The following is a 57,671-nucleotide window of genomic DNA, read 5'->3' on the forward strand; positions in this document are numbered from 1 at the left end:
ACCCGTTGTGCATTATGATTTAAAAAGAAAAAAGTTGTTCAATTTGACTGATAGTCAGTAAATTGTTTTTACCACAAAACATTTACGATGAACAACTTAAATGCAAATTACGAAAGAATATTGGAAGTACTAAGAAAAATATCGGAAGAACAACTGCTTCCTTACCAAAGGCGAAGCCCTCGGATGAGTGATTTGGAAGTAGTTGGCTTATGTTTAACCGCTGAATATATGGCAATTGACAGCGAAAACCATCTTTTCCGGATGCTCCCCAACCATCTTACCAGTAAGATTGAACGCAGCGTGTACAACCGTCGCCGTAGACGTTTAATGCCCTATTTGGATAAGATACGGGGATCATTGGCCAAGCATTTCAATGAGTTTGAAGATTACTTTGTAGTGGACAGTATGCCTTTGGAAGTATGCAAGCTTTCCCGCTCCTCCCGCAGCAAGGTATGCAGGGAAGAGGATTATGCTTTCCCCGACAAAGGGTACTGCGCCTCTCAAAACCTTTATTTTTATGGGTATAAGTTACATGCGGTGTGCTCTATAGGTGGGGTCTTTCAAAGTTTTGACCTGAGCCCGGCCTCTGTACATGATATTAATTACCTCGATGATATCAAGATGCAGTTGTCTGATTGTGTCCTGCTCGGGGACAAGGGGTATCTTTCGGCAGAAGTCCAGTTGAACCTCTTTGAGAACCACCAAATTGAATTGAGTACCCCGATGCGCAAGAACCAAGGTGATTACAGAGAGCAGCCCTTTGTATTTAAAAAATCCAGAAAACGCATAGAAACTTTATTTTCACAGCTATGTGACCAGTTTATGATCCGCAGGAACTATGCTAAATCCTTCGAAGGGCTCAAAACAAGGGTGTTGTCAAAAATAACGGCACTTACTGTGATTCAGTACATCAATAAATTCATTTTCAACAGAAATATCAATAATATTAAGATCAGCATTGTTTAAAATGCACAACGGGTATAAAGATTATATTTCTTTATATTTTACCCTACCATAAATTCCAGACATCAAAAAGAGTAAATATATAATATGATCAAGGACACTTCTGCGTTTTATAGAATAAGACACTTTTCAAGATCCCCTAAAAACCCGCTCTGTAAAATTGGCAATCTTATAGCTTAAAGCCCATAATATCAATAAAGCATCTGATAAAGGATTCCCGGAGGCGTACCAGTTCTTCATACGGTTTACTCAGGTAATAGTTGCCATAAGACCATTTACAACACATCATTTCAGAGCATGCTCAGACAGCGGATTTATATATTCCATACCGGTCTACAAATGACTTGCGGTATACGAAGTTAAAAACAATACACCTCTACCCCAGTAACTCCCTAAACTTCCTGCTTCATGCTTCATACTTCGTGCTCCATGCCCCAATCCCTTTGACGCCGGAAGGGGTCCGGTTAGCAGCTAAAGGGAATGGGTTAGCCGCTAACCGGGTTGCTTTAGCGGCTAACCCAACCCGGTTCGGTGTAAACACAATCCCTTAAATGGCACTATCCCGGCTTGTTCGGAAACAAAAATCTACACGGTTTCTAAATCCGGAAACGTTTCCGGATTACCCTGGCAAGGACAATAAAAGCCACTGCCGCTACGGCGGCCAACCTTTTCGGCTTGCCCCCTAAAGCCCGAACCAGGGTGATAGCTAAACCGGCTCACAGCATGAATAGCTTTAGTGGCGCGTTCATGATTACTCCTTTACCGTGGCACGCATCGATACACGGAGCCCAAACGAATGCCAGCAGGAGACCAGACAATCATTATTGAGCTTGCTTTTATAGCCTTCCTTGATCTAAATCCTGACCATAAGGTAACATATAAAAGTCTAGTCATATGATAATATCGAACACATTTTTGCATTTCATCGATAAAACAAAGCGCTTTATCGATTTATTCAAATGAGACAACTTTCAAAATCCCGAAAAACCAAACTTATCGGATATTTGACCTGTGATTCTTTGACACTGTCAGGATGATCAATAAAGCAGAGAACATACTTTATACTATATAAAGTTTCAGATTAGTTAGTTGTTTTAAGATTCATGGTTGGTTTAGATTTTTACTGTTGTTTATTTTTGGGGTAGTTTAACATGTAAATGTTAATTTTAATAAGCACAGTAATCCCAAGAAGCTGTCTGTAAAAAGGCAGCTTCTTTTTTTCCTATAGCACCCCATTTTCTATAGCTTTCCACACTTTACTTTTTCTTCTCCCGGGGATATCCTATATTCGTATGTAGAAAAAACATATCTATGCACAACACCAAAGAACTTTTTAACAACCCGTACGGCTTTACCCCTTTCGGTAAAATACAACCCGGGGACTACCTGTCTCTTATAGAAAATGAAATTGAAAACGCCAAGAGGGAAATCGACGAAATAACTTCAAATCCCGAAACTCCTGATTTTCAAAACACCATAGAGGCCATGGAATATTCCGGGGAATTTCTGGACAGGATTACCAGTATGTTCTTTAACCTTAACAGCGCCGAGACCAACGATGAAATCCAGAAGCTGGCACAAAAAGTTTCTCCCCTGCTGGCCGAATTCGGAAATGACATACGGCTCAACCAGGATCTTTTCAAACGTATCGAAGCGGTTTATCTCCGGAGAGAAAACCTGGAATTGGACACAGAACAACAGACATTGCTGGAAAAACGATATAAGAGTTTTGCCCGGAATGGTGCAGGGCTTTCCGAAGACAAAAAAAAACAACTGCGGGAAATTGATAAGGAACTCTCTTCGCTCAGCCTGAAGTTCGGAGAAAATGTCCTTGCGGAAACCAATAAGTTCGAACTCCATTTAACCGATGAAAAGGATATTTCCGGACTTCCCGAAGGAGCCGTGGAAGCTGCCAGGAATCTCGCGGAAAGCAAGGATAAAGAAGGATGGGTATTTAACCTGAACTATCCTAGTTTTATTCCGTTCATGACATATGCGGACAATCGTGAACTCCGCAAAAAAATGCTGCTCGCTTCCGGAAGTAAAGGATTTCACGGCAACGAACTGGACAACCGGGAAATCATCCTCAAAATCGCACGTCTCCGGTGCGAACGTGCCAAGCTGCTCGGGTATAAAACACACGCCCATTATGTCCTGGAAGAACGTATGGCCGAAACCCCGGAAAAGGTTAATGATTTCCTTAATGAGCTTCTGGAAAAGGCAAAACCCGCAGCGCAAAAAGAGTTCGTACAATTACAGGAATTCGCCCGCGAACAGGACGGTATTGATCAATTGCAAAAATGGGACGGCGCCTATTATACGGAAAAGCTTAAACAAAAATTGTTCGATCTCGATGACGAAAAGCTCAAGCCGTATTTTAAGCTGGAAAATGTAATCCAAGGTGTATTTACCGTAGCCAATAAACTATATGACCTCAACTTCGAAGAAGTCCATGACGTAGACAAATATCATGAAGATGTCAAGACCTACAGGGTAACGGATAACGATGGCAAATTTATTTCTCTTTTTTATGCGGACTTTTTCCCAAGGCCGGGAAAACGGAACGGTGCATGGATGACTTCGTATAAATCACAATGTATTAAAAACGGGATCAACGATCGTCCGCATATATCTATTGTATGCAACTTCACCAAACCTACAAAAACAAAACCCTCATTACTTACTTTTAACGAGGTCACTACGCTATTCCATGAGTTCGGACACGCCCTTCACGGTATGCTGGCCAATACCACATACCCCTCCCTGAGCGGCACCAGTGTATATTGGGATTTTGTGGAACTCCCCAGCCAGGTTCTGGAAAACTGGTGTTACGAACAGGAAGCTTTACAACTCTTTGCCAGGCACTACGAAACAGGGGAAGATCTTCCTATGGAATACATAAAAAAAATTAAAGAGTCTTCAAGTTTTATGGAAGGAGTGCAAACTCTCAGACAACTCAGCTTCGGACTTCTGGATATGAGTTGGCATGGTATTGACCCTACCTCCGTAGCCGATGTAAAAATGCATGAAGCCAAAGCTTTTGCCGCTACCAATCTTTATCCGGAAACTCCCGAAACCTGTATGAGTACTGCATTTTCTCATATCTTCCAGGGAGGATATTCCTCAGGGTATTACAGCTATAAATGGGCAGAGGTACTGGATGCGGATGCCTTTGAATTATTTAAGGAAAAAGGAATTTTCAATAAGGAAGTGGCTACCAGGTTCAAAAACAACGTACTTTCTAAAGGCGGAACAGAAAACCCGATGACCCTTTACAAACGTTTTCGCGGACAGGAACCGAAACCGGATGCCCTGCTCCGTAGGGCTGGTTTGTTGGAAAAAGTTTCCTGAACCGGTTCTCTTACAAGACAAAAAGTGTGGTGTTTATATTTCTTTGACACCACACTTTTTTATTTTTTCTTAGCCTTTTCCAGGGCCAGGTAACCGCCTTTCAGATTATACACCTCTTTAAATCCCAGTGAATCCAACGTCTTTGAAGCTTTAGCGCTTCGTTTACCCATTTTGCAATACAAATAAACCGGCGTTGTCTTATCGATCCCTTTCCACTGTCCTATAAAATCGGGGGCGGAATAGTCCAGGTTTAATGCTCCCTGTATATGTCCTTCCCCATACTCTTCCGGAGTGCGCACATCCACCAGGAACTTCCCGGCTAATTCCTTTTCATCCATTTTTGTGATATCCACATCCTTGACCTGCCCCCGGACAAACATCCCCGTAAGACAACAAAAAATTACCAGCAAATACTTCATGACATACAAAATTTAATTCGATATAAAATTAATGAATTTATTGAACTCGTTTAAACTTTTTTGATTGAAGCGAAAAATAGCAATTTTTGTTCTACAGGCAGGCTTTTTTGAGCAACATAGCAGCGCTACGCTGCGAGAAAAAGACAATCTGTGGGGCAAAAAGGGCTTTTTGCAGCCAATTAAGGCAAGTTTAAATGAGTTCATTTATAACTCTTTCAGAAATACCAATAACAGCACCCACAAAACCGGTATGCCCTCTATCCAGAAACTACAATAATATTTATTTTGTTTGATTCTCGAATTAATCAGGGCTATAGTTACCAGTATTGCTATTACCAGCAAAGCCAATCCGTCCGGCCACAACTTGTTTTGTTTAAGCATCTCCAGCACCAGGACCAGAAGCAATAAAACTATGCCAAGTAATTTTGCACTACGAACACCTATTTTTTGCGGTATGGTTCCCAATGAAAGATCATCCACAGCCATATCCCGGATTTCAAAAGGGATGGTTAGCACCACAACAAACAGAAAGCGTTGCAGCCACTCCAGACCTACATCCCTCACCAATCCGTTTTCGGTGGTTAGTATGTTGTAATTGTTTACCACAGGAAGTAGAACCGTTACCCCGCTCCACACCAGGGCTACAATAAAGATCTTTATCCCCGGTAAATTTCGGATATTGCGAAAGGACGCATAAAGAGGCACCGCGTAAAAAAAGGAAAGTACCACAAGGGCCCCGAGAACCAGGAGAGCATAGGGACTAAGACGAAACAAATAATATCCGCACAAAGCAAAACAGATAAAACTGAAATATTGTATACTTTTTACATATCTGGTTTTTACGATATAAAACCGCCTGGCCTCGCTACCATACTTAATAAAGTTATATCCGACTATAGTCCCGTAAAAAACCACGTAACAAACATTTTTATCATACGGGATCCCGAAATTCAGCAAGGTAATAATCGTCATCGAATAAGCCGCCAGGGCAACATGTATACTTGCCTCGATATAGAAGTTAAATACCTTTGTTAAAATGCTCATCGGACAAAAATAAAGAATAGACTTTATTTCCTTACAAACCATTAAAAATATTCCCGATTCTGCCGTTAAAAACTTTGTGTACAAGAACATGTAAAAGGTTATTTTTAATAAATATAATATGTATTTTTGCGCCGCAAACACGACTAATTTACACATACACTTAATTTTAGAGAATGAGAACAGATTCTTTTGCAGTACGCCACATTGGCCCGCGAGAGGGCGACCTTAATAAAATGTTGAGTGTCATAGGAGTGGAAAGCCTGGATCAACTGATCTGCGAAACCATTCCGGATGACATACGATTAAAAGAAAACCTGGACCTTCCCAGGGCTCTGAGTGAGAACGAGTTTCTTTATCACATCCAGAAACTGGCCGCCAGGAACAAAATGTTCAAATCATACATCGGGTTGGGGTATCACGAAACCTTCACCCCTTCCGTAATAAAAAGAAACGTGCTGGAGAGCCCGGGCTGGTATACGGCTTACACCCCTTATCAGGCAGAAATCGCACAGGGAAGACTGGAGGCATTGCTCAATTTCCAGACCATGATCTGCGACCTTACGGGCATGCCGCTTGCCAATGCTTCCCTTCTCGATGAAGGCACCGCTGCAGCCGAAGCAATGGCCATGCTTTTTGAACTGCGTTCCAGGGATCAGAAAAAAAACGACATCGTTAAATTTTTTATATCCGGGGAGATATTACCACAAACCCTATCTATCCTAAAAACCAGGGCTGTCCCTCTGGGAGTAGAACTGGTAATAGGAGATCATACGACTTTTGATTTCACTTCGGATTTCTTCGGGGCTATCCTTCAGTATCCCGGTAAATACGGACAGATTTACGATTACAGAGACTTTGTTAGCAAGGCCAAAGAAAATGACATTAAAGTAGCCGTAGCCGCCGATATCCTGAGCCTGGTTATGCTTACCCCTCCCGGTGAGTTCGGAGCAGACGTGGTAGTAGGAACCACACAGCGTTTCGGGATACCGATGGGATACGGAGGACCTCACGCAGCTTACTTCGCTACAAAAGAAGAATACAAAAGAAATATTCCCGGAAGGATTATAGGAGTTACCAAAGACGCAAATGGCAACCGTGCACTCCGGATGGCGTTACAAACCCGTGAACAGCATATAAAACGGGACAGAGCCACTTCTAACATCTGTACCGCACAGGTACTCCTCGCCGTCATGGCCGGGATGTATGCCGTTTATCACGGACCGGAAGGCCTGAAATACATAGGAAGTAAAGTACACCGTTCTGCCGTTTCGCTTTCCGGCATTTTGGAGCAACTCGGTTATGAACAAACCAATTCTTCATACTTTGACACCCTGATATTTAAGACGAATGCCGCCAGGATACGTGAAGTAGCAGAGCGCCATGAGATCAACTTCCTGTACATCGACGACAATACTGTTTCAGTGGCTATAAATGAAGCTACATCTACAGACGACCTCAACGATATCATTGCTGTTTTCGCAGAAGCCGCGGAAAAAGAAACCGTTACTCTCGATTCTCTTAAAGAAACAACCGCAATCCCGGCAGCACTGCAAAGAACATCCGTTTTCCTCGAAAACGAAGTATTCAATGCCTATCATTCCGAAACCGCTTTAATGCGATACCTGCGGAAACTGGAGCGAAAAGACCTTTCTCTTAACCACTCCATGATCTCTCTCGGTTCCTGCACCATGAAACTGAACGCAGCTTCCGAGATGCTACCCGTAAGCATGGCACAGTGGGCAAACATTCACCCCTTTGTTCCTGTTGAACAGGTAGAAGGTTACCAGGAAGTACTTCGCGAACTCGAACAACAGCTCAATGTCATTACCGGGTTTGCCGGAACATCCCTGCAACCGAATTCAGGAGCTCAGGGAGAATTCGCCGGGCTGATGGTTATCCGGGCCTATCACAAAGCCAATGAAGAGGCAAACAGGAATATCTGCCTTATCCCTGCCTCTGCCCACGGTACCAATCCCGCTTCGGCAGTAATGGCCGGAATGAAAGTAGTGGTGACCAAAACCGACGAAAAAGGTAATATCGATGTGGATGACCTGCGTGAAAAAGCAGAGAAACACAAAGACAACCTGGCTGCCCTTATGGTAACCTATCCTTCCACACACGGGGTATTCGAATCTTCCATAAAAGAGATTACCAGGATCATACACGACAACGGCGGACAGGTATACATGGACGGTGCCAATATGAATGCCCAGGTAGGCCTTACCAATCCGGCTACCATCGGGGCAGACGTATGCCACCTTAACTTGCATAAGACCTTTGCCATTCCACACGGCGGCGGCGGCCCCGGGGTAGGCCCCATATGTGTCGCGGAGCACCTTGTGAAATTCCTGCCATCCAACCCCGTAATAAAAACAGGAGGTGACCATGCCATAACCGCAATTTCGGCGGCTCCCTGGGGAAGTGCTCTCGTATGCCTCATCTCTTACGGCTACATCAAAATGCTTGGAGTTAACGGCCTGATGAATGCAACTAAATATGCTATCCTCAACGCGAACTATATCAAGAACCGGTTTAGCGGACACTTTGATGTGCTCTATACCGGGGAAAAAGGCAGGGCGGCACATGAGATGATTGTGGATTGCAGGCCTTTTAAGAAAAACGGAATTGAAGTCACCGATATAGCTAAACGCTTGATGGATTACGGTTTCCACTCGCCTACCGTGTCATTTCCGGTAGCAGGCACACTAATGATCGAACCTACGGAAAGTGAGAATCTGGAAGAACTCGACCGCTTTTGTGACGCCATGATCTCCATACGGTCTGAAATAGATAAAGCTACGGCAGAGGATGCAAACAACGTACTGAAAAATGCCCCTCATACCCTGGAAATGCTCACAGCAGAAGAATGGCACCTGCCATACACCAGGAAGGAAGCCGCTTACCCGCTGGATTACATCCCGGAAAACAAATTCTGGCCTTCAGTAAGGAGAGTAGATGATGCCTATGGCGATCGTAATCTGATGTGTACTTGTGCTCCGATAGAAGAATATGCGGAAGCGGAATAAAATTGGCAAAATTTACAATTTCACAAGGCTTTCCGGGAAATTTCCCGGAAAGCCTTTTTTAATATTTATTTTCGTTTGACAGTTTTATCTGAATTATAAAGGCTATTGGACATCGTATTTTTTGTTATGCATGCATAACAAAAATAAAAAGCAATTCCATACCTTTAGAAAAAATTATTCGTACAATGAATATCAAAATCACCGGTACGGGATGCTATATTCCTTCCGAAGTAGAGCTGAATTCGGGTTTTTACGAACATGAATTCTTGGATGCCAATGGTGTCAGGCTTGATCCTCCAAACCAGGTTATTATAGACAAGTTCAAAGCTATAACCGGTATTACGGAAAGACGTTATGCCAAAGAACATCTCAATACATCTGATCTCGCTTTTTTTGCAGCAGAGAAAGCCATCGAGGATTCAGGTATAGACGCCGAAACTTTAGACTACATCATTGTTGCTCATAATTTCGGTGATGTAAAGCACGGTTCCATACAGGGCGACACGGTCCCCTGCCTGGCCTCCAGGGTAAAACACTCGCTTCAGATCAAAAACCCGAAATGCGTTGCCTACGACCTTCTTTTCGGCTGTCCCGGTTGGGTAGAAGGACTCATACAGGCCCAGGCCTTTATCAAAGCCGGTATGGCAAAAAAATGCCTGGTTATCGGGGCAGAAACCTTGTCCAGAGTTATCGATAAACACGACAGGGATTCCATGATATTCTCCGATGGTGCCGGGGCTACAATAGTTGAAACTTCAGAAAAAGACGAAGGTATCCTTGCCTGGGAATCTGCCAGCTACACCCACGATGAAGCCTATTACATCTATTACGGCAGCTCCTTTAACAAAACTCTCTGCCCGAACACGCGCTATATAAAAATGTGCGGAAGAAAGATATACGAATTCGCCTGTATTCATGTTCCCCAGGCCATGAAAGACTGCCTGGACAAAAGTGGAGTATCCATAGATGACGTTAAGAAAATATTTATCCATCAGGCAAATGAAAAAATGGACGAAGCCATTATAAAGCGCTTCTTCCGTCTCTACCAAAAAGATGTTCCGGAAGACATCATGCCCATGAATATACAAAAAATGGGGAACAGCTCCGTAGCCACCATTCCTACCTTGCTGGATATGGTAAAAAAGGGAGAAATCGAACGTCAGTCCATACATAAGGGAGATGTTGTTATATTTGCAAGTGTCGGCGCCGGTATGAATATCAATGCCGTCGTCTATAAATGCTAAATATGTACGAAAACAACTTTCCAAAAAAAAGGTACAGGATAACATTAGATTTTCTCAGGGAATACATTCCCTCCAATGCCCGGATACTGGACCTCGGCACTCCCAACCCCTTTTCCGAGGTGATGGAAAAGGAAGGCTACCGGGTAACCAATACCAAAGGGGAAGACCTGGATACGGACGTACGCAGCGTCACCGAAAACGGATATGATGTAGTAACCGCTTTCGAGATTTTCGAACACCTTGTAGCCCCCTACAACGTGGTGAAAGCAATAGAAGCAGATAAGCTTGTGGCTTCTATTCCACTCCGGTTGTGGTTTGCTTCCGCCTATCGAAACAAAACCGATATGTGGGACAGGCACTACCACGAATTTGAAGACTGGCAGTTCGACTGGCTCCTGGAAAAAGCCGGATGGGAAATAAAAGCCCGGAAAAAATGGACCAACCCGGTAAAAAAAATAGGCATTCGTCCTTTATTACGATATTTCACTCCAAGGTATTATATGGTTTATGCAGAGCGGAAGAAATAATCAAACTCCGTCGGGGTTCGGTACCTCTGTATTTAAATAGCTTAATTCCTTTTGCAATTAACCGGATTTGTTTGATTTCTCAATCAATAAGCCCGGGTAAGTGGGAATTCCAGTCTCCCACTTTAAACCTATCCAGTATTCTATTGTTTTTATCTATAACATAACACATCCGGGAACAGTACATAAAACGGTATTTCGTATACATACCCTTATTAAACTTCTCCTCCATATCTATTTGAATTCCCTCTTTCCCTGATTTAATGCCGGAATCCAGGCGAAGAACATGTATCCGGTCTCCGTAGGCTTTTTTAATTTCATAATACGCTTGGGTAGAAAGTGTATCTCCCCCACAGCCACAAGAGTTCGCGATCACGGTAATCTTATCGTGCAAATCCGAACTACGGATAGTATCTTTTGTCACGGATATACCCGTAAATTCCGGCGCTATCATTCCCACCTGTATTCCAATTTCATCTTCAAAATTCCTTTCTTTAATCAGCGTTATATAGTCTCCGTTGTTGGTAATACTGTCAAATTTGTAATAAGTCCCACCCAGGTTCAAAAATTCACCTTTTTTCAATATATCCCATTGAAATAACGTATCCTTCTCTGTTTGGTTCTGAGCCAGGACTGCAATTTCCGACGTAAAGCCCCGGTATACAAAATCAATCGTTGAATTTTTATCGGTCGCCACAACTACATATTTTTTTTCATCCACCATGAATTTTCCTTCTAAATGCTCCCCTTTCCCAAATAACAGCATGCCGTTCATTCCTCCTATTCGTACCCAGGCGGAATCTCTGACTACCTCTATACCGTTGGATATCCGAAAATTGAACTTAACCAGATCATCATCAGAATGCCAATCCATATCCCGATAGATACGAATGGAATCATCCCTTAAATCCCGATTATTATTTTCGTCTATTATAAATATTTTTTCTTCTCCGCGCATACCGCTTATTATATCCGTATAATAGGGTTCCTCTGCACTCAAATCTGCTTTTATCTGAACGCGCTTTACATCGGATATGTCTGTTGGAAAAATCACATCATAAGGAAACTTTTCAAGGGACGTCTTAAAATCCAGTGCCCCTGCCATAGATGGCAATACCCCATTTCCTTTTTTCTTTTCTGTCCGGATTACCAGGGTATCACTGCCAGACTTGAATTGATTTATTTTGTTCACCTCTTGTTTACAGCTTTGAAAAAAGAGAAAAAGCAGTACTAAACCGGGAAAATATTTCATCACTTACTCATTATAATTATACAATCAGTCCTGAACGGATAACAGACATAATTACAATCTATCGGTCTCCGTAACATAATTCCGGCATCAACCGGAATCTTTATTTTGAAAAGATACTAAAAATCCTTTTCTTTCTGAATCTCTTTTATCTCCGTCGGAATGTTGGTACATAACAGCTTTTTTCATAAATCCACATCAAGAGATCACCACCATTCCTTACTTTTGTATCTTGTCGCTTCACAACCGAAGTCACATAGTATCCAATGAACTACTATATCATCATACCCGCCCGTAACGAAGCTTCTTTTATTCAACAGGCTCTGGAATCTGTGGAAAAGCAAACGCTTTTACCCAGCAAACTCGTTGTCGTCAACGATAATTCCTCAGACAATACTCCTGTTATCGTTTCCGAATTTACCGCGAAGCATTCCTGGGCGAAAATGGTAACCAATGAAGATGCATTGTTAGAGCATCTCCCGGGAGGTAAGGTAATACGTGCTTTCTATAAAGGTCTGGAAACCCTGGACAACAATTATGACTTTATCGTAAAAATGGATGCTGATGTTGTACTCCCTCCGGATTATTTTGCCACTATTGCCGGTGCATTCCGGGAAGATAATTCCGTAGGTATCGCCGGCGGTTTGGTTTACATCCGGCAGGACAACACCTGGATTTACGAAGCTATTGCCGACAAAAATCACGTTCGCGGCCCGGTAAAGGCCTATTCCAAAATATGTTTCGAAAAAATCGGCGGATTAAAACCTGCTATCGGATGGGATACGGTCGATACCCTTCTTGCGAGGTATCACGGTTTTAAAGTACGAACTGTCGAAAACCTGGAAATAAAACACCTTCGCCCTACCGGCGGTTCTTATACAAAAAAAGCCAGGCTACTGCAGGGGCAAGCCATGTATACCATGCGTTATGGTGTTCTCATCACTTTTATAGCATCGGCCAAGACTGCCTGGAAACAAAAAAAATGGAAAGTTTTGAAATATAACATTGAAGGATATTTCGCTGCCAGGAAACAAGCTATCCCCTTCCTGGTTACGGAAGAAGAAGGAAGGTTTATCCGCAATTACCGATGGCAGGGCATTCGAAAGAAATTGAGGATTTGACAGGCCGGCCAATTATTTGACAATGGTTCCGGATCTCATTTCTCCTTCCAAAAAAATAGCCGTCTTATGTCCAACATATTAGTACATGACAAAATTCAATTCCGCAGGATTTTCCTCTCCCGAAAGCTTTCGGGATTTGACCCCAAAGGGAGATCCCGATACATATCGGGACGAGGAAAATCGGATTCCCTTTTGGGGCAGGGTAAATCTGATTTTGTCGTGTACTAAAATCCAACATCTAAGATCTCCATCTCTACAACGGCACATGCACTACCTTCTTTGTCTCAAAAAAGGCTTCATCAAAATAATCGGAAAGCAGGTATTCGGTTGCTTTGGGAAATGGCCTTAATTCTTCGTTGAGATCCCCGCCTTTTAGGTACAGAATACCGTTTTTAAGATCGTGCCGGTGTTCCCTGCTGGTTTTATTGTTAACCCATTTTACAAAATCAGGCATATTGGTTACGGCACGGCTTACCACAAAATCAAACTGCCCTTTTACTTTTTCCACCCGGGTATGTTCGGCCTTTACATTCTTTAGTCCGAGGGCTTCCGCAACGGCCTGTACCACTTTTATTTTTTTGCCGATGGCATCCACCATATAAAACTCCGTATCCGGGAAGAGTATGGCTAGCGGTATGCCGGGAAAACCTCCTCCCGTACCCACGTCCAGTACCCTGCTCCCGGGATTAAAAGATTGTACCCGGGCTATCCCCAGGGAATGCAGTACGTGCCGGATATACAGTTCCCCGATATCTTTCCTGGAGATCACATTTATTCTGGCATTCCATTCGGTATACAACGATTCCAGTTGTTCAAAACGGGATGCCTGTTCTTCCGGGAGCCCGGGAAAATATTTCAGAATTACTTCGAAGGACATGGATTGTATTTTGGGCAAAAATAAGCAAAACTAAAATTTGTAGCCTCCTTATACACATCATCTGTGACGAATTGGTTATTTTTGAAGATTCGTAAAGGGTTGTTTTTAACCGGGGTTAATACTCAGAATAACTTTTTTAAGATAAGAATCCCTTAAAAATATTGTAAGATAATAACACCTGGTAAAACAGAAACGACTGGTATCACTTAAAGGAAGTTCCATAGAACACTATTTAGAACATATTATTTTAATGGAAAACGAGACACTAAGATTTTCAAGGAAGGACACACAAAATTTTTTCAGGACACTGAATAAAAGGGTCAATGCTTATTTTAAGGAAAACAACATAAAGAGAACGGGAAACTGGAAACTTTACCTGAAGACCATTATTATGTTTTCCATTTTTCTCACTCCCTATTTCATCATCCTTACCCTCGACATCAACCAATGGTTGCAATTATTACTGACCGTGGTCATAGGCATTGGAATGGCAGGAGTAGGAATGAACGTAATGCACGATGGCAATCACGGTTCCTATTCGTCCAAACCCTGGATAAACAACCTTATGGGGGCCAGTATCTATATCCTGGCAGGCAATGTGTATAACTGGAGGGTACAGCATAATGTGCTACACCATACCTATACAAACATTCACGGACATGACGAGGACCTGGATGCCGGCAGGATCATCCGGTTTTCCGAACATGCCAAATGGCGCAGGTTTCACAAGTTCCAGCATTATTATTCCATATTCCTGTACGGATTGCTCACCATAAACTGGGCCATAACAACCGATATACGGCAAATGCGACGGTATTTAAAGCGGAAACTATCCTATGGCAAGCTCCAAAGCCCGGTAAAACAGTGGAGTGTACTTATTATCAGTAAACTCATTTACATTTCTTTGTGGATAGTACTCCCTATGCTGGTGCTGGACATTGCCTGGTGGAAGATCCTCATCGGGTTCTTTATGATGCACTATACTGCCGGACTTATTTTGAGCATTGTATTTCAACTGGCCCATATTGTCGAAGATACCCAAACCCTGATGCCGGACGAAACAGGCACCATGAAAAATACCTGGGCCATTCACCAGCTGTTTACCACTGCCAATTTCTCTACCAGGAACAGGGTTGTAAACTGGTTTACCGGGGGGCTCAATCACCAGGTTGAACATCATATTTTTCCCAGTATCAGCCATATACATTACACAAATATTGCTAAAATTGTTAAACAGACCGCCAACGAATTTAATTTGCCTTATTATGAGTACGAATCTACCAGAAAAGCTATAATTTCGCACTTTAAACACCTGAAAGCATTGGGTAAAAAACCCGTGTATATTTACAATTAAGAACTTATACGACAGATGGAACAACAACTCATGGAACAAAAGCTATCTGAAAGAATCCTGAACATGTCTACTTCCGCCACACTGGCCATGGCAGCTAAAGCCAGGGAACTCAGAGCAGAAGGAAAGGATATCATCGGACTGAGCCTGGGAGAACCCGACTTCAACACTCCCGATTTTATAAAAGAAGCCGCAATACAGGCCATTAACGACAACTATAACAGTTATTCGCCCGTAGACGGTTATGCCGATCTGAAGGATGCGATCATCACTAAATTCAAACGCGATAACAACCTTACCTACAAACCCGATCAAATAGTGGTTTCTACAGGGGCAAAACAATCGCTGGCCAACATAGCACTGGTAATGATCAATCCCGGTGATGAAGTGATACTTCCCGCCCCTTACTGGGTGAGTTATTCCGATATCGTAAAGATCGCAGAAGGTGTTCCGGTTGAAGTTCCCACTTCCATAGAGAACGACTTTAAAATGACCCCGGAGCAACTGGAAGCAGCCATTACACCGAAAACCAAAATGTTGTGGTACAGTTCTCCCTGTAACCCGAGTGGTTCTGTCTACAGCAAAGAAGAATTAGAAGCCCTGGCCGAAGTCTTGAGAAGACATCCGCAGATATATGTAGTATCTGACGAGATATACGAACACATCAATTTTACCGGCGGTCATGTGAGCATCGGAACTATAGACGGTATGTACGACAGAACGGTTACCGTAAACGGCGTATCCAAAGCCTTCGCCATGACCGGATGGCGTATCGGGTATATCGGTGCACCTTCATGGGTTGCCCGTGCGTGCAACAAAATGCAGGGACAAATAACCAGTGGTGCCAACTGTATAGCCCAGAGGGCCACCATTACCGCCCTGGAAGCACCGGTAAGCAAGATACAGTACATGATCGATGAATTTCACAAAAGACGGGACCTGGTACTGCAACTTCTCAGCGAGATCGACGGATTCCAGGTTAATGTACCCGAAGGAGCTTTCTATGTTTTCCCTAATATATCCGCTTTCTTCGGAAAAACTTTAAAAGGGAAGATGATAGAAAACGCTTCCGACTTCTCCCTTTACCTGCTGGAAGAAGCTAATGTAGCCACCGTAACAGGAGAAGCTTTCGGAAACCCGAACTGCATCCGTATATCTTACGCGGCTTCCGAAGAGGAACTCAGAGAAGCACTAAAGCGAATAAAAGAGGCCCTGGCATAACTTCCGGGACCTGACATTTTTATAGAAAAAGAAAAAGCCACGAATTTAACGACTGATCCGTGGCTTTTTCATTTCCCGCCTGCAACCCGATATGATATTCCGCCCCCCACTTCCAACTTCGTACTTCGTACTTCTAACTTTGTATCGTATCTTTGTCAAAAATTTTTTTGATGTCAGAAAATGTTACTCCCTACAAAGATTCCAAGCTGGGAAAAAAGGAACAGGTTACTCAAATGTTCGACACTATTTCGGGGAAATACGACGGACTGAACAGGGTTATTTCTTTCGGTATTGATATAAAATGGCGAAAAAAGGTGGTACAGATCGTTAAAGATATCCAACCGGAAACCGTTCTGGATATAGCCACGGGAACGGGGGACCTGGCCATTAACCTGGCGCAGACAGGAGCCAAAAAGATCGTGGGTCTTGATATATCTTCGGGCATGCTGGAAGTAGGGAAAAGAAAAATTGCGGAAAAAAAACTGGACGATACCATTGAGATGGTTCTTGGTGACAGCGAAAACCTTCCGTTTGAAGACAATTCTTTTGACGCTGTAACCGTAGCATTCGGCGTAAGGAATTTTGAAACCCTGCAAAAAGGCCTTGCCGAAATTTTAAGGGTTCTGAGGCCTGGTGGTTGTTTCGTGATATTAGAGACCTCCGTCCCCACCAGAACACCTTATAAACAGGGCTATAATCTATACACCAGACACATTCTGCCTCTTATCGGAAAAGTCTTTTCCAAAGACCGTTCCGCTTACGCTTACCTGTCCGAATCCGCCTCTGTTTTTCCTCATGGAGAAAAACTGAACAATATTTTGGCAAAAATCGGGTTTATAAAAGTAAAACACCATCCCCAGACTCTTGGGGTAGCTACCATATATGTAGCATCTAAATAAAAAGTCATGTTATACCATAACAATCCGGAAACTTTAACCGTATGAACAAGACTCTACTTTGTGCCCTGGCGCTGACCCTGTGCAGCTATAGCGCCTTTTCCCAGTTGAATGAAAACCCGATAATAAACCTGGAGAATTTTGACAAACAACCACTCCATTGGGGGTATTTCCTGGGAGTCAACCAATACGATTTTAAATTTGATTACAACGAATACGACTCCCAGCAGGATCTCAGGGACGTACAGGTAAACAAAACCATAGGTTTCAATGTGGGGCTCATAGGAGACCTTCGCATAAACGATTATATGAACCTTCGCCTGGAACCCGGGCTGTACTACACCCAGAGAGACCTCTATTTTCCTGGTTTTTATAATGATGATGGTACTTTTAGCGAACCGGATGGCCTTCGGGAAGTAAAATCGACCTATATACATGTTCCTTTACTCCTGAAAGTGGGCACCAAACGTATGGGGAACATCAAGCCCTATATAGTTGGTGGGTTTTCCTCTTCCATGAACCTGGGGAGTAATGAAAGCAGCAGGGAAGATAACCGGGAGGGCAAATTCCGGATGAAAAAACAGGCGTATTACTACGAAGTGGGATTCGGTATTGATTTTTACCTGTATTACTTTAAATTTTCCCCGTCTATTCGCGGTGTATTTGCCCTTAGTGACGAGTTGAAACCTGACGACAATCCGGCAAGTCCCTGGACCGGAAATATCAGTAATATGTACAGCCGGGCCATATTTATCAATCTTACTTTTGAGTAAAGCCGAACTCTTTATAAATATCCCAAAACCTGCCATTGTGCTTTAACAGGCATATGTTCCCGGCAGTAAAAGAAGCTTCAAATTTCCGTGACTCGTATTCGGGCCAGACCTGCTGGTATAAATCTTCATCAAGGTCACGTGTAACAATGGTCATATGCGGATGGAATTTATGTGACATTTCCTTCTCCGAAAATTTCAATCTGTCCGACAACACGTTACGCAAGCTTTCGTAAAGTCTCCTAATCGGTTTGTGATTTTTGACCTTCACAAAAATAACTCTTGGCGGAAAACTGTCAAATCCGGATAGGCCCACCGGGAAAGATAATTGTCCCGTAGCGAACTCTTCCAAAACACCTGACATGGCCGATTCTTCGGCCGGGTCTCTCCGAAATGGCATTTGCAGGGTAATATGCGCCGGGGATTTCAATGCGTGCCTCACCCCAAACCTGTTCTTCAATTCTTCTTTCAACGCCCTGACACGCTCGCGGACATCCGGCGGAGGAACCATAGCGATGAAATACAGTTTCTGATCCATAGAATAAAAATACATATTTATTAGCATCCTATTATTTCCTACTCCCTTAGGGTAGATGAAAAGTTAATGAGTTTTGGAGTTGGGAGTTCGGAGTTGAAACTCTATTACTTTGGATGGATTAGAAATCCATAGTTTTTTTCGATTTCTGATTACTTCGTTAAGTTTTCCCTCTGCCCCCCTCAAGGGGAAAGTTACTCTTCTTCTATTTAAAAAACGTCACAGCTCCCCTCTTGAGAGGGGTTGGGGGGGTATAGAGGGGCCGGGGAGGTGTTCCTTCAGGACAATTCAATCCCTTATCTGCCCAAAACAAATTTTGTCATATATTCTAAATCGGGGAATACACTAATAATTTTGGAGAACTCCTCAACTCAGAACTCCAAAACTAAAAAACCGGAAACAAACCGTGTGAATTTTAAAATGCGTTTGCCCCGCATACTTCCTCTGTTATGTTCCCATATTCCAAAAACCGCTATATTTACAAAGTGAACTGGGAACAAGCACTGAAAGATTACGGTCATTACCTGCGTATAGAAAGGGGGCTGTCAGCCAACTCCCTGGAAAACTATTCGCTTGATGTAAAGAAGCTTATTCTCTTCCTGGACACACATAATATAAAACAATCTCCCATTACCATTACGGCAGAAATCGTTCAGCAATTCGTCTACGAAATAGCCATGGAAGTTAACGCACGGTCCCAGGCAAGGATACTTTCCGGATTGCGCGGCTTTTTCAATTACCTCATCTTCGAAGATTACCGTAAGGACAACCCGATGGAACTCATAGAATCGCCAAAGATAGGCCGGAAATTGCCGGACACCCTTTCACAGGAAGATATAGACAACCTCATCGGTTTCATTGACCTCAGTACCCCGGAAGGAGAACGTAACCGGGTTATGCTGGAGACCTTGTACAGCTGTGGTCTCCGGGTATCGGAACTCACGGCATTAAAAATATCGGACCTGTTCTTTGACGAAGGTTTTATAAAAGTCACCGGTAAAGGGGATAAGCAGCGCTTTGTACCTATAGCACCGGTAACACAAAAACTCATCAACATGTACAGGAATGAAATAAGAGTGCATATTAAAGCCCAAAAGGGGCATGAGGATACGTTATTTCTGAACCGAAGAGGAAAACAGCTTACCCGCGCCATGATATTCACCATTATCAAACGCCTGGCGGAAAAATCCGGGTTGAAAAAAAATATCAGTCCCCATACCTTCCGGCATTCCTTTGCCACTCATTTACTGCAAAACGGGGCCGATCTCCGGGCCATTCAGCAAATGCTGGGGCACGAAAGTATTACCACTACCGAAGTTTATATGCATGTAGACAGGTCTCAACTGGCAGAAGTAGTTCATAAATACCACCCAAGAAACCTGGAAAAAGAATAGCGCGGAGATAGTTATCACTTAATCGCCGCTTCCCTTCCCTTCTTTTTATAAGGTCGGATAATAAGTCTTGCTTCCCGGTCAAAACGGATATAGTTATATAACCAATTGACAAATACGACCATTTTATTTTTAAAGCCTATCAGGGCAAAGAGGTGCACAAATATCCATACAAACCAGGCAAAAACCCCTTGAAATTTCCATCGTGGAAGATCTACAACCGCCTTATTCCTTCCTACGGTGGCCATAGAACCTTTATCGAAATAGCGAAAAGGCTTCATAGGCTTACCCTGTATGTATTTAACCAGGTTATTCCCCAGCAATTTTCCCTGTTGTATCGCCGGCTGGGCCATCATGGGGTGTCCCTCCGGATATTTCTCGGTAGGCATATAGGCCACATCTCCTATAGCAAAAACATTTTCATATTCCTGCACCTGGCTGAATTCGTTCACTTTAATACGATTTCCCCTGGCAATCAATTCTTTCCCATCCACACCTTTCAGTGTTGCGCCCTCCACTCCTGCAGTCCATATGAGAGTTTCCGTTTCAAAAGACAGCCCGGTATTGGTGGCTACCTTATAGCCGTCATAGTCCGTGACAAAGGCGCTTTTCCAGATATTGACCCCGAGTTTTTCCAGAAATTCTTCGGCTTTTTTAGAAGCTTTCGGGCTCATGGCATCCAATACCCTGTCTGTTCCCTGGATAACGTTTATCTGCATCTGTCGTATATCCAGGTCAGGGTAATCTTTAGGCAAGATTCCCTTCTTGATCTCGGCCAGGGCACCGGCAAGTTCCACCCCGGTAGGCCCGGCCCCCACTATTACAAAATTCATAAGGGCATTTCGCTTGTCCAGGTCATTGGTAAGCAACGCCTGTTCAAAATTTTCGAGAATAAGGCTACGAAGGTTCAATGACTGCGGGATGGTCTTCATGGCCATTCCGTTTTCCTTTATATTGTTATTCCCGAAATAATTGGTCCTGGAACCCGTAGCTATAACCAGGTAATCATAAGTTATAAATCCTATATCCGTATGTATGGTTTTCTTCTCCGGTTCTATACGCTCCACATGGGCCAGTCTGAAATAAGAATTCGGATAGTTTTTCAGCACTTTCCGAATGGGATAGGCAATGGAATCGGGTTCCAGGCCTCCGGTGGTTACCTGGTATAATAATGGCTGAAATGTGTGATAATTGTGTTTATCCAGCATGACCACCTGGACGTCCTGTTTCCCTAAGCGCTTTGCCAATTCAAGGCCGGCAAAACCTCCGCCTATGATTACGATCCTGGGAGAACTGGTCTTTGGAATATTCATTATAAAGAATTGAGATTTATAATACAAAGGTAAGTCTTATCTGCCTCTTTATTATTGAACAGATTCAATTTATTCCCTCAAAAAAATTACAAAATCAACATATTTTAAAAAATGCGTTACACTTCCTTATGCCATCCTGCTTTTTATATTAAATTTATATCAAAAAAATTCACTATGAAAAGACCAAACATTACACTATTAACATTTTTATTAATTAGTTCACTATGTTACTCTCAAAAAAACACGGATAAATTACTTTCCCAGTTAGACAAAAAGAGTACATTTTATGGCGATATTGCCCAATCTATCTGGGAGTATGCCGAAATGGGATATCAGGAGGAAAAAAGTTCGGCACTACTACAAAAAACCTTAAAGGACGAGGGTTTTTCCGTAAAAACAGGTATAGCGGGAATACCTACCGCATTTATTGCCGAATATAACAATGGCGGACCGGTGATCGGTATCCTCGGGGAATATGACGCTTTACCCGGGCTATCGCAGGAAGCGGTTCCCGAAAAAAAATCCCGGGACGAAAAAGCGGGACACGCCTGCGGGCACCACCTTTTCGGCACGGCTTCAACTGCAGCGGCCATAGCCGTTAAAAACTGGTTGGAAGACAATAAGGTTAAAGGGACCATCCGTTTTTATGGTTGTCCCGCAGAGGAAGGAGGGTCCGGTAAAGTTTATATGGTCAGGGAAGGAGCATTTGACGATGTAGACGCCGTTATCCACTGGCATCCTTCCTCTGTAAATGCCGCCAATGCAGGCGCTGCACTGGCCAATAAATCAGCTAAATTCCGTTTTCACGGTATTTCCGCCCATGCTGCTGCCGCTCCCGAAAAAGGAAGGTCCGCCCTCGATGCGGTAGAGGCCATGAACTATATGGTAAACATGATGCGGGAACACGTACCTTCGGATGCCAGGATACATTATGTCATTACCAGTGGAGGAAAAGCCCCCAACGTGGTCCCGGATTTTGCCGAGGTTTATTATTATGCCAGGCATGCCACAAGAGATGTTGTTGTAGATATCTTTGACCGTATGGTAAAAGCTGCCGAAGGTGCCGCCCTAGGCACAGGCACCACGATGGAATATGAAATGATAGGTGGCACGCACGAGCTCCTGCCTAACCTTACCCTGCAAAAAATAATGTACGATAACCTGGTATCCGTTGGAGGTTTTGATTATACGGAAGAAGAAAAAGCCTTTGCGGAAAAAATAGGCAAAACCCTGGGCTTGGAAAAAGTGAATTATGACGCAGCCAAAAATGTAATGCCATACCAGGAAACAGGGACTCCCGGGGGCTCTACGGATGTAGGCGATGTTAGCTTTACCGTCCCTACCGTAGGTATGGGATCTGCAACCTGGGTGCCCGGAACACCCGCTCATAGCTGGCAGGCTGTTGCCGCCGGAGGGACGAGTATTGGTAAAAAGGGAATGATGATAGCGGCAAAGTCCATGACCCTTACCGCTATAGACCTGTTTTCCACCCCGGGGACACTCGAAAAGGCCAAAGAAGAATTCCTGGAAAATAGAGGTGCCGACTTTAAATATATTCCTATGCTGGGACAGCGGGAACCGGCGCTGGATTACAGAAAATAAAGGCCCACACTATCTGTTATAAATCCCGGCTCCCGGAAACATGTTATTACAGCGTTTGTCCGGTATCCGGGATTCATATTATTCCCCATATTTTTGTAACAATCTTTAGAGATGTACTACTAATCATAAAATAACTTTAATTAGTGGACAAAGAACTGGAACATAGTTTCGTTACTGAGCTGGAAAGGAACCAAAATATTGTACACAAGGTGTGTAGGTTATATACCTCAACTCCGGATGAACACAACGATTTGTTCCAGGAAATAACAATACAACTCTGGAAGGCCTATCCCAAATTCAGAGGAGAAGCTAAATTCAGTACCTGGATGTACCGGGTTGCCCTGAACACTGCCATTACACTGTATCGCAAATCAAAAAAAAACCTGCCTACACAAAGTTATGAGAACATCCTCATTAACCTTAAGGCAAGCGAATACAATGATGAAGAGGAAGTACAACTAAAATTAATGTATGATGCCATAAAACAACTGAGTGACGTGGAAAAAGCCTTGATCTTTCTGTACCTGGAAGACAAGAACTACAAGGAAATATCCGACACCCTCGGTATTACAGAAGTAAATGCCAGGGTAAAAATGAACCGGATAAAGTCGAAGTTACGAACTATTTTGAACCCGTAGAGTTATGGATGAGTTAGAGCTGTTAAAAAAGGACTGGAAGAAAAAAGAGGCCTCGTTTCCGAAGTTGTCTTATGAAGACATTTATAAAATGATCTGGAAAAAATCCTCTTCGAATGTTAAATGGATATTCATTATAAGTATGATAGAACTTTCGCTCGGACTGGTATTCCTGTTTTACACACCTTCTTATATGGAGGAGATGAATTATCTTTTTATAGATGTCTTGTTGTATATCACTTACCCGGTTATCTTTTTCTTTGTTTACCGGTTTTATATGAATTACAAAAAAATATCCGCTACTTCTTCTGTAAAAGGGCTTATGGATTCTATTCTGAAAGCGAGAAAAACGGTAAAACATTACATTATTTTCAACCTTGCCGTCATTTCTGTAAGTTCAATAAGTACTTCCATCCTGGCTTATGTCAAAGGACATGGGGGATGGGACGTTTACAAGCAGAATTCCCAACTTAGCGACCACCTTATCCTCATCTTCTTTGTTGTACTTGTCACTGCGCTTATCATAGGCATATGTCTTGGTATTTACCTGCTTCTTTACGGCTTTTTACTTAGACGTCTCAACAGGAATTACAAGGAACTAAAGCAACTGGAGGTTTAGTTGGTGATCGGAGTTATTGGGTTACCAGGTTTAAGGCCTATGACCCCAACCCAATAACCCAATAATTTATGAACTTAATAACCCTTATTATACTCCTTTTGCAGGGCAGGACGGCCTTTTTCCATCCATTCCGGTGCTTTTTCACCTTTCAGGTAATGATCGAAAAACTGCATCATCCGTATGGAAAGGTCTTTCCGGTTACCCCAGCTACTTCCTTTGAGGTTATGGGGTTCTCCGTTGTAGGTCAACATCCATACGGGTTTATCCAGCCTCCGCAAAGCCACAAAAAACTCTATTCCCTGGTACCACGGCACAGCGCCGTCATCATCGTTATGCATCATTAGCAACGGCGTATTTACTTTATTGGCATAAAACAGGGGAGAATTTTCCAGATACAGATCCAGTTTATCCCAAAGTTTTCCGCCTATGCGACTTTGTGTATGTTCGTACTGGAACATCCTGCTCATACCCGTCTGCCAGCGAATTCCGCCATAGGCGCTGGTCATATTACTTACGGGGGCTCCTGCCATGGCTGCGGCAAACATATTGGTCCTGGTGATCAGGTAAGCGGTCTGGTAACCTCCCCAACTCTGTCCTTGCAGGGCAATGTTAGAAGCGTCTACATAAGGATGATCCGCAATAAGTTTTTCCACACCGCTTACAATACAATCATAAGCGCTCTGCCCGGGATATCCTTCTTTATACACGATGTCCGGCACAAACACCAGGTAGTCATTACTGGTGTAAAAAGTCTTATTTATCGTGGACCTGCTGGGGGACGGGATATAATGCCTGTGATATGTATCCGAATTCAGTTCGTAATAATATACCACCACGGGATACTTTTTGCCGGGTTCCATATCTTCCGGCTTGTACAGTAAGCCTTGCAAAGGCACGTCATCATAGTTTTTCCATTCTACCAGTGAAACACTTCCCCACTTAAATTCTTTTTGCTGCGGATTGGCTTCGGTAAGTTTTTTCGGAGTATCTAGCGCTGTTGTAGTTATCCATACATCGGGATAATCCGTAAAACTTTCCCTGGTAAAAAATACTTTGTCCTCGTCTTTGGCTTTTCGGGGAGTTCCAAACCTGTAATCTCCTTCCAAAACCTTTTGAGGAATTTTTTCCCGGTTTATATCCGCAAAGGCATACCCGGCTTTTTTCGTAACTTCTTCAAAAGAGGACAGCCATACCTGCCTTCCGGTATCTATAAATTTTTCTTCCGGATCTAATTGCAGATACCTGTATACTGTTTTGTTCTCCCTCCCATTTTCAGTAACTCTTACGGGCCTGGCCTTTCCTGTCGGGTCCAGTTTCCAGATATCGTAGCGGTCGTATATGAAAACCGCTTTATCGCCTTTGGACCAACCGGCTACACCATATGGGCGAGGCTCACTCGGAGTGTCGTGTCTTTCATCGTAAAAAGGGACATCAATACCTTTGGTAAGCGCTACCTCGACATTGTTCTCCAGGTTTACGGAATAATAAATACTGTCTTTTCGGTTGTAATACACCGCGTATTTCTGGGAAGGACCAATCCACATGCGGCCCTGCTCTTTCACCAGAAGCTTCTTTGCTCCTGTTTGCAAATCCACTGCATAAAAGTCCCTGACCCACAACCCTGTCCAGGAGGAAGCTCTCTGATAGGCATCCCCGTCTTCGGCCAGTACATATTTTCCGTCACCATGGTCCAATACTGTGACATCGGCCAGCGTACTATCAGATAATTGTATTGCATCTCCGGAATCAAAATCATATACTGCGAGGTAATTCTTCTTTTTGTCTTTAGCCAGGTTCGCTTTTTGTTGCGGTTGCAGTCGTTTATCCGTCCACGACCAGATATCCACGGAAGACCGTTCGTTATTAAGCAGGGTGTCTTTCAGGTGCTCGTCTTCCCGAAAAGCAGTCCCGAAAAACATTCTTTTACCGTTTTCCGAGAAAAATATATTTCCGTTCTGTGAAGGAACCCAGTTGTCCGGGATATTGCGGATATTTTTGATTTCGATCCCGGAAATCTTTTTCTTATTTCCCGTGTAAAGTCCGTATATTTTTATCTTGGTGGTATCCGGTGAATAGAGGAATCCCAGTTTTTCTCCCGCAGGTCCCAGGGTGATTTTCTCTACCGAACCTTCATCGTGAAACAGGGTATCGGCATTTTGAGTATCCGCATCAAAATACACTACTGCTACCCTGGTAACCGTGCTGTCTTTCTGTTCAGTTCCCACCAATAATTTATTTGCCTTACGGGCCCAGGTAAAAGATTTGGCACTCCGAAATGCGATACTGTCTTTTTTCAGCGGATTCCGAACAACCACCAGCGTATCTTTTTCTTTCTTTTTGGAAGCCGTAGCCGTATCATTTTCCTTTTGGATTCCGGATGTCACTACAGTTTTATATGCCAGCCAATCCCCTCCTTCCACCGGGATGCTAAAATTCTTTACATCCGGGTATTTTTGTATTTCCCCGGTTTTGAGAATATAAACTCCGAGGGAATCTACCGGAAGTTTATCCTTTTTCCATTTCGCGGTTTCCGCTTTTCTACGGAGTGCCATAGGAGGTTTTATGTGGAAAGTCACAAAAGAACTGTTGCCGCTGATACGGGCATCTGCCCCCCTGGCAATAGTATCGGACACACCGGTACCGGTATGGGTAATAACAAGGGCGCCGTCTCCGTTACCTGCATTGTATTCGTATACGAGATAATTTCCGTTATTGGACAATTGTCGTTTTTCAATAGACCTCCAACTGTCGAAATCGTCTGTAGTAAGAGATTTTTTCTGTGCAAAAAGCATTCCTACCGATAAAAACAGAAATGCGGACACACGTAGTTTTTGCTTCATGTTAGTGTTAATTTTACGGAATCGAGTTAGTTAGCCGGATTTACGGCCATAATATTTCCCTATCTTTTTTCTGTTTTTCCGTCCGTATACTATCCCTAATCTCCTTCTTTATAACTCCACCTACGTTTTTCATTCAGGGTTTCTTCCATTTCCAATGCTTCTTCCGGGATTACTTTAAGGAAGGACGGATGCTGTTCGATGGCATATTCCAGTTGCTCCACAATTTGCTCCACACTATCATTTTCGTAATCTATCTGCAGTGGTTCTTTGATAACCATCGACTGTAATATTCCTTTCTTCTTCACCCATATTCCCTTTTTGTCGAAAGATCTTCGGAAACCGTCTATAACTACCGGGATCACCATGGGTTTGTATTGCTTAATAATATGTGCTGTTCCCTTTCGTATGGGTTTCCAGGGTTTTGTAGTTCCCTGGGGGAAGGTGATCACCCAGCCGTCTTCCAGGGCTTTCCCTATGTTCTCCGTATCCTGCAGATTTACACCCCGCTGTATTTCCTTTCCTTTTTCCCGCCATGTACGTTCTACGGTAATGGCCCCCGCATAGGCCATTATCCTCGTAAAAAGCCCGGCACGCATGGTTTCCTTTGCAGCTATATAATAGATATTGAGTTTGGGATTCCAGATATACCCTACGTTCTTTATGGAATCCACCCTGTGAGTAAGACTTGCGTTAAACACGTGGAACATAGCCACTACATCGGCAAAATAAGTCTGGTGATTGGCCACGAACAACACACCGGCATCCGGCAGTTCCTTGATGATCTCCGAACCTTCGATCTGAAGTTCATTGAATCCGCGGTACCTGCGGTGAGTAAGCACCCCGAATACCCTGATCAACCATTTTTTCAGGAACAGAATATGTCCGAAAGGATTTTTTTTGAATAATCCCATGTACTGGTCATTAAATTTTAAAGGTTACGACAACAGCCGGCCTTACAAAAATATACATTTATATTATTATCTTTTCCTATAGACAGTAGCTGTGTTCAAACAAGTGCCATCCCCAACAGGTCTTTTACTTCACTCAGCATGGCTGCGGTAGCGCCCCAAACCGTGTATCCGCTAAAATTAAAATACGGTACATCCGCATTAGTGGCATAAGAAGTAACAATGGTTTTCCGGGCTACGAGATTGTCATCGAGTATATATTCCAGCGGCACTTCTATAAGTTCTTCCACTTCCTCTTCCTGGGGCAGAAATGACGGGGTTTCTTCCGATACGCCCAGAAAAGGGTGCACCAGAAAATTACTCGGGGGCACATATAGTGTTGTCAGCGCCCGGACAATCTTTATATTTTCCGGGGAAACCCCCACCTCCTCCTGCGTTTCCCTGAGGGCTGTTATCCGGATATCAGTATCTTCCTCCTCCATCTTCCCCCCGGGAAAACCAACCTGGTTGGAGTGTATTCCCTCATATTTCTTACGAAGGAGCAGTACTATATTGGTTTTGTACCTGTTATCAGGATAGAATAAGGCCATAACGCCGGCTTTCCTGGGATTTTTCAGGGAAAGGTCCACTTCGCGTAATTCTTTTGCCGGAATGGAAGCCATTTTATACTGGGATTCCTGTCCCGGTAAGGGTAGATTTTTTATTTTTGGGACTAACTCTAAAAATTCATCAAAATTCATGTTACGTAATACTCTGAGTCTTTTTACAATAATACTACTTATATTTTTAACCGGGTGCCAAGAAAAAGCTAAAAAATCCGAGGGGAAAGATCGCCAGGCTACGGAGCAAAACGAGGCGGACACTACGACGGACAAAAAAGCCGAAACGGACACGATCTCCAAAAAAGACAGTATTCCCAAAAATGTAAAGACGGAAGACACTATTGTATTGAATGACGATAACGCTATCCCCTTCTTTTTCGAATACAATAAAAAGCACAAAGAAAACAAGGTAAAAATATCTACGAAATACGGCGATATTATCATAGAACTGTTCCGGGAAACTCCCTATCACCGTTCCAATTTTATCTACCTGACCAAAAAGGGATATTTTGATGGCACTTACTTTCACCGGGTAGTAAAAAATTTCATCATTCAGGGTGGAAATTCCGACAGCCGCATGACTTCCAGCAAGCGTACGGACATAGGAAGGTACCTGCTCCCTCCGGATACGAGAAAAGGTTTTAAACACCACCGTGGTATAGTATCCATGCCCAGCAGCGATGAGGTGGACAATCCGCACAAACTGGCATCACCCTTCGAGTTTTTTATTGTGGTACAAAGCCCCGGAGCGTATCACCTGGATGGAAATTACACTGCCTTCGGTCGTGTTACCCAGGGCATGGATGTAGTGGACAAGATCTGTGACCTGCCCACAGACGACCGCGAATGGCCTTATGAAAGTGTAAGAATGAAAGTGGAGATTATAGAATAAAAGAGAAAAACCTCCGGACTTGCAGCCCGGAGGTTTAGAAAGGCAATGAAATTGCCATGGTTATTAGGTTACTGAGTTATTTAGTCAACACGCAATAACTTAATAACCATAGGATAACACAAAAATTTCATAGAAACTGTCTAAGTCATTACCCTGTAAAGTACACCATGATTGCTGTAATAATTACTACGATAAGCACAGAAGCAACTACATCTACCCAACTGTAGCTGTTTTTTACTTCCGCTTTCTGCTCTGCTGTCAATGTACCCAGGGCGAGTCCTTCCACCTGTTCGGCAGAGGGTTTTGCAGAAGATAAGCTTACCCCCACGAGGATACAAATAGAGATAACAAAGATAACGATGGCGAAATGCGAGAACGGTATGGCTATAATGTCGCCCAATACACCGGAGAATTCGTGTCCGGGGTTAAAGGTTACTACGGTGTCCAGGATTAACCTGAAAAGCCCGATCCCGAACCCGATGTACAGGGTTGCCATGGCTCCTTTGGCATTGATCCTTTTAGAAAGGATCCCGAGAAGGAATACCGCGGTAATCGGTGGTGCTATATAAGACTGGACGGATTGCAGGTAGTCATATAGTGTTCCCGGGGCATTTTTCATAACGGGTATCCATGCGAATCCGAGGATAACGATAAAACCTGTTGCTATTTTCCCTATGCGGAGCAACTTGGTCTCACTCTCATTCGGTTTTAATTTTTTGTAAATGTCTATGGTAAACAACGTAGAGCAGGAATTGAATACCGACGCCAGGGAACTCATAAGAGCCGCCAGTAATCCGGCAGCGACAAGCCCCCGTATTCCCGCCGGGAGCAGGGTTTTTACCATTGTAGGTAATACTTCATTGGCATTGTCGTACTGCAATACTCCCTGTTTGCTGAGTGCAAAAGCCACCATCCCGGGAACCAGGAAAAGAAAAACGGGAAGAATTTTCAAAAAACCGCCCCATATGGCACCTCTTCTGCCCTCTTTGACATTTTTTGCGGTCAGCACCCGCTGCACTATATACTGGTCCGTACACCAGTACCATATCCCTACGATGGCACCTCCGAATACCATTCCCGTCCACGGATACCGGGGGTCATCGGCGGGACGCCACATATTAAAGTGTTCACTCCCCACGATCTCCTTAAGTCCGGACCATCCTCCGATAGCTTCGTGATTAAGCCCTATAAAGGTTACGGCCAGCGCCCCGCCAATAAGGACAAAGGTCTGAAGGGTCTCCGTATACACCACGGCACTCATACCACCTACTACGGTATACACCCCGGTAATGACAAGGGTGAGTATTGCCCCGGTCCAGAAATCTATTCCCAGTAAAGACTGGAAAACAATTCCCCCCGCGTAGATAGATACGGAAACTTTGGTCAGTATATATCCTACCAGGGAGAGAATGGATAAAAACCACCTGGCTTTGGGGCTGTACCTCCTTTCCAGGAATTCGGGCATGGTAAATACCCCGCTCCTGGCGTAGAAGGGCAAAAACACCCAGCCGAGAAGTAGCACGATCCAGGCGTGTAATTCGTAATGTGCCAGGGGCATACCGCTGTCAGCACCTGCCCCGGCAAGCCCTACCAGGTGCTCTGAACCTATATTGGATGCAAAAATAGATGCCCCCACGACGAACCATCCTACGTTCCGGCCGGCGAGAAAGTAATCTTTTGTGTCTTTTTGTTTTTTGCTCATCACCCAGGCAGCTATACCCAGGAGAAGTACAAAGTATATTCCTATGACAATCCAGTCCAGTTGTTCCATAATTCCGGTTTTTGGTTAGCTGTTCCGGAACGGGAGCAATCTGTTTGTTCCCGTTCCGGATATACAGACTTAAATATATTGATTGATCAGATTCTCAAAGAACTCTTGTTTTCCGCTTTGTTGTTTGATGTCCTGGTGTTCCTCGGCATACCGGTATAATTCTTCGAGAGAAGTCATCCCGTCGGCAAAAACCTTACCGTCACCCGAGTCAAAAGAACTGTAACGTTCTTTGCGCAATGCCAGGTATTCCGAATCCTCCAGAATCCTCTGTGCAGCAACCAGGGCACGTGCAAAAGCATCCATCCCTCCAATATGCGCATAGAAAATATCTTCGAGATCGGTAGAGTTCCTCCTGGTCTTGGCATCGAAATTAACACCTCCGCCCTGGAAGCCTCCGGACTGTAAGATAACGAGCATGGCCTGGGTGAGCTCAAATACATCCACCGGGAACTGATCGGTATCCCAACCATTCTGGTAATCTCCGCGGTTGGCATCAATACTCCCCAGGAGGTTATTGTCTGCCGCCACCTGTAATTCGTGCTCAAAAGTATGTTGTGCCAGGGTGGCATGGTTTATCTCCAGGTTCAGTTTAAAATCGTCCAGGAGGTCGTATTTGGTAAGAAAACCGAGTACGGTAGCGGCGTCAAAATCGTACTGGTGCTTAGTCGGCTCCATAGGCTTGGGTTCGATGAAGAACTTACCTTTAAACCCTTGTTTACGGGCGTAATCTCTCGCCATATGCAGAAAAGTGGCAAAGTGCTCCTGTTCCCTTTTCATTTCGGTATTTAAAAGCGACATATAACCTTCTCTACCTCCCCAGAACACATAATTCTCACCTCCGAGTTTAATGGTAATATCCAACGCATTCTTCACCTGGGCCCCGGCCTGTGCCAGGACATTGAAATCCGGGTTGGTGATCGCCCCGTTCATATATTTCGGGTGACTGAAACAGTTTGCAGTACCCCATAGCAGTTTTACCCCGGATGCTTTCTGCTTTTCCAGGGCATAGTCGGATATAAACTGTAATCTCTTTTCCGATTCCGCCAGGCTGTCCCCTTCTGCGATCAGGTCAAAATCATGAAAGCAATAGTAAGGAACACCCAGTTTGGTAATAAACTCAAAAGCGGCATCCATTTTGTCTTTAGCCTGTTGCTTCGCGTCTGCCGCCTCCAGCCAGGGAAAATTTTTGGTTGCCATTCCGAAAGGATCTCCCCCGGTTCCGGTAAAGGTATGCCAGTAAGCCACGGCAAATCGGAAATGTTCTTTCATGGTCTTGCCTCCCACGACCTGATTTTCATCATAGTATTTGAATGCCAACGGATTGCGGGAAGAAGCTCCTTCAAACTTTATTTTCCCTACTCCTTTAAAATACTCTTTCTCTCCTAATGTTATCATTTTTTTCTTGCATTAATTATGTTATACTTCGGTGTCAGGTGTTAGCTGTTTTGTTTTGGTCTGTCTGTAACTCCAGGGCTATTGCTGCGCTTTGGACAAGGCTTCTTTCCACGATTCATAAGCCTCCCGGTACGTCTCTTTATCTTTAAGAGGAGTGTAGGTTGCTACGTATTCATCACCGGAGAAAGCATCTCCGAAAGTATTAAAGTCGCCATAGCTATACCCCGCCGCGCGCGCGGCACCTACGGCCCCTGTGGTATCCACGATACGGATCTCTCTGTCTACCAAGGTAGCTATGGTACGTGAAAACAGTTCGGACCGGAACAGGTTGTCCCCTCCGGCTTTAATAGCAGTCAGTTCTACGCCGTCATTCTCCAGTACGCCTATGCCATAGACAAAAGAAAAAGCAATCCCTTCCAGGGCTGCGCGATACAGGTGTTGCTGTCCGTGAATATTAAAGTTCAGGTTGTGTATTCCTGCTCCTATGTTGGCGTTGTTCAGCATACGTTCCGATCCGTTCCCGAAAGGCAATATCCGGAGTCCGGCAGCCCCGACCGGAACGGTCGCCGCCATTTGATTCATTTCGTTATAGGTAAGTGTTCCGGCGGACACCTGGTCTTTCATCCAGCGATATAATATGCCTGCCCCGTTAATGTTCAGTAATTTACCGATACGGGGAAGCTCCGGTTTATGATTGACGTGTACAAAGTTATTGATGCGGGTCCCTTCGGTGGTACGGGTTACATCGCTTACGGCATACACTACTCCGGATGTCCCACCGGTAGCCGCTATTTCCCCGGGATTGAAAACATTAAGGGATAGTGCGTTATTCGGCTGGTCTCCTGCACGATACAGCAAAGGAACCCCTGCTTTCAGTCCCAGTTCGCGCGAGGCTTCTTCGGTAAGCTTTCCCTGTCCGGAAAAAGTTGGCACCACTTCAGGCAACAGGGAAGCGTCTATACCCGCCTCTTCGAGCAGCCACAGGGCAGGTTTGTTATCTTTAAAATCCCAGGTGATCCCCTCGGAAAGTCCGGAAGGCGTTGTAGTACATTCCCCTGTAAGTTTCAGGGCAATATAATCTCCCGGAAGCAGGAATTTGTATATTTTTTCATATATCTCCGGTTCGTTATCCATTACCCATTTCAGTTTGGAAAGGGTAAAATTACCGGGAGAATTAAGCAACCTGTCCAGGCATTTCTCTTCACCGGCCTTTCCAAAAAGCCGGTTCCCGGTATCTACCGCCCGGCTATCGCACCAGATTATAGAATCGCGAAGGACTTTTAATTCCTTATCTACAATGACCAGCCCATGCATCTGGTAGGAAACCCCTATTCCGGCAATCTTTAACGGGTCAGCTTTCGTTTGCTTCATCAGTTTTGCGGTGGCTTTACACAAATTATCCCACCACATTTCCGGGTCTTGTTCTCCCCAACCCGGTTCCAGAGAGGTTATGGGCATTTCGTTATCCGGCTGTTGTGTCACTCCAACTACCCTGCCACTACCGGCCTCGACAAGAGAAGCCTTTATCGAAGAGCTCCCCACATCATATCCTATCCAATACATACTTTAAGATTGGTTTACTGTATTATTATCCTGCCAAATCCCTAAAAAAGATCTTATAGTAAATATAACTATAAGATATGGTAAAAATAACCATAACTTTTAATCTGACAAATTTTTTACTACAAAATCGTTTTGCAATCGATTGTGGATCAAATATACATTTTTCCGTTAAAAAAATTAAATATATCTCAATCCGAAAAGAAAGGCAATCATATTTCCATAGCCGGTCTACTTGTTTATTGTCCGATCCGAAATCATTTTCGCTTTAGGCGGTTTTTATATATCATTGGGTGTAATTCCGTATATTTGATGGCTTTAAGCACTTTTCCTTCCAGGTGATCTTATCCGGAAAACAGGTAAAGCCGGTAATCGGAAACCGGTTGATCTCACTAAACAATAAACATGAAAGCGAAAAAGGAAATCACCATTTACGATATAGCGAAAAAACTCAAGTATTCTCCTTCTACCATATCACGGGCCCTGAATGACCACGAAAGTATCAGTAAGAATACAACCCATCTCATAAAGAAAGTGGCCAAGGAAATGGGATACCGACCTAATTCCCTGGCTGCAAGCCTCAGGAATAACAGAAGTAAGACCATTGGCATTATGATATCCCGTATCAACAGGCCTTTTGTGTCGTCATTGATAAGCGGTATCGAGGAAACGGCAAGAAAATCCGGATACAACGTTATTATAAGCCAGTCCAACGACAAGTATGAAAACGAAGTCGTAAATGCGCAGACGCTATACAACAGCCGGATCAGCGGCCTTATCGTTTCTCTTTCCATGGAAACACGTAAACTGGAACACCTTCGCCAATTCACGGACCAGGGGATCCCTATCGTATTTGTAGATCGCGTTCCGGATGAACTGGATATACACAAGGTCATCATAGACAATTACTCCGCAGGATATAAAGCAACCCAGCACCTTATAGAGCAAGGTTGCAGGCACATTGCCCATTTTGCCGGTGCACAGCACCGAAACGTATACCGGGAACGGAAAAAAGGGTACCTGGATGCCCTGAAAGATCATAACATTCCGGTGGACAATAACCTCATCGTAAGTTTTAAATCCCTGAGTTTCGGGGAAGGAGAAAAGGCAACGCGTAATTTACTGGACCTGCCCCAACCTCCCGACGCCATTTTCTCGGCCAACGACACGGCTGCGGTCAGCGCCATCATGTATGCAAAAAAAAGGGGAATAAAAATTCCGGAAGAACTGGCTGTTATCGGTTTTAATGACGATCCCATTGCATCGATAGTCGAACCCGCCCTATCTACCGTGACCCACCCTGCCATAAAAATGGGCCAGATCTCCGCCCAGCGTATTTTACTGCATGCCGCGGAAGATGACGAAGATACGGTCTCGGAAATTACCGTTCTCCCCACAGAGATCATTGTCCGGGATTCTTCCAGAAAAGTTTAAGTGAGAATTTTTCAGATTTCAACGTCTCAGGACACCAAAAAGAAAAGCATAACAAACGTGTTTCTCTGTTGGATCTGTACAACCAAAAAACACTATTTGTGAATATCTTCTTTATCGGAACAGAAAAACGCAACCGATTGCATAAAATATTTTGAAAAGGGACTTTTTTTCGTTTATTTTACAATCCCAATGCATCCCGGAATATTACAAAAGCCTCTAAACAAGGCCTTTTTTACGTAAAACAACTACCGGAAATGCCGGATAAACTATAAAAAATATTGGAAATATGACTAAAACTGCTATTGTGACCGGGGGAAATTCCGGGCTGGGTTATGCTACGGCAAAGAAATTATGCGACAACGGTATCAAAACATATATCGTGGGCAGAAACCGTGAAAAAACAGAAGCTGCCTGCAAAGAGATCGGAGAACTTGCCGTTCCGGCCATATTTGACCTGAATAACCTGGAAGGCATTCCGGAACTCATAAAAGGTATTGCCAAAGATTCTCCTATAGATATATTGGTAAACAATGCGGGAATTAATATGAAAAAGGAATTCCTGGACGTTACCGACGAAGATTTTCAATCCATCATTCACACCAACGTATTCAGTGTATTTTCCGTGAGCCGGGAAGTCGTAAAGGTAATGAAGGAAAACGGAGGAGGGAGTATTGTAAACATCAGCTCTATGACCTCGCAGTACGGCATACCAAAAGTGATCGCCTACTCGGCCAGTAAAACCGCTATTGAAGGAATGACCAGGGCTATGGCCGTAGAGCTGGCACCATTTGGTGTCCGTGTTAATTGCGTGGCGCCGGGGTTCATAAAAACCAAGATGTCTTCCAAAGCCCTGGACAATGACCCGGAACGAAAAAACAAGGTGCTTTCCCGGACTCCTATGGGAACATTGGGTGAGCCTTCGGATATCGCCGATGCGGTCTTCTATTACGCCACTTCCGAATCCAAATTCACCACAGGAACCGTATTGCCGGTAGACGGCGGAAACAGTATCGGCTTTTAAGGTATCTCCGACAGACAAGTAACAGAATAAAGAAATTAACGGGAGGGCAGGCCAGGGATAGTACAACTACCCGGAATACATTTTTCAAAATAGTGGTTTCCCAACCAGATAACATAAAGCTATATGATACGAATGCAGCAAACCATGCGATGGTACGGACCGCACGACGGCGTTAGCCTGCAGGAAATAAAACAGGCAGGAGCCAGCGGGGTCGTCACCGCATTGCATGAAATTCCCGTTGGAGACGTATGGACCGTTGAGGCCATAAAAGACCGACTCTCCACAGTACACGCCCAGGGACTGGAATGGACTGTCATAGAAAGTCTTCCGGTCCATGAAGATATTAAGCGAAAAAGCGGCGATTACGAAGCATATATAGATAATTACAAAAAGAGCCTGGAAAATATTGCTTCCTGCGGGCTTAAGGTTATTACCTATAATTTTATGCCTGTACTCGACTGGATACGGACCAACACGATGTTTGTGAACCGGGACGGCACAAAGACCCTCCGGTTTGAAAAGGATGCCTTTGTCTTTTTTGATCTTTTTCTCCTGCAAAGACCCGGAGCCGGGAACGACTATTCGGATGAAGAAAAAGAAAGCGCTACCGCCTATGGTAACCGATTATCCGAAGAGGAAAAACAGAATCTTTTTAATACGGTTTTACTGGGACTTCCGGGCAGTAAAGAGAACTTTACCCCGCAAAAAGTCCTGGACCTGCTCAAACAATACGAAGGCATTGATGACAGTAAATTGAGGGAAAACCTCCGCTACTTTTTAAGTGAAGTTGCCCCCGTAGCCGAAAAACTTGGCCTGAAACTGGCCATACATCCGGACGACCCGCCTTTTTCCGTACTCGGGCTCCCGCGTATCGTATGTTCTGAGAAAGATATAGAAAAAGTACTGGAAGCCGTACCGCTCAACGCGAACGGGTTATGTTACTGCACCGGATCTTTAGGGGCCAACCCGGACAACGACCTGGTACGTATCCTGGAAAAGCATGGCGATCGTATACATTTCCTTCATCTTCGAAGTGTGGAAAAAGAGAGGGAAGGCGTATTCAAAGAAGCCGAACACCTGGGCGGAGATGCCCCGATGGAGACTGTTGTTTACAAAATACTTCAGCTGATGAACAAAAGGAATATTTCCCTGCCTATGAGACCGGATCACGGGGCCCTTTTTTCGCTGGAAGAAGGAAGGGAGCACTACTCCGGTTATTCGCTTATAGGCCGCCTAAAGGGACTCGCGGAAATACGCGGATTGGAACAGGGGATGGTATATGCCATGAACAATAAAATCTAACCGGTTTCAAATAACCAAAAACACCCCGGCCTGTTCCCTAAAACAAGCCGGGGCGTTTTCTTCCTCAAGCGCCAGTTTTCAGGCTATTCCGTCACCGTGTTTATGGTCTCTATGGTCCCGTCTTCACGGTGCCTGAGTTTACTCATCTTTATATTACGCAAATGCGTTTTTCCGGACAGCTCGGTGTCGTGATAAAAAATATACCATTGCCCTTCGAATTCCACGATGGAATGATGATTGGTCCATCCTTCAACCGGGTTAAGAATGTTCCCCCGGTACACGAAAGGCCCGTATGGGCTGTCGCCTATGGCGTAAGCAATAAAATGTGTATCTCCGGTAGAATAGGAGAAATAATACTTATCCTTATACTTGTGCACCCACGCAGCCTCGAAAAACCGCCTGTCATGATCTCCGGCCAAAATGGGATTTCCCTCTTTATCCAGGATTTCGATCTCTTTAAGTTCCTCGTCAAATTGTAGCATATCCTTACTCAGGCGGGCCACTCTCGGGCCAATAGCCGGTTCGTTATCTTCAGGTTCGTTATCGTAAGGGCTTTTTGTGTCGTGGTCGTATTTTCCGGTTCTCCAGTTCTGCAACTGACCTCCCCATATTCCCCCGATATACATATAGTATTCACCATTATCATCCTGAAATACGGCCGGATCAATGCTCAGGCTCCCTTTCATCGGTTCGTTTTCCGCCTTAAAAGGTCCCGAAGGAGCATCGGAAACCGCAACTCCTATACGAAACACGCCTTCCTTATCTTTTGCCGGGAAATACAGGTAATAGGTATCTCCTTTCCTTGCAGCATCCGGGGCCCATAATTGTCTCTCTGCCCAGGGAACGTCCTCCACACTCAACGCCACCCCGTGATCTGTTACTTTTCCTCCTGCGGAATCCATAGAAAACACATGATAATCCCGCATATCGAAATGTCCTCCGAAATCGTCTTCTTCTATCCCCGCATCTACGTCATGGGACGGGTAGATATACAATTTATCTTCAAAAACATGTGCAGAAGGGTCTGCCGTATATATATCTGTTACCAGGGGCTGATCGCGAAACTTTTTCTTTTCTTCCTTTTTTTGCTCTTTAACCCCGGTAGTCTGCTCATCCTGCTTCTTTTTGTCCCCTTCACCGCAGGAAGCGAACAGCAAACCGGCAAATAACATTGATGTTGTCTTTTTTAAATACCCCTTTTTCATCTTTACTTTTTTTACTGATATCGTTATTTTTAATTATTGCGTTCTCTCCCGCTGTCCGGTAACAAAAAACCTGGTATTCCGACATCCTTCATACCGGTAATCCTTATAAAAGCAGAGCCTTTCATTCTTTTTTGTCACTGTTAAAATAATATTCTATGATTCACTCCTTCGTATTACCTGTTACATATTTACTCTCTTCCGGACCGAGATAACTCGGTTCAAGGCCCCCGGTATCTATAATAATTTTTTGCAGAACAATCCCCGGGTCCAGCATGCGTATGCGCAGCAGGTGTTCTCCCGGTTCATCCACCCGATGTACACTCACCAGGTCGTTGATATTATCTGCCACCCATTTCCCCCATAGCCCGTTATCTTCCTCCGCATGCATACGGACTATTTGGGAGGTAGTGTTATCTATAGAAACTGCAAGGCGCTTTCCGTCCGGCGAATTTTCATAGTTCAGGGTCGGGGAAAGCAAGGTGTGTACTTTAACTTCTCCGGGAGTATCCAGATATATCCTGTATTCCAGATAGTGTTCTTCGTTTTGCAATACGTCTTTGTCTAAAGTCACCGGGAAAAGCGTCACTGCCGAACCGGTCCTGCCCAGATCGGGTATTACGCCGTATTTCGTCCCGGTAAGTTCTTTTTTACCGGAAAAATTAGTGGCTTCCATAGCGATGTAACCATGTTGTTCTACAAAACCTTTTACTTCTTTTCCGGAGAAAGTGTTTACCCTGGCATATACCGTAACCTCATCTTTGCCGGTGCGGATGGTTACGGGCACTTCCTTAACTCCGGCAGGCGCCTTGTCCCAATCGACGTCTATCCATATTCTGTCTTCTCCGCTGACCTCCCCATGAGCGGAAGACAATAATAGCCAGGGTACAGAGCTATGGATCTCATATTTCAAAGGTTTTTTCCCCTTGTTAAATATATCTATGTATCTCTTACTTGTCTGATAAGGGGTTATTTCCGGGAGTACCGGTTTTTCCTTTGCATGCGGCCACCATTCGGCCGAACCCTCTATCGCCACTCCCAGGGCAGCTTTATCCGGTATCTTGATCTCTTTTACTTTCGGCATGGTTTGTTCTTCGGGCTGCTGCCAATAGGTATATCCTATGTGGGTCTGGCTCATCATATGGTTCCATTTCCCTCCTGCCAGGCTATCGTGGTAATAGGCCGTAAGTTCTGTATCTTTCCGGTATAATTCTCTTGCTCTTTCGGCCATTTTATTAGTATTGGCCCTGCCCTGTCCGGCATAAAGACGGTTTTTGGCAACGGTCACATATAACTCATTGAGGTTCGCACAGGCATTTACCGGGAAAAGCACCAACTGGTAGAAAGCATCCCGGTATTCTCCCGGTATTTTGGTATAGATATCTTCCGCTTTCTCAACCAGCTTATTATAGTCTTCAATTACTCTCTCCGCCTCCCGGTAATGGACAAGGCTATAGGTCTCCGCATTGAGCAGTTCGGGCTTTCTCCTGCCGTTATACTTGGCATAGAGGGAGAGCAGTTCCGCAATTTCCGGTGCATATTCCGGTCCGAACTGTTTTGCACTCCACTCTTCTACATATCCGGAAACCCGGTCAGCAGGCCATTTTTCGGGAGACCAGGCATAGTCGAGGAAAAAGGAGATGGGAAGTTCCATGGGTTTGATATCCCCTACATTCACCACCCAAATACGATCTACTCCGTGGCGATAGGTAAGATGCATCTGTTCCCATATCCTCGGAAGCGGATTGGTATTTAACCATTTATAGTTTCGCGGCCCGCCCACATAATCGAAGTGATAGTACATTCCATACCCGCCTTTACGTGGCGGGACATACGGTTCGGGGAGTTTTCTCACGTTGCCCCAGTTATCATCACATAAAAAAAGGGTAACATCATCCGGCACGCGCAGACCCTTATCGTAGTATTCCTGGACTTCTTTGTACAGTGTCCATACCTGTAATGTTTCATCCGCCGGCTTTCCGGTGGCCTTACTGATTATATTCCGCTGATCTTCGATGATCTTTTCGAGCAGGGCTATATTGCTCTCTTCACTCATGGGCTCATCGCCATCACCACGCATGCCCAGGGTAACGATACTTTCGTTAGTCCCCATTCTTTCTATGCCTTCCTTCCAGAAATCCTGCAATTCTTCTTTATTGGTTTCGTAGTTCCATGCTCCCTTACCATACCTGCTCCATTCTACATGGGCCCGCATCAGGGGTTCGTGGTGGGAAGTACTGATTACCACGCCGTATTCATCTGCCAGGGAAGCGTTCAGAGGGTCATCATCATAAAAAGCCCTTCCCCACATGGCAGGCCAGAGGAAATTCCCTTTGAGACGAAGAATGAGCTCAAATACGTTTTCGTAAAACTTATGGTTAAATCCGCCGAATTTTTCATCGGCCCAACCGGACAGTGCAGGAGCTTCGTCATTGATAAAAATTCCCCTGTATTTAACTGCCGGGGTCCCCGTGCTGTACCTTCCTTTCCGGACATACAACCTTTCTTTTTGTTTGACGGGAACATCAGCCCACCAATACCAGGGGGAAACCCCTATTTGTCCGGAGAGTTCATAGATACCGAAAATGGTCCCTCTTTTATCACTTCCGACGATTACCAACGCCTGCTCTACACCTTCGAAAGGACGATCTACTACCTGTATGAATGAGGTTTCCCATTTTCCTATAATTTCATTGACCTGTAACTTCCCTTCATCAACCAACTTGTCGATCCAGGGATTTTTACCAAGTGTTCCTACAAGTATAACAAACTTAGGCAACCGGTCTTTTTCAGTAATTATTTCAGGTGATTTTCCCGTCACTTCTCTGATATCTTTCCCGAAATTTTTTGCAGCCCTTACCACTCCTGCATATTCATCTTCTCCGAAGTATACAGGTGCAGCTTCTCCATCCACCAGGGGAAACCATTCGCTATCCTTTTCTATGGAAACAAGGGACTGCCCATGTGCCATAACACTTACCAGCAGGAGCAGGACGATCATAAAAAAGGCTCGTCTTATACCGCTATTATCCGGGGTTTGATTACTGTTAGTATACATGGTTATAAGGTTGGTCTGTTTTAGAGATTGATATATTTTCTGCTTTATTTATAGGTATACAATTCCACTTTTTGAATACCGTATCTGCCAACAAGAAATCGTTTGTATTGCTTTGTTTTTGCCATTCAGAAATATCCTGGGCCAACACAAAACCTTCTGCATCAAAAAGTATGTTTAAAAGAACCAAAGGATAAAACGTAAATAGTTTCTTAGTCTAATGGTATGCCCCGAAAGTAAAATGACAGTTACTTTCGGGGCGCTACTATCAAGCTTATAGAATTTTAATATCCATTATTCTGATCAGACTGGGATATGTTCTGGTTAGACGTGATCTCATTCAGAGGAATGGGAAATAATTCGTTCTTTCCAACCTCGAAATTCGGTATCTGATCTCCCATTCCCCACCTTACGAGATCTGGGAAACGTACCTGTTCTCCGGCCAGTTCCACTTTACGCTCATGTACTATTGCCGTAAACACTTCATCGGGTGTAGATACCGGGTATAGCGCATCCATTTCGGGTGTGCCATAATTCGGCATATCGACCCTGTCCCGTACCTGGTTCAGATAATCAATGGCTCCGTCCGGATTACCAAGGGCATTTTCGGCTTCGGCCATCATCAGCAGAACATCAGCGTAGCGTATTACCCTGAAGTTAATACTGGAGTTGATGTTCTCATTGGCACGCTTGTAATAATTCTGGTATTTTTTCCATGCTGCATTTCTGTCAAGCGGTATGGATACGATATCTGCGCTGTTGTTATAGGTATCACCGTTAGAGTAAAAACTGGCCTCGTACCGGGGATCATTATCTTCGTACTCATCGAGTAAGTCATCAGACGGGTATACATTAAACCAGTCGTTCCAACCGTATTCCTGTCCGCGAAGTGTCGCCTCGTTCTGTCCTTCCCCCGAAACCTGGGAATCCCATAAATTACCTGTTCCGAAACTCTCATCAAATTCTATTTCGAATATCGACTCGGAATTGTGTTCGGTTTCCTCGCGGAAATTGTCCTCGTAATTACCGGCCAGGGCAAGCTGTCCTATTATTTCGTTAAATGCAATGCGAGCCAGATCATAATTTCCCCGGTAGAGGTGTACCTTTCCCAGTAAGGCATAGGCTGCCTCTATGGTGGCCCTGCCGTTTTCGTGACTTTGATCGGATTTACTCAGCAAAGCGGATGCGGCGTATTCCAGATCCGGAATGATAACTTCATCATAAATCCCGTCTTTGGGGCTTCTCGGAAACCCGGGCTGGTCTTCGGTAAGTGCTTCGGTTATTTTCGGTACATCGCCATATCGGGTAACCAGTAAAAAGTAATAAAATGCCCGGAGAAACCTTGCTTCACCGATAAATTTGTCCATATTTTGTTCGGACATCCCGGCAATACCCCGTATTTTCTCTTCGTTGGAAATTACAAAATTGGCTTTGTTGATGCCTCGGAAACAACTCTCCCAATAGGAACCTATCGCACCATGGCTGGCATCAAAACTAAAATCGAGATATTGAACCTTATCGGCTTCCAGTTGCGGATTACCATTGTTTTCGTGCGACATATTGTCCATCATAAAAAACATATGCCTCCCCCAGAGTCCCTGCGTCTGTAAGTTAGCATATATAGCATTAACGGAAGATTGGACCTGGCTTTCGGTTTCCAGAAAATTCTCAGGATTGGCCCCGTTAGGATCGCTTAATTCGAGAGCGTCTGCATTACATCCTACCATAACTACAGCTATAAGTATAGTATACAGAAGGACGGCAATGTGATTTTTATAATTATGTATAACTTTCATAATACTGTTCTTTAGGTATTAAAAGGATAATTGCAATCCCAAAAAGAGGGATTTTGGCTGCGGATAATTCCCCCGGTCTATACCGATTTCGAAATTGGAAGTCGCATTCGTTACGGTGTATGCTCCTACTTCCGGGTCATAGCCGGAATATCCGGTAAGGGTAATCAGGTTTTGCCCGCTCACATATACCCTGAACCTGGAAAAGATTCCGTTGAATACATCTTCGGGCAGGGTGTACCCTATTGTTACATTCCGAAGCCTGGCATAAGACCCGTCTTCGACAAATCTGTCGGACGCACGGGTATTGAGCGTTGCGCCCTGTACACGAGGTATGCTGTTGGAGGTTCCTTCTCCCGTCCACCTGTCCAGCACTGAAGTCCCGGCATTAAAGAGCCTTTGCATACCTTCGGTATCATATTTCAGGGTGTTGAATATATCATTCCCTGTAGTACCGTTAATAAACACATTGAAATCAAAATTCTTATAGGCCGCATTAAAATTGAGCCCGAAAGTGACATCAGGGAAAGGATTCCCTATTTTGGTACGGTCATCATCATTAATAACTCCATCCCCGTTTATATCCACCATCCGAATATCTCCGGGTTGCGCCCCTTCCTGCGTGGCATGAGCATTTACTTCGGCGGTGTTCTGAAAAATCCCGTCCGTTTTAAAACCGTAAAAATGGAACAGGCTTTCTCCGGGTGCCACCCTGGTCAGATTGTCGGCTATTCCTGCAATAAATTCGGCACCGGTGATCTCGCCTACTGTTCCCAGAGAAATTGCTTCGTTGGTATTGGTCCCGAGATTGAGATTGGCAGACCAGGTAAAATCGCCTTCATATTTGTTATAACCCAGATTAAATTCAAATCCCTTGGTTTCTACGGAGCCTACGTTTTCGGTGACGATCCCGGAATTGGTACCGAACGAAGGCGGTACGGGCCTGTTCATCAACAGATCGTCACTTTTGTTCCTGTAGTATTCTGCGGAGAGCGTCAGTTTATTGTCCCAAAGCCCCAGGTCCAGACCTATATTGGTCATCGCGGTTTCTTCCCACTTTACATTGGGATTTCCTACCCCGGACGGGGCCGTACCTATTACGCCTACGCCATTTACGGGATACAGGAAGTTATCTACTATAGTAAAGCTGTATTTGTAGTCATCTATATTGTCATTTCCCGTAGTTCCCCAGCTCCCGCGAAGCTTAAGATTACTGACGGCGGGGACATCGAAAAAGTTCTCTTCACTGACAAGCCATCCCCCGGCCAAAGAATAAAAATTACCCCATCGGTTATTGGGACCAAAGCGGGAAGAACCGTCCCGCCTTATCGACGCGGCAAAAATATATTTCTCATCGTAATTATAGTTCAGCCTAGCCAGATAGCCAATCCTGGTGTATTCGTATGTAGTAGAACGCAGGTTAGAATTGGAATTGGTGACCTCATTGACATCGTTGCTTACGAAATTCTGGCTATACGTATTGGTATTCGTTGTCCTTGTCATTTGTTTTTCCGCAAGTAACAGTACTTCGAGGTTGTGCTTTTCATTAAAAGTAGTATTGTAATTCAGGCTGTTAGTATACACCTGAGATTTATAGGTCCCGGAGTTCTTCTCTATAGAAGCATAGTTTTGAGTGTGCGTAGCTCCCATGCTGTCATCGTCAAAGGACGGAACGAAAGTATTATTGTTAAAAGTACGATAATCGAGTCCTCCCTGAATTTTGTATACAAGGCCATCGAGAATTTCGTATTGTGCATATAACCCTCCCACAATATTTACCGACCTGTTGTTTCTATCCGGCAATTCCAGTACCCTTACCGGGTTTTCGGCATCTTGTCCGTCAATATTGGTATTCGGTCCCTGGAAACCTCCGAGATTATCAGGATTATATATAGGCAGATACGGTGCCATACGTATGGCATGACGAATAACGGAACGCCCGCCGCTATCGCTCTCCGGATTCTGGTTGTTAAACACGATCTGGGCCGTTTCTCCTATTTTAAACTTTCCGAAAGTAAAATTACTGTTGGCTCGGAAATTATGCCTCTTAAACCCGGTATTGCGCAGAATACCTTCCTGGTCAATAAGCCCTCCCGATATACGGAAATCACTGTTCATATCTCCGCCGGAAATCGCAAAATTGTGTTTTTGCATAAAACCTGACTGGAATATGGCATCCTGCCAATCCGTATTTCTGTTCAGCATATCTGTATACTGCGGATCTGTGAGCCGCTGCGGAAGGCCAAAAGCTTCGGCATACTGAATATACTGGTTCGTATTCATCAGGTCCAATCTGCTGGTAACAAATTGTGTACCGACATAGCTGTCAAGTGAAAGGCTCACCTTTCCCTGTCTCCCCCTTTTGGTCGTGATCATCACAACCCCATTGGATCCCTTGGAACCGTAAATAGCCGTAGTTGATGCGTCTTTCAGCACTTCAATGGATTGGATGTCCTGCGGGTCCACATCGGCCAGTCGTCCCCCGATAACGCCATCTATTACATACAGAGGATCGTTATTGTTCATCGTCCCCAATCCACGTATCCGCACTACCGGAGGTTGTCCCGGCGAACCACTGTTTATTACGGAAACACCGGAAGCCCTTCCTTGTAGAGCCTGTTCTGATGTCGTGACCGGTACACTGGCCAATGCTTCGGAGTCTATGGACTCGATGGCACCGGTAACAACTCTCCTGGACTGTGTGCCGTATCCTACAACAACAACCTCATCGAGCTGGGCCAGGTCTTCTTCCAGGGTAACATTAATGGTCGTGCGGCTGTTAACCACCTCTTCTGTTTTCCTATATCCGATAAAACTAAATTCCAGGACAGCATCCGGGGGCACATCACCGATTGAATAGTTTCCGTCAAAATCTGTAGTAGTTCCGTTTGAGGTTCCCTGTACTATGATACTTGCCCCGGGCAAAGGACCATTGACATCAGAGACCGTTCCCGACACGGTGATGTTCTGCCCGAATACTGTAATACTCCCCGAAAGGAACAGTATACAACAAAACATCACCTGCCGTACTTTACGCTGATTTTCTAGAATTTTTAAGTACATAATAAAAATGATTGGTTTTAAAAAGCGGTATTGACATTACTCGTTTTAACATTCTTTTACTTATAGTCAATATGAATATATGATGTAAATATACATAAATATTTCATCCACACAATCGGTTTCAATGCATTTTTATGCAATAAAACGACCAAATAATTATCATAATCCTATTTGTGCACGAAAACTTAGAGAGAAAAGAAGAAATTTTAAAATGATATATTTTAATTAAAAAAAATACAATAAATCACCCTAAGCGTTAAAAAAACATATAACTGTAAAACCAGAAAATTTCATAAACAAAAAAAGCGACCCGTGCAGGATCGCTTTTTAAAGTTGAATTTAAGATATTTATCAGATACTATTCAGTTCTTGTTTAACTTCCCCGAATTCCCGCATGATATCCTGAATTATTTCCGATACGGGTTTTATGTCATGGATCAACCCCGCTATCTGGCCTATTTCCAGTTCCCCTTCATCCAGATCTCCTTCAAACATTCCTTTTTTGGCACGGCCTCTCCCCAAAAGCTCTCTTAATTCCTCTACGGAGGGAGATTTGCTGTAAAGTTCCTGTACATCCGTATAGAACTTGTTTTTCAACAATCTCACCGGGGCGAGTTCTTTCAGAGTAAGATGGGTATCTCCTTCCTGGGCTTCCACGACTTTCTTTTTGAAATAAGCATGAGAGGAGGCCTCTTCACTGGCAACAAAACGGCTGCCAATCTGTACGCCATCGGCTCCCAGTACCATAGCGGCCAGCATTCCTCTCCCGGTTGCAATCCCTCCTGCAGCAATAAGGGGAATGGATATTTTTTCCCGTACCATAGGTATAAGGGTAAAGGTAGTGGTCTCTTCTCTTCCGTTATGCCCCCCGGCCTCAAAACCTTCGGCAACTACGGCATCTACTCCCGCCTCTTGTGCCTTCAGGGCAAACTTTACACTGCTCACTACATGAACAACAGTAATTCCGTGGCCTTTTAAAAACGGGGTCCAGGTTTTGGGATTTCCTGCCGAGGTAAAAACGATCTTCACGCCTTCTTCCACTATGATCTCCATGATCTTCCGGATATCCGGGTACAGCATAGGTACATTGACACCGAACGGTTTATCCGTTGCCTTCTTGCATTTTCTGATATGTTCCCGCAATACTTCGGGATACATAGACCCGGCCCCTAGAAGCCCAAGGATACCGGAGTTACTGGACGCAGAAGCTAGTCTCCAACCGCTGGCCCACACCATCCCGGCTTGTATGACCGGGTATTTTATATTGAACAGTTGTGTAATCCTGTTTTCCATATGCACGGGGAGATATAGGTTACAAATATCCGTAGAGGTACACGGCCTGCGTACCTCTGCACTTTTTATCACGATATGACGCCGGAACCTATGAGCTCGTCATTTATATACCACGCGACGAACTGTCCTTCGGTAATGGCGCTCTGCGGGGTTTCGAAATCTACATACAATCCGCTATCTACCCGGTAAAGGGTCGCTTCCTGAAGGGGCTGTCTGTAACGTATCCGGGCTTTCACTTTCATGGTTCCGTCCAAAGGCAATGCGAGATCTTCGCGAACCCAATGTACTTCATCGTTCGTAACAAAAAGTGCCCTGCGAAAAAGTCCGGGATGATCCTTACCCTGTCCCGTATAAATGACATTCTCTTCTACATCGGTATCAATAACAAACAAAGGCTCTATCGTTCCCCCCACATTCAGTCCTTTCCGTTGTCCTTTGGTAAAATAATGCGCTCCCTGATGTTTGCCCACTATCCTGCCATCGGTCTTCACATAATTGACCTTACGGGCGTTGTGAGCCAGTTCTTCTTTTTTATTGTCAAAGTGTCGTACTTCTTTTTTATAACTCTCACTGGAAGCAGGCACTTCTACGATAACCCCTTCTTTTGGTTTTAATTTTTGCTGTAAAAATTCGGGCAAGCGGACCTTCCCCACAAAACAAAGTCCCTGTGAGTCCTTTTTCCCTGCAGTGACCAATTCTTCTCTTGCCGCTATTTCCCGAACCTCCGGTTTGGTGAGTTCGCCTATGGGAAACAGTGTCCTGGATAGCTGATCCTGGGAAAGCTGGCAAAGAAAATAAGACTGGTCTTTATTATCGTCCTTGCCAGCCAGTAAACGATATATTTCCTTTCCGTCGCGGTTTACAATCTCTTTACGGCAATAATGCCCGGTAGCTACATAATCTGCCCCCAGACCGAGAGCGATCTTCAGGAATACATCAAACTTTATCTCCCGGTTACACAGAACATCCGGGTTCGGGGTACGTCCTCTTTCATACTCCCCGAACATGTAATCGACAATACGTTCTTTGTATTCGGCACTGAGGTCTACGGTCTGGAAGGGTATTCCCAGTTTCTCCGCTACCATCATGGCATCGTTACTGTCTTCCACCCACTCGCATTCCCTGGAAATGGTCACGGAATCATCGTGCCAGTTCTTCATAAAAAGGCCTATTACCTCATATCCCTGTTCTTTAAGCAGGTATGCGGCTACGCTGGAGTCTACTCCTCCCGATAAGCCTACGACTACTCGTTTCATCTTTTTTACTCCTTTCTCTCTTTGCAGAGCATTTGTTTGTACCCTGCAAAATTACAAAAAACAAAGAGACGCAGTTTAATGCTGCGCCTCTTCGGTTAACGGTTGTATATATTGCTATACTATTTTCCTTTACCTTTTTGCTGCGCCTGGGCTTCTTCCATCATTTCCTGCATCTTTCGCTGGAAACGGTTCATCTTTTTCGGCTTTTTCTTCTGCTCCTGTATCTTGGCGTGTATCTTCTGCTCGTCTATGATAAAATGCTTAATGGCCAGCATGATGAATATGGTAATGAGGTTGGATATAAAATAATACAAACTCAATCCACTTGCATAGTTGTTAAAGAAGATCAACATGAACAAGGGCGACAGGTACATGATAAACTTCATATTGGGCATACCCGGTTGCTGCTGCATCTGCATGCTCTGCCCGGTAGTCATCATCATATATATAAGTATGGCTATGGAAGCCAGTATGGGGAACAAACTCACGTGATCTCCATAAAAAGGGATCTTGAAAGGAAGTTCCGCTATAGTATCGTATGACGATAGATCGTCCGCCCAAAGGAAACTTTTCTGCCGAAGCGCGAAAGCGGTGGGGAAGAACATAAACAATGCATAAAAAATAGGCAACTGCAACAACGCTGGTATACATCCGCTAAGCGGACTTACGCCGGCTTTGTTGTATATTTTCATGGTTTCCTGTTGCTTTTTCACGGCATCGTCCTTGTATTTCTCGTTTACCTCGGTAATTTCCGGACGAAGTACCTTCATCTTCGCCTGAGACAGATAGGACTTATAGGTTACCGGCGAAAGTAACAGCCTCACCAGTATGGTCATTACAATAATAGCCGCTCCATACGGCAGGAAAGAACTCAGGAAAGTATACAGGGGAGTAAACACATATTTGTTTATCCATCCGAAGATCCCCCATCCGAAAGGAATAGAGTCGTCCAGGTTCAGTCCTTCATATTTACTCAATATCTTCACATCGGTTGGCCCGAAATACCAGGACATGTTCCTGTTGATCTCACCTCCGGAGAGTTGCAGATCGGCAGTCATTTCATATGCCTTTGTCCATTTGGCTTCCTTGCTTTCTTCTTCGACAAGGTCTTTGGAAGAAAGATCCACTTGTTCAAAAGGTTTATCTGTAATGAGTATGGAACTGAAAAAGTGTTGCCTGAAAGATACCCAGGTAACGTTTTCTTCGGTATCCGTATCATCGCTTCCGGGACTCAGTTTCGATATTTTTTCACCATTCCTATATTGATAGGTCAGCCTGGTATACCTGTTTTCATAGGTGATACTCTTGGAATGACGAATCCCTTTTAGTTTCCAGTCCAGTTTCACCGGTTGTGCGCTGTTAAGCACTCCGTTCAGCCCCTGCGAGCGTATGGTGAAATCCACCATATAATCTTCGGGTTTCAGTTCGTACCGATACTCCAGGAACTGGTTTGCCGATGCCTTCAATTTCATAGACAGGACTTTCCCGTCTGCAGAGAGGGAAGGTTCAAAATACATATCCTGTGTGTTCAATGTCCTGTTATCCGAAGTACCCATTGAAAGGTTAAAAGCTGCATTTCCGTCTTTTATCAGGTGTACCGGAACCGAATCGTAGGTGTGAAAATCTTTCAGTCTGGCTTCTACGATCTGCCCTCCTTTGTTGCTGATCTCAAAATAAGCCAGATCATTTTCCAGTACCGTTACTCCTTCTTTTGAAGATGGCAGGGTAGCGGAGTACCCGAAAGCGCCCAGGGTTTTGGTATAATCGGCCAGCGTCGTGGAGTCCGTAAGTTTTTGTGCTTCTGTTCCGTAATCGGCAGGCTTGTCTTCCTGTTGTTTCTGTTTCGCTTTTTGGACCTGTTCCTCCAGGGCTTTCTGGGCTTTTATATCTTCTTCCGAAGGACGGTTATTATACATCACCCAGATTAAAATAGCTCCTATCAGAACAAAACCGATAATGGAACTGGTATCCAACTTCTTCTCTTCCATTTACTCTTTTATAAATTAATATTACACAGCGAGCCTTATAAAATAATGCTTTTCAGGATATTTGCCGCATCCCGGAAGGGACACAAAAATACCCCCAAATAGTATTACTATGCCAAAGTGGCACGGTTTTTTTCCTTTTTATATTGCAACGCTGCTTTAACAAATGCTACAAAGAGCGGATGCGGGTTAGCTACCGTACTTTTGTATTCCGGGTGGTATTGTACTCCTACAAACCACGGATGTTCAGGTAATTCCACTATTTCCACCAGTTTGGTATCCGGATTGTACCCGGTAGCTTTCAATCCGGCAGCTTCTATCTGTTCTTTATATTTATCGTTGAATTCATACCGGTGCCTGTGTCTTTCCATAATGGTTTCTTCTCCGTAAATTTCCCTGGCCAGGCTGTTTTCTTTCAGTACGCACTTCCATGCTCCCAAACGCATTGTCCCCCCTTTATCCGTTACTTCCTTCTGCTCTTCCATAAGGTCTATTACCGGATAAGGTGTGTCCTGTATCATCTCTGTGGAATTAGCATCTTTCAGCTTCAATACGGTACGGGCAAATTCTATAACGGCCATTTGCATTCCGAGACAAATCCCCAGAAAAGGTATTTTGTTTTCCCGGGCATATCGCACCGTATCTATTTTCCCTTCTATTCCTCTTTCTCCGAATCCCGGCGCTACCAGTATTCCATCCAGGTGAGATATTTTATTCTGTATAGTGACTTCATCTATGTATTCGGAATGTATGGTCTCTACCCTCACCCTTACTTCATTTTCAGCTCCTGCGTGAATAAAAGATTCCAGGATGGACTTATAAGAATCCTGCAGTTCCACATATTTACCAACCAATCCTATAGTCACTTCGTGTTTCGGATTTTTGTGCCGTTCAAGGAAGGCATCCCACTTCTCCAGATCCGGATGATTTTTCTCCGGAAGGTCCAGTTTTTTTAAGGCCACTTTATCCAACCCTTCTTCCAGCATCAGTTTAGGCACATCATATATGGTAGAGGCATCGATAGACTGTATTACCGCTTCTCTGCGCACATTACAGAACAAAGCCAGTTTTTCTCTAAGATCATCCGAAAGATCGTGTTCTGTACGACAAACCAAAATATCCGCCTTTATTCCGCTCTCCATTAAAGTCTTTACGGAATGCTGCGTGGGCTTGGTCTTTAATTCTCCGGCAGCAGACAGGAACGGTACAAGGGTTAGGTGTATTACGATCCCATTGTTGTCTCCCAGTTCCCACATGAGTTGTCTTACCGCTTCTATATATGGTAAGGATTCTATATCCCCTACCGTACCTCCTATCTCGGTAATCACAATATCATACTCCCCGGAATTACCCAGAATTTGTATACGTTCTTTTATTTCATTGGTGATGTGTGGTACTACCTGTACGGTCTTCCCCAGAAATTCCCCTCTTCGTTCTTTTTCTATAACACTCTGGTATATCCTTCCCGTAGTAACATTATTGGCCTGGGAGGTCCTTACATTCAGAAAACGTTCATAATGCCCCAGGTCCAGATCGGTCTCCGCTCCGTCATCCGTAACATAACATTCTCCGTGTTCATAAGGATTCAGTGTTCCGGGATCAACATTAATATAAGGATCCAGTTTCTGAATTGTAGCTTTATACCCCCTGGCCTGTAAAAGCTTAGCCAGTGAAGCTGCTATAATCCCTTTTCCCAATGAAGAAGTAACTCCTCCCGTAACAAAGATATACTTGGTGTCTGCCATGTTATTTAATCCGTTTGTTGTGTTGCTCTTTTTCGACGCGCCAAAAATACGAAGAACAACCAATACCATACAAGGATAATAGCATATAAGATTTATACAATTCCTCGAAAGAAAAAACCGTAACACCTCATAACATCAGTACAATCCGTCTTCACCCATCTTCTGTAAACGGCCAGGATTAATACATAGGCACCTCTCCTGTATTTGTTAAAAAAATTAAAGTTTTTTTTCTTACAAAAAGAAAAAGGTATTTCCTTGTAAAAAACACTTTCCGTTATTGCGGCATCATCAGGCTTAAACATTTGTGGTTCTGCATACTATTTGAATATTAGAATATTAGGGCATGAAGCTCTGAACACCCGTTGTCATTTTAACCGATTTTTTTGAAATTTGTTGAAAAAACTGGCCATAAATCCTATCTTAGCTTCCTTTAACTATATGTTATTCAGACAAAGCGGGCACAAAATTTACTTTAAACTTTCATATGAAAAAAACTCCTATTGACAAGATACTAATTGACCCTATGAGCAGGTTTATTAACAAATCCACTACCGGAGGTGTGGTTTTGTTTTTATCTGCGGTTGTTGCATTAATACTTGCCAACTCTCCTTTAAAAGAAGCTTACCATCATTTCTGGGAACTTGAATTTGGTATTAAATTCGATTCTTTTGAGGTCAGTAATAACCTGCATCACTGGGTAAATGACGGCCTTATGGCCATTTTCTTTTTTGTAGTGGGACTGGAGTTAAAGCGCGAAATGATAGCCGGAGAATTATCCAGACCAAAAAAGGCGATCTTGCCATTAATGGCTGCGCTGGGAGGAATGATTTTCCCCGCTGCCGTATACCTTATATTTAATCATGATTCCAATGCTGTAGGAGGCTGGGGGATCCCCATGGCCACAGATATTGCTTTTGCCCTTGGTATTTTATACCTCCTGGGGGACAGGGTGCCGGTATCTTTAAAAGTTTTCCTCACGGCCCTGGCCATAGCGGATGATCTCGGTGCGGTATTGGTTATTGCCATGTTCTATACTTCAGATATTGATACAAACAGCCTTATCGTCGGGGGAGTATTTCTTCTGGTTCTCCTGGCAGCTAACCGCCTGGGGGTAAGAGCTCCTGTATTTTACGGTATAATAGGTATCGGCGGTTTATGGATGGCTTTCCTGTTTTCCGGGGTACATGCTACCATCGCCGGAGTATTGGCGGCGTTTACCATCCCCGCGAGTTCTAAGGTAAAAGATAAAAAATATGTGGAAAAACTAAGAAGTCTTATCAATGAGTACGACAATCTGGAAGGACGCACAAAAAGACTAAAAACCCCTCAACAACAACATGTATTGGAACAGGTCAGGATCTACTCCAAGGCTGCCCTTACTCCTTTACAACGCCTGGAACACTCCATGCATTCCCTGGTGAGTTTTGTTGTGATGCCGGTGTTTGCGCTGGCTAATGCAGGAGTTACTTTCTCGGGGGATTTCTGGCACAACATTACCAGTAATGTGAGTATAGGTATCATTCTAGGTTTGGTTGCTGGTAAGTTTATCGGGGTCGTCGGCTTCACGAAACTCATGACCAAACTCAAGATCGCCACACTCCCTTCCGATCTGACCTGGAAACATATCTACGGCGTGGCATTACTGGCCAGTATCGGTTTCACCATGTCATTATTCATAACGGAACTGGCTTTTAAGACAAATGCGGAGGAGTATATCCTGGAAGCTAAAATGGGTATTTTTGCCGCGTCCATGATCGGGGGGACTATCGGTTATTTTATCCTGAAAGGCATCAAGCAAACGAAATAAACATCCCGTGTTTCCAAAAGTAAAAAAGCGGGGAATTAAGTTTCCCCGCTTTTTTTATTTGATACTCGTATTGCAATTATTCAAAATCTTTCAGAGTCTCCGTTATAATACGGACGCAGTCTGCCAATTGTTCCTTATCCATTACCAAAGGAGGTGCAAAACGAATAATATTACCGTGGGTAGGTTTTGCCAGCAACCCGTTTTCTTTCAGCGCCACACATATATCCCACGCCGTTTCCCCGTCTTCGGCATCGTTAATAACAATAGCGTTCAACAAGCCTTTTCCCCGTACCAGTTTAACTATATTCGAACCGGCAATATATTTATTAAGTTCTTCCCGGAAGAAGTCTCCTAATTCTGCTGCGTTATCGGCAAGCCCTTCATCTTCCACCACCTCAAGGCTCGCCATAGCAACAGCAGCAGCTACCGGGTTTCCCCCAAAAGTAGATCCGTGCTGTCCGGGCTTGATCACCTCCATTACCGAATCATCCGCAAGCACAACGGAAACCGGGTATGTTCCTCCGGAAAGGGCCTTTCCGAGAATAAGCATATCCGGACGGACATTTTCGTAATTCACGGCAAGTAATTTACCGGTTCTCGCTATTCCGGTCTGGATCTCATCGGCAATAAAAAGCACGTTGTGTTCCTTGCATAGCTCCGCAGCTCTTTTAAGGTAACCGTCAGAAGGCACATAAACTCCGGCCTCTCCCTGTATCGGCTCTACAAGGAATCCTGCTATATTTTTTTCCGTCTTCAGCACCTTTTCCAATGCATCCGTATCATCATAAGGTATTTTCACAAAACCAGGCGTGTACGGTCCGAAATTTTTTCGTGCGGTCTCATCGTTGGAAAAGGATATTATGGTTGTGGTCCTTCCGTGAAAGTTATTCTCACATACAATTATTTTAGCTTCCTCTTCAGCCACTCCTTTTTTCTCATATGCCCATTTACGGCAAATTTTTATAGCGGTTTCCACAGCTTCCGCCCCTGTATTCATTGGTAAAACCTTATCGTAGCCAAAATATTCGGTAATGTACTTTTCAAATCTACCGAGCATATCGTTATAGAAGGCTCTCGAAGTTAAGGTTATCCGTTGTGATTGCTCAATCAGGGCATCTACGATCCGGGGATGGCAATGTCCCTGGTTCACTGCGGAATAGGCAGACAAAAAATCGTAATACCTCTTACCTTCCACATCCCAGACATACACGCCTTCTCCTTTACTTAGAACAACCGGTAAAGGGTGATAATTATGCGCTCCGTAATCATTCTCCAGTTTAATAGCATCCTGTGAGCTTAGTTGTTCTGTAATATTCATTATTAACCGATTTAATCAAAAGTGAAACTTTACCATTCCTTCTTTAAAGGAGAGGAATCATCCAATCATGATGCAAATTAGGAAAAGTTAAACGATTTCACCAATATATATTCTTTAAATATTGAGGGATGGCCCGGTCTTCGCAAATCTACCGGGCAAGGCTCAACCCCACAACAGGCTGAACACGGATAGCTCCGAAATTCGGGACGCCAGGTAATGGGATGCTTCGGTCTTTTCTTTACAGGTATGCTCTGCCGGACTACCGGATAAAGTCTTTTCTTCGTTTTGTGGGATATGGACTGACCTTTTCATTTTTTATCTGTTTATGAATACAATTCAAAGGTAGGGCCGCATTATGACAACCCTTTGTCAGCAGTATTTCACAAATAAAAAATTTGTTGTCTTTTGCTTTGCTAAATTAAACCATTACAGGCGAAAAATTCACGGCTTTGTGTCGGGCTGAGCGTTTGTGACCGGTTTATTATCAAAAGAATGGGACAGGTTTCATAATCCGGATATGTTGTCCTTAAAGCTTTTTGGAAATAGCTTTCAGGATGTCCCGGATCCTTTCTTTCAGAAAGTCGGGTTCCACGATCTCGGCATGATCGGCGAACATCAGAAACCATCGGGCAAAACCATCTTCCAGATGTGATGTAAGGAATGTCATTTCTATCCTTCCGTCTTTTTCCGTTTCAGACACAAACCCCTGATAGTTTTTTCGTTCGTGCAGATACATTGCCACTTTTTTCTCTACCCGGATCACTACTTTCTGAGGAGTGGCAGATTTTTTACTCTTCTCCCATTGTTCCTGATACTCCTGCAATGTAGCCCTTTCGGAAAGCCTGTCTTTATCGGTCAGTTCTATATTGTACATTCGATCTGCCCTGAAATGCCTGTAGTCTTCCCGTAAATGACAATATCCGATGGTGTACCAATGATCGTTTTCATGATATACTCCTATAGGTTCGATAAAACGCTCCGTCTTTTCCGCACGGCCAAGAGCCCTGTATATAATTTTCACTACTTTTTTATCTGATATGGCACGAAAAAGGACATCCAGGATGTTATCGGGAATTGTCTTAGAAGGCAACTGCCTGTCCCGTATGTGAATATGCGATGCGAGGTCCTCCACAAAATCTTTCTCAGTACCCCTCAGGACCGATTTGATTTTGTACATGGCGGATTCAAAATGGTTGCGGATAACCTTATCCGTAAGTCTTTCCATCAATTTTTCGGCGGTCACGAACGCCATTGCCTCCTCCTTACTGAACATAACCG

At 44.1% G+C, this 57,671-nt stretch carries 42 protein-coding genes (1 of these 42 running past the window's edge); 19 read left to right on the forward strand and 23 right to left on the reverse strand.

Annotation, left to right across the window (positions count from 1 at the left end):
* The first annotated feature begins 87 nt into the window (after positions 1–87).
* Together ACVBDY_RS05500 and ACVBDY_RS05505 are read left to right on the forward strand one after the other, a co-directional pair.
* The gene (locus tag ACVBDY_RS05500; protein ID WP_447174384.1) at positions 88–966 is read left to right on the forward strand and encodes an IS982 family transposase; all 879 of its coding nucleotides are present in this window, start codon (positions 88–90) and stop codon (positions 964–966) included.
* A 1,308-nt stretch (positions 967–2,274) separates the two neighbouring features.
* Positions 2,275–4,314 (forward strand): M3 family metallopeptidase, encoded by a 2,040-nt coding sequence (locus tag ACVBDY_RS05505; RefSeq protein WP_447174467.1) that lies wholly within the window; start codon positions 2,275–2,277, stop codon positions 4,312–4,314.
* A 59-nt stretch (positions 4,315–4,373) separates the two neighbouring features.
* On the opposite strand, the gene ACVBDY_RS05510 is transcribed toward ACVBDY_RS05505, so the two are convergent.
* Both ACVBDY_RS05510 and ACVBDY_RS05515 read right to left on the reverse strand, forming a co-directional pair.
* The gene (locus ACVBDY_RS05510) at positions 4,374–4,733 is read right to left on the reverse strand and encodes a rhodanese-like domain-containing protein (RefSeq protein WP_447174468.1); all 360 of its coding nucleotides are present in this window, start codon (positions 4,731–4,733) and stop codon (positions 4,374–4,376) included.
* Between the two features lie 204 nt (positions 4,734–4,937).
* Positions 4,938–5,777 (reverse strand): UbiA prenyltransferase family protein, encoded by an 840-nt coding sequence (locus ACVBDY_RS05515; RefSeq protein ID WP_447174469.1) that lies wholly within the window; start codon positions 5,775–5,777, stop codon positions 4,938–4,940.
* 173 nt (positions 5,778–5,950) lie between these two features.
* Between ACVBDY_RS05515 and gcvP the strand changes: the two genes are divergently transcribed.
* The 3 genes from gcvP (at position 5,951) to ACVBDY_RS05530 (ending at position 10,574) form a co-directional block, all read left to right on the forward strand.
* Positions 5,951–8,803 (forward strand): aminomethyl-transferring glycine dehydrogenase, encoded by a 2,853-nt coding sequence (gcvP, locus tag ACVBDY_RS05520; protein WP_447174470.1) that lies wholly within the window; start codon positions 5,951–5,953, stop codon positions 8,801–8,803.
* A gap of 185 nt (positions 8,804–8,988) precedes the next feature.
* Positions 8,989–10,047: a 3-oxoacyl-ACP synthase III family protein gene (locus tag ACVBDY_RS05525; RefSeq protein ID WP_447174471.1), complete on the forward strand. Its 1,059-nt coding sequence runs from the start codon at positions 8,989–8,991 to the stop codon at positions 10,045–10,047.
* A 2-nt stretch (positions 10,048–10,049) separates the two neighbouring features.
* Positions 10,050–10,574: a methyltransferase domain-containing protein gene (locus ACVBDY_RS05530; protein WP_447174472.1), complete on the forward strand. Its 525-nt coding sequence runs from the start codon at positions 10,050–10,052 to the stop codon at positions 10,572–10,574.
* A gap of 79 nt (positions 10,575–10,653) precedes the next feature.
* Here the strand turns inward: ACVBDY_RS05530 and ACVBDY_RS05535 are convergent, their stop codons facing one another.
* On the reverse strand, positions 10,654–11,763 hold the full coding sequence (locus ACVBDY_RS05535; protein WP_447174473.1) for a hypothetical protein: 1,110 nt from the start codon (positions 11,761–11,763) through the stop codon (positions 10,654–10,656).
* A 323-nt stretch (positions 11,764–12,086) separates the two neighbouring features.
* On the opposite strand from ACVBDY_RS05535, the gene ACVBDY_RS05540 reads away from it, so the two are divergent.
* Complete coding sequence (locus tag ACVBDY_RS05540) at positions 12,087–12,941, forward strand: glycosyltransferase family 2 protein (protein ID WP_447174474.1); 855 nt, start codon at positions 12,087–12,089, stop codon at positions 12,939–12,941.
* A 253-nt stretch (positions 12,942–13,194) separates the two neighbouring features.
* Here ACVBDY_RS05540 and rsmG read toward each other — a convergent pair whose 3' ends face one another.
* Positions 13,195–13,818: a 16S rRNA (guanine(527)-N(7))-methyltransferase RsmG gene (rsmG, locus tag ACVBDY_RS05545; protein ID WP_447174475.1), complete on the reverse strand. Its 624-nt coding sequence runs from the start codon at positions 13,816–13,818 to the stop codon at positions 13,195–13,197.
* Positions 13,819–14,068: 250 nt separating this feature from the next.
* Between rsmG and ACVBDY_RS05550 the strand changes: the two genes are divergently transcribed.
* From ACVBDY_RS05550 to porT, 4 genes are all read left to right on the forward strand, one after another.
* Positions 14,069–15,172, forward strand: a complete 1,104-nt coding sequence (locus ACVBDY_RS05550; RefSeq protein ID WP_447174476.1) for a fatty acid desaturase family protein — start codon at positions 14,069–14,071, stop codon at positions 15,170–15,172.
* 30 nt (positions 15,173–15,202) lie between these two features.
* Complete coding sequence (locus ACVBDY_RS05555) at positions 15,203–16,390, forward strand: pyridoxal phosphate-dependent aminotransferase (RefSeq protein ID WP_447174514.1); 1,188 nt, start codon at positions 15,203–15,205, stop codon at positions 16,388–16,390.
* Positions 16,391–16,560: 170 nt separating this feature from the next.
* Complete coding sequence (gene ubiE, locus ACVBDY_RS05560) at positions 16,561–17,289, forward strand: bifunctional demethylmenaquinone methyltransferase/2-methoxy-6-polyprenyl-1,4-benzoquinol methylase UbiE (protein ID WP_447174477.1); 729 nt, start codon at positions 16,561–16,563, stop codon at positions 17,287–17,289.
* Positions 17,290–17,330: 41 nt separating this feature from the next.
* Positions 17,331–18,059, forward strand: a complete 729-nt coding sequence (gene porT / locus ACVBDY_RS05565; RefSeq protein WP_447174478.1) for a type IX secretion/gliding motility protein PorT/SprT — start codon at positions 17,331–17,333, stop codon at positions 18,057–18,059.
* Here the strand turns inward: porT and ACVBDY_RS05570 are convergent.
* The gene (locus ACVBDY_RS05570) at positions 18,046–18,594 is read right to left on the reverse strand and encodes a 2'-5' RNA ligase family protein (RefSeq protein WP_447174479.1); all 549 of its coding nucleotides are present in this window, start codon (positions 18,592–18,594) and stop codon (positions 18,046–18,048) included. The genes porT and ACVBDY_RS05570 overlap by 14 nt on opposite strands.
* 482 nt (positions 18,595–19,076) lie before the next feature.
* Between ACVBDY_RS05570 and xerD the strand changes: the two genes are divergently transcribed.
* Positions 19,077–19,985, forward strand: coding sequence for a site-specific tyrosine recombinase XerD (gene xerD, locus ACVBDY_RS05575; protein ID WP_447174480.1), 909 nt, complete (start codon positions 19,077–19,079; stop codon positions 19,983–19,985).
* A gap of 14 nt (positions 19,986–19,999) precedes the next feature.
* Here xerD and ACVBDY_RS05580 read toward each other — a convergent pair whose 3' ends face one another.
* The gene (locus ACVBDY_RS05580) at positions 20,000–21,295 is read right to left on the reverse strand and encodes an NAD(P)/FAD-dependent oxidoreductase (protein ID WP_447174481.1); all 1,296 of its coding nucleotides are present in this window, start codon (positions 21,293–21,295) and stop codon (positions 20,000–20,002) included.
* Positions 21,296–21,469: 174 nt separating this feature from the next.
* On the opposite strand from ACVBDY_RS05580, the gene ACVBDY_RS05585 reads away from it, so the two are divergent.
* The 3 genes from ACVBDY_RS05585 (at position 21,470) to ACVBDY_RS05595 (ending at position 24,151) form a co-directional block, all read left to right on the forward strand.
* Complete coding sequence (locus tag ACVBDY_RS05585; RefSeq protein ID WP_447174482.1) at positions 21,470–22,897, forward strand: M20 family metallopeptidase; 1,428 nt, start codon at positions 21,470–21,472, stop codon at positions 22,895–22,897.
* 143 nt (positions 22,898–23,040) lie between these two features.
* Entirely contained in the window at positions 23,041–23,535 is a 495-nt protein-coding gene (locus ACVBDY_RS05590; protein ID WP_447174483.1) for an RNA polymerase sigma factor, read from the forward strand.
* A gap of 4 nt (positions 23,536–23,539) precedes the next feature.
* Positions 23,540–24,151, forward strand: coding sequence for a DUF8845 family protein (locus ACVBDY_RS05595; protein ID WP_447174484.1), 612 nt, complete (start codon positions 23,540–23,542; stop codon positions 24,149–24,151).
* Positions 24,152–24,225: 74 nt separating this feature from the next.
* Here the strand turns inward: ACVBDY_RS05595 and ACVBDY_RS05600 are convergent, their stop codons facing one another.
* The 3 genes from ACVBDY_RS05600 to ACVBDY_RS05610 all read right to left on the reverse strand — a co-directional run bounded on the left by ACVBDY_RS05600 (position 24,226) and on the right by ACVBDY_RS05610 (position 28,561).
* A complete protein-coding gene (locus ACVBDY_RS05600) occupies positions 24,226–26,991 on the reverse strand; it encodes an alpha/beta hydrolase family protein (protein WP_447174485.1) in 2,766 nt (921 codons plus the stop codon).
* 95 nt (positions 26,992–27,086) lie between these two features.
* Positions 27,087–27,902, reverse strand: a complete 816-nt coding sequence (locus ACVBDY_RS05605; protein WP_447174486.1) for a lysophospholipid acyltransferase family protein — start codon at positions 27,900–27,902, stop codon at positions 27,087–27,089.
* A gap of 95 nt (positions 27,903–27,997) precedes the next feature.
* Positions 27,998–28,561, reverse strand: a complete 564-nt coding sequence (locus ACVBDY_RS05610; RefSeq protein ID WP_447174487.1) for an NUDIX hydrolase — start codon at positions 28,559–28,561, stop codon at positions 27,998–28,000.
* A 76-nt stretch (positions 28,562–28,637) separates the two neighbouring features.
* On the opposite strand from ACVBDY_RS05610, the gene ACVBDY_RS05615 reads away from it, so the two are divergent.
* A complete protein-coding gene (locus tag ACVBDY_RS05615) occupies positions 28,638–29,393 on the forward strand; it encodes a peptidylprolyl isomerase (protein WP_447174488.1) in 756 nt (251 codons plus the stop codon).
* Positions 29,394–29,541: 148 nt separating this feature from the next.
* On the opposite strand, the gene ACVBDY_RS05620 is transcribed toward ACVBDY_RS05615, so the two are convergent.
* The 3 genes from ACVBDY_RS05620 to ACVBDY_RS05630 form a co-directional block, all read right to left on the reverse strand.
* Positions 29,542–31,164 carry a sodium:solute symporter gene (locus ACVBDY_RS05620; RefSeq protein WP_447174489.1) on the reverse strand — a complete coding sequence of 541 codons (1,623 nt, stop codon included), beginning with the start codon at positions 31,162–31,164 and terminating at the stop codon, positions 29,542–29,544.
* Between the two features lie 69 nt (positions 31,165–31,233).
* Positions 31,234–32,559 (reverse strand): xylose isomerase, encoded by a 1,326-nt coding sequence (gene xylA / locus ACVBDY_RS05625; RefSeq protein WP_447174490.1) that lies wholly within the window; start codon positions 32,557–32,559, stop codon positions 31,234–31,236.
* A 78-nt stretch (positions 32,560–32,637) separates the two neighbouring features.
* The gene (locus tag ACVBDY_RS05630) at positions 32,638–34,122 is read right to left on the reverse strand and encodes a xylulokinase (RefSeq protein WP_447174491.1); all 1,485 of its coding nucleotides are present in this window, start codon (positions 34,120–34,122) and stop codon (positions 32,638–32,640) included.
* Between the two features lie 402 nt (positions 34,123–34,524).
* Here ACVBDY_RS05630 and ACVBDY_RS05635 point away from each other — a divergent pair, with 402 nt between their 5' ends.
* From ACVBDY_RS05635 to uxuA, 3 genes are all read left to right on the forward strand, one after another.
* Positions 34,525–35,553, forward strand: a complete 1,029-nt coding sequence (locus ACVBDY_RS05635) for a LacI family DNA-binding transcriptional regulator (RefSeq protein ID WP_447174492.1) — start codon at positions 34,525–34,527, stop codon at positions 35,551–35,553.
* Between the two features lie 286 nt (positions 35,554–35,839).
* Positions 35,840–36,574, forward strand: a complete 735-nt coding sequence (locus ACVBDY_RS05640) for an SDR family NAD(P)-dependent oxidoreductase (RefSeq protein WP_447174493.1) — start codon at positions 35,840–35,842, stop codon at positions 36,572–36,574.
* A gap of 132 nt (positions 36,575–36,706) precedes the next feature.
* Positions 36,707–37,876: a mannonate dehydratase gene (gene uxuA / locus ACVBDY_RS05645; protein ID WP_447174515.1), complete on the forward strand. Its 1,170-nt coding sequence runs from the start codon at positions 36,707–36,709 to the stop codon at positions 37,874–37,876.
* Positions 37,877–37,959: 83 nt separating this feature from the next.
* Here uxuA and ACVBDY_RS05650 read toward each other — a convergent pair whose 3' ends face one another.
* From ACVBDY_RS05650 to pyrG, 8 genes are all read right to left on the reverse strand, one after another.
* On the reverse strand, positions 37,960–39,081 hold the full coding sequence (locus tag ACVBDY_RS05650) for a glycoside hydrolase family 43 protein (RefSeq protein WP_447174494.1): 1,122 nt from the start codon (positions 39,079–39,081) through the stop codon (positions 37,960–37,962).
* A 160-nt stretch (positions 39,082–39,241) separates the two neighbouring features.
* Positions 39,242–42,136, reverse strand: coding sequence for a glycosyl hydrolase 115 family protein (locus ACVBDY_RS05655; protein ID WP_447174495.1), 2,895 nt, complete (start codon positions 42,134–42,136; stop codon positions 39,242–39,244).
* A 281-nt stretch (positions 42,137–42,417) separates the two neighbouring features.
* On the reverse strand, positions 42,418–43,929 hold the full coding sequence (locus ACVBDY_RS05660; protein ID WP_447174496.1) for a RagB/SusD family nutrient uptake outer membrane protein: 1,512 nt from the start codon (positions 43,927–43,929) through the stop codon (positions 42,418–42,420).
* A gap of 18 nt (positions 43,930–43,947) precedes the next feature.
* A complete protein-coding gene (locus ACVBDY_RS05665) occupies positions 43,948–46,989 on the reverse strand; it encodes a SusC/RagA family TonB-linked outer membrane protein (protein ID WP_447174497.1) in 3,042 nt (1,013 codons plus the stop codon).
* A 351-nt stretch (positions 46,990–47,340) separates the two neighbouring features.
* The gene (locus tag ACVBDY_RS05670) at positions 47,341–48,282 is read right to left on the reverse strand and encodes an NAD(P)H-dependent flavin oxidoreductase (RefSeq protein ID WP_447174498.1); all 942 of its coding nucleotides are present in this window, start codon (positions 48,280–48,282) and stop codon (positions 47,341–47,343) included.
* 68 nt (positions 48,283–48,350) lie between these two features.
* Positions 48,351–49,538, reverse strand: coding sequence for a tRNA 2-thiouridine(34) synthase MnmA (gene mnmA, locus ACVBDY_RS05675; RefSeq protein WP_447174499.1), 1,188 nt, complete (start codon positions 49,536–49,538; stop codon positions 48,351–48,353).
* A gap of 119 nt (positions 49,539–49,657) precedes the next feature.
* Positions 49,658–51,526, reverse strand: a complete 1,869-nt coding sequence (gene yidC, locus ACVBDY_RS05680; RefSeq protein ID WP_447174500.1) for a membrane protein insertase YidC — start codon at positions 51,524–51,526, stop codon at positions 49,658–49,660.
* A 107-nt stretch (positions 51,527–51,633) separates the two neighbouring features.
* Positions 51,634–53,268, reverse strand: coding sequence for a CTP synthase (gene pyrG / locus ACVBDY_RS05685; protein ID WP_447174501.1), 1,635 nt, complete (start codon positions 53,266–53,268; stop codon positions 51,634–51,636).
* Positions 53,269–53,752: 484 nt separating this feature from the next.
* Between pyrG and nhaA the strand changes: the two genes are divergently transcribed.
* Positions 53,753–55,075 carry a Na+/H+ antiporter NhaA gene (gene nhaA, locus ACVBDY_RS05690; protein WP_447174502.1) on the forward strand — a complete coding sequence of 441 codons (1,323 nt, stop codon included), beginning with the start codon at positions 53,753–53,755 and terminating at the stop codon, positions 55,073–55,075.
* 76 nt (positions 55,076–55,151) lie between these two features.
* Here the strand turns inward: nhaA and rocD are convergent, their stop codons facing one another.
* From rocD to ACVBDY_RS05705, 3 genes are all read right to left on the reverse strand, one after another.
* Complete coding sequence (rocD, locus tag ACVBDY_RS05695; RefSeq protein ID WP_447174503.1) at positions 55,152–56,393, reverse strand: ornithine--oxo-acid transaminase; 1,242 nt, start codon at positions 56,391–56,393, stop codon at positions 55,152–55,154.
* 162 nt (positions 56,394–56,555) lie between these two features.
* Positions 56,556–56,705 carry a hypothetical protein gene (locus ACVBDY_RS05700; protein WP_447174504.1) on the reverse strand — a complete coding sequence of 50 codons (150 nt, stop codon included), beginning with the start codon at positions 56,703–56,705 and terminating at the stop codon, positions 56,556–56,558.
* A gap of 214 nt (positions 56,706–56,919) precedes the next feature.
* Positions 56,920–57,671, reverse strand: partial view of a helix-turn-helix transcriptional regulator gene (locus ACVBDY_RS05705; RefSeq protein ID WP_447174505.1) — the 3' portion only. It continues 202 nt past the right edge of the window; only the last 752 of its 954 coding nucleotides appear in the window; its start codon lies off the right edge, out of view; its stop codon occupies positions 56,920–56,922.

The sequence above is a fragment of the Sinomicrobium halophytocola genome (assembly GCF_052983395.1).

Coding starts and splice junctions, on each gene's coding strand:
- ACVBDY_RS05610 (WP_447174487.1), bottom strand. CDS start 28,561: ATGGCTTCCATTCCGGCAAAAGAATTACGCGAAGTGGACCTTTCCCTG.
- ACVBDY_RS05635 (WP_447174492.1), top strand. CDS start 34,525: ATGAAAGCGAAAAAGGAAATCACCATTTACGATATAGCGAAAAAACTC.
- ACVBDY_RS05600 (WP_447174485.1), bottom strand. CDS start 26,991: ATGAAGCAAAAACTACGTGTGTCCGCATTTCTGTTTTTATCGGTAGGA.
- ACVBDY_RS05620 (WP_447174489.1), bottom strand. CDS start 31,164: ATGGAACAACTGGACTGGATTGTCATAGGAATATACTTTGTACTTCTC.
- ACVBDY_RS05640 (WP_447174493.1), top strand. CDS start 35,840: ATGACTAAAACTGCTATTGTGACCGGGGGAAATTCCGGGCTGGGTTAT.
- ACVBDY_RS05530 (WP_447174472.1), top strand. CDS start 10,050: ATGTACGAAAACAACTTTCCAAAAAAAAGGTACAGGATAACATTAGAT.
- ACVBDY_RS05700 (WP_447174504.1), bottom strand. CDS start 56,705: ATGAAAAGGTCAGTCCATATCCCACAAAACGAAGAAAAGACTTTATCC.
- ACVBDY_RS05570 (WP_447174479.1), bottom strand. CDS start 18,594: ATGGATCAGAAACTGTATTTCATCGCTATGGTTCCTCCGCCGGATGTC.
- ACVBDY_RS05660 (WP_447174496.1), bottom strand. CDS start 43,929: ATGAAAGTTATACATAATTATAAAAATCACATTGCCGTCCTTCTGTAT.
- xylA (WP_447174490.1), bottom strand. CDS start 32,559: ATGATAACATTAGGAGAGAAAGAGTATTTTAAAGGAGTAGGGAAAATA.
- ACVBDY_RS05605 (WP_447174486.1), bottom strand. CDS start 27,902: ATGGGATTATTCAAAAAAAATCCTTTCGGACATATTCTGTTCCTGAAA.
- ACVBDY_RS05500 (WP_447174384.1), top strand. CDS start 88: ATGAACAACTTAAATGCAAATTACGAAAGAATATTGGAAGTACTAAGA.
- nhaA (WP_447174502.1), top strand. CDS start 53,753: ATGAAAAAAACTCCTATTGACAAGATACTAATTGACCCTATGAGCAGG.
- ACVBDY_RS05665 (WP_447174497.1), bottom strand. CDS start 46,989: ATGTACTTAAAAATTCTAGAAAATCAGCGTAAAGTACGGCAGGTGATG.
- ACVBDY_RS05505 (WP_447174467.1), top strand. CDS start 2,275: ATGCACAACACCAAAGAACTTTTTAACAACCCGTACGGCTTTACCCCT.
- rsmG (WP_447174475.1), bottom strand. CDS start 13,818: ATGTCCTTCGAAGTAATTCTGAAATATTTTCCCGGGCTCCCGGAAGAA.
- ACVBDY_RS05510 (WP_447174468.1), bottom strand. CDS start 4,733: ATGAAGTATTTGCTGGTAATTTTTTGTTGTCTTACGGGGATGTTTGTC.
- uxuA (WP_447174515.1), top strand. CDS start 36,707: ATGCAGCAAACCATGCGATGGTACGGACCGCACGACGGCGTTAGCCTG.
- ACVBDY_RS05555 (WP_447174514.1), top strand. CDS start 15,203: ATGGAACAAAAGCTATCTGAAAGAATCCTGAACATGTCTACTTCCGCC.
- ubiE (WP_447174477.1), top strand. CDS start 16,561: ATGTCAGAAAATGTTACTCCCTACAAAGATTCCAAGCTGGGAAAAAAG.
- ACVBDY_RS05630 (WP_447174491.1), bottom strand. CDS start 34,122: ATGTATTGGATAGGATATGATGTGGGGAGCTCTTCGATAAAGGCTTCT.
- pyrG (WP_447174501.1), bottom strand. CDS start 53,268: ATGGCAGACACCAAGTATATCTTTGTTACGGGAGGAGTTACTTCTTCA.
- ACVBDY_RS05595 (WP_447174484.1), top strand. CDS start 23,540: ATGGATGAGTTAGAGCTGTTAAAAAAGGACTGGAAGAAAAAAGAGGCC.
- yidC (WP_447174500.1), bottom strand. CDS start 51,526: ATGGAAGAGAAGAAGTTGGATACCAGTTCCATTATCGGTTTTGTTCTG.
- porT (WP_447174478.1), top strand. CDS start 17,331: ATGAACAAGACTCTACTTTGTGCCCTGGCGCTGACCCTGTGCAGCTAT.
- mnmA (WP_447174499.1), bottom strand. CDS start 49,538: ATGAAACGAGTAGTCGTAGGCTTATCGGGAGGAGTAGACTCCAGCGTA.
- gcvP (WP_447174470.1), top strand. CDS start 5,951: ATGAGAACAGATTCTTTTGCAGTACGCCACATTGGCCCGCGAGAGGGC.
- rocD (WP_447174503.1), bottom strand. CDS start 56,393: ATGAATATTACAGAACAACTAAGCTCACAGGATGCTATTAAACTGGAG.
- ACVBDY_RS05515 (WP_447174469.1), bottom strand. CDS start 5,777: ATGAGCATTTTAACAAAGGTATTTAACTTCTATATCGAGGCAAGTATA.
- ACVBDY_RS05585 (WP_447174482.1), top strand. CDS start 21,470: ATGAAAAGACCAAACATTACACTATTAACATTTTTATTAATTAGTTCA.
- ACVBDY_RS05580 (WP_447174481.1), bottom strand. CDS start 21,295: ATGAATATTCCAAAGACCAGTTCTCCCAGGATCGTAATCATAGGCGGA.
- ACVBDY_RS05650 (WP_447174494.1), bottom strand. CDS start 39,081: ATGAAAAAGGGGTATTTAAAAAAGACAACATCAATGTTATTTGCCGGT.
- ACVBDY_RS05615 (WP_447174488.1), top strand. CDS start 28,638: ATGTTACGTAATACTCTGAGTCTTTTTACAATAATACTACTTATATTT.
- ACVBDY_RS05670 (WP_447174498.1), bottom strand. CDS start 48,282: ATGGAAAACAGGATTACACAACTGTTCAATATAAAATACCCGGTCATA.
- ACVBDY_RS05550 (WP_447174476.1), top strand. CDS start 14,069: ATGGAAAACGAGACACTAAGATTTTCAAGGAAGGACACACAAAATTTT.
- ACVBDY_RS05655 (WP_447174495.1), bottom strand. CDS start 42,136: ATGTATACTAACAGTAATCAAACCCCGGATAATAGCGGTATAAGACGA.
- ACVBDY_RS05540 (WP_447174474.1), top strand. CDS start 12,087: ATGAACTACTATATCATCATACCCGCCCGTAACGAAGCTTCTTTTATT.
- ACVBDY_RS05525 (WP_447174471.1), top strand. CDS start 8,989: ATGAATATCAAAATCACCGGTACGGGATGCTATATTCCTTCCGAAGTA.